This window comes from Glycomyces sp. YM15 (assembly GCF_016918015.1).
GTDB lineage: Bacteria > Actinomycetota > Actinomycetes > Mycobacteriales > Micromonosporaceae > Glycomyces.
The window spans coordinates 1-47,357 of record NZ_JAERMK010000030.1; the positions used below are offsets into that span (position 1 = coordinate 1).

General features: G+C 70.9%; 41 protein-coding genes and 1 tRNA gene. 24 read left to right on the plus strand and 18 right to left on the minus strand.

All coding sequences use genetic code 11. The features are described 5' to 3' along the window. Window positions 1–325 precede the first annotated feature (325 nt). Window positions 326–1,069, minus strand: coding sequence for a YaaA family protein (locus JHY01_RS23535; RefSeq protein WP_205328155.1), 744 nt, complete (start codon window positions 1,067–1,069; stop codon window positions 326–328). Between the two features lie 473 nt (window positions 1,070–1,542). Between JHY01_RS23535 and JHY01_RS23540 the strand changes: the two genes are divergently transcribed. Further along, window positions 1,543–1,618, plus strand: a tRNA-Lys gene (locus tag JHY01_RS23540). Between the two features lie 361 nt (window positions 1,619–1,979). On the opposite strand, the gene JHY01_RS23545 is transcribed toward JHY01_RS23540, so the two are convergent. From JHY01_RS23545 to JHY01_RS23560, 4 genes are all read right to left on the minus strand, one after another. Then, window positions 1,980–2,462, minus strand: coding sequence for a hypothetical protein (locus JHY01_RS23545; protein WP_205328156.1), 483 nt, complete (start codon window positions 2,460–2,462; stop codon window positions 1,980–1,982). Beyond that, on the minus strand, window positions 2,459–4,255 hold the full coding sequence (locus JHY01_RS23550) for a glycoside hydrolase family 15 protein (RefSeq protein ID WP_205328157.1): 1,797 nt from the start codon (window positions 4,253–4,255) through the stop codon (window positions 2,459–2,461). The genes JHY01_RS23545 and JHY01_RS23550 overlap by 4 nt, the downstream gene beginning before the upstream one ends. A gap of 256 nt (window positions 4,256–4,511) precedes the next feature. Continuing rightward, on the minus strand, window positions 4,512–5,000 hold the full coding sequence (locus JHY01_RS23555; RefSeq protein ID WP_205328158.1) for a hypothetical protein: 489 nt from the start codon (window positions 4,998–5,000) through the stop codon (window positions 4,512–4,514). Beyond that, complete coding sequence (locus JHY01_RS23560) at window positions 4,997–5,650, minus strand: metalloregulator ArsR/SmtB family transcription factor (protein WP_205328159.1); 654 nt, start codon at window positions 5,648–5,650, stop codon at window positions 4,997–4,999. The genes JHY01_RS23555 and JHY01_RS23560 overlap by 4 nt, the downstream gene beginning before the upstream one ends. A gap of 87 nt (window positions 5,651–5,737) precedes the next feature. Here JHY01_RS23560 and JHY01_RS23565 point away from each other — a divergent pair, with 87 nt between their 5' ends. Both JHY01_RS23565 and JHY01_RS23570 read left to right on the plus strand, forming a co-directional pair. After that, window positions 5,738–6,370, plus strand: coding sequence for a DUF2249 domain-containing protein (locus tag JHY01_RS23565; protein ID WP_205328160.1), 633 nt, complete (start codon window positions 5,738–5,740; stop codon window positions 6,368–6,370). A 476-nt stretch (window positions 6,371–6,846) separates the two neighbouring features. After that, complete coding sequence (locus tag JHY01_RS23570; protein ID WP_205328161.1) at window positions 6,847–7,062, plus strand: hypothetical protein; 216 nt, start codon at window positions 6,847–6,849, stop codon at window positions 7,060–7,062. A gap of 262 nt (window positions 7,063–7,324) precedes the next feature. Here the strand turns inward: JHY01_RS23570 and JHY01_RS23575 are convergent, their stop codons facing one another. The 3 genes from JHY01_RS23575 to acs form a co-directional block, all read right to left on the minus strand. Then, window positions 7,325–8,464: an amidohydrolase gene (locus tag JHY01_RS23575; RefSeq protein ID WP_205328162.1), complete on the minus strand. Its 1,140-nt coding sequence runs from the start codon at window positions 8,462–8,464 to the stop codon at window positions 7,325–7,327. A gap of 252 nt (window positions 8,465–8,716) precedes the next feature. After that, entirely contained in the window at window positions 8,717–9,637 is a 921-nt protein-coding gene (locus JHY01_RS23580; protein ID WP_205328163.1) for an alpha/beta fold hydrolase, read from the minus strand. A gap of 254 nt (window positions 9,638–9,891) precedes the next feature. Further along, on the minus strand, window positions 9,892–11,850 hold the full coding sequence (gene acs / locus JHY01_RS23585; RefSeq protein ID WP_205328164.1) for an acetate--CoA ligase: 1,959 nt from the start codon (window positions 11,848–11,850) through the stop codon (window positions 9,892–9,894). A gap of 328 nt (window positions 11,851–12,178) precedes the next feature. Here acs and JHY01_RS23590 point away from each other — a divergent pair, with 328 nt between their 5' ends. Beyond that, window positions 12,179–12,934: an oxidoreductase gene (locus JHY01_RS23590; protein WP_205328165.1), complete on the plus strand. Its 756-nt coding sequence runs from the start codon at window positions 12,179–12,181 to the stop codon at window positions 12,932–12,934. Here the strand turns inward: JHY01_RS23590 and JHY01_RS27510 are convergent. The 3 genes from JHY01_RS27510 to mqnE are packed head-to-tail and all read right to left on the minus strand — an operon-like array spanning window position 12,931 to window position 14,764. Further along, a complete protein-coding gene (locus JHY01_RS27510) occupies window positions 12,931–13,176 on the minus strand; it encodes a DUF4229 domain-containing protein (protein ID WP_205328166.1) in 246 nt (81 codons plus the stop codon). The two genes, JHY01_RS23590 and JHY01_RS27510, sit on opposite strands and share 4 nt — an antisense overlap. Then, window positions 13,173–13,589, minus strand: a complete 417-nt coding sequence (locus tag JHY01_RS23600) for a hypothetical protein (RefSeq protein ID WP_205328167.1) — start codon at window positions 13,587–13,589, stop codon at window positions 13,173–13,175. The genes JHY01_RS27510 and JHY01_RS23600 overlap by 4 nt, the downstream gene beginning before the upstream one ends. Then, entirely contained in the window at window positions 13,589–14,764 is a 1,176-nt protein-coding gene (gene mqnE / locus JHY01_RS23605; RefSeq protein ID WP_205328168.1) for an aminofutalosine synthase MqnE, read from the minus strand. The genes JHY01_RS23600 and mqnE overlap by 1 nt, the downstream gene beginning before the upstream one ends. Before the next feature lie 224 nt (window positions 14,765–14,988). On the opposite strand from mqnE, the gene JHY01_RS23610 reads away from it, so the two are divergent. From JHY01_RS23610 to mqnC, 6 genes are all read left to right on the plus strand, one after another. Next, window positions 14,989–16,353: a C40 family peptidase gene (locus tag JHY01_RS23610; RefSeq protein ID WP_205328169.1), complete on the plus strand. Its 1,365-nt coding sequence runs from the start codon at window positions 14,989–14,991 to the stop codon at window positions 16,351–16,353. Between the two features lie 102 nt (window positions 16,354–16,455). After that, complete coding sequence (locus JHY01_RS23615) at window positions 16,456–19,104, plus strand: hypothetical protein (protein WP_205328170.1); 2,649 nt, start codon at window positions 16,456–16,458, stop codon at window positions 19,102–19,104. Between the two features lie 203 nt (window positions 19,105–19,307). Beyond that, the gene (locus JHY01_RS23620; protein WP_205328171.1) at window positions 19,308–19,598 is read left to right on the plus strand and encodes an HPr family phosphocarrier protein; all 291 of its coding nucleotides are present in this window, start codon (window positions 19,308–19,310) and stop codon (window positions 19,596–19,598) included. Window positions 19,599–19,723: 125 nt separating this feature from the next. Next, complete coding sequence (locus JHY01_RS23625; RefSeq protein ID WP_205328172.1) at window positions 19,724–20,635, plus strand: menaquinone biosynthetic enzyme MqnA/MqnD family protein; 912 nt, start codon at window positions 19,724–19,726, stop codon at window positions 20,633–20,635. Window positions 20,636–20,666: 31 nt separating this feature from the next. Then, window positions 20,667–21,440, plus strand: coding sequence for an FAD-binding oxidoreductase (locus JHY01_RS23630; protein WP_205328173.1), 774 nt, complete (start codon window positions 20,667–20,669; stop codon window positions 21,438–21,440). A gap of 69 nt (window positions 21,441–21,509) precedes the next feature. Next, window positions 21,510–22,667: a cyclic dehypoxanthinyl futalosine synthase gene (gene mqnC / locus JHY01_RS23635; RefSeq protein WP_205328174.1), complete on the plus strand. Its 1,158-nt coding sequence runs from the start codon at window positions 21,510–21,512 to the stop codon at window positions 22,665–22,667. Between the two features lie 195 nt (window positions 22,668–22,862). On the opposite strand, the gene JHY01_RS27925 is transcribed toward mqnC, so the two are convergent. The 4 genes from JHY01_RS27925 to JHY01_RS23655 form a co-directional block, all read right to left on the minus strand. Next, on the minus strand, window positions 22,863–24,110 hold the full coding sequence (locus JHY01_RS27925) for a serine protease (RefSeq protein ID WP_205328175.1): 1,248 nt from the start codon (window positions 24,108–24,110) through the stop codon (window positions 22,863–22,865). Window positions 24,111–24,224: 114 nt separating this feature from the next. After that, the gene (locus tag JHY01_RS23645; RefSeq protein ID WP_205328176.1) at window positions 24,225–25,994 is read right to left on the minus strand and encodes a TrkA family potassium uptake protein; all 1,770 of its coding nucleotides are present in this window, start codon (window positions 25,992–25,994) and stop codon (window positions 24,225–24,227) included. 53 nt (window positions 25,995–26,047) lie between these two features. Then, entirely contained in the window at window positions 26,048–27,091 is a 1,044-nt protein-coding gene (locus JHY01_RS23650; RefSeq protein WP_205328177.1) for a GNAT family N-acetyltransferase, read from the minus strand. A 72-nt stretch (window positions 27,092–27,163) separates the two neighbouring features. Beyond that, complete coding sequence (locus JHY01_RS23655) at window positions 27,164–28,321, minus strand: lytic transglycosylase domain-containing protein (RefSeq protein ID WP_205328178.1); 1,158 nt, start codon at window positions 28,319–28,321, stop codon at window positions 27,164–27,166. Window positions 28,322–28,806: 485 nt separating this feature from the next. Here JHY01_RS23655 and JHY01_RS23660 point away from each other — a divergent pair, with 485 nt between their 5' ends. The 9 genes from JHY01_RS23660 (at window position 28,807) to JHY01_RS23700 (ending at window position 37,345) form a co-directional block, all read left to right on the plus strand. Then, window positions 28,807–30,420, plus strand: a complete 1,614-nt coding sequence (locus JHY01_RS23660; protein ID WP_205328179.1) for an adenylate/guanylate cyclase domain-containing protein — start codon at window positions 28,807–28,809, stop codon at window positions 30,418–30,420. Window positions 30,421–30,541: 121 nt separating this feature from the next. Next, entirely contained in the window at window positions 30,542–31,867 is a 1,326-nt protein-coding gene (gene hemL, locus JHY01_RS23665; protein ID WP_205328180.1) for a glutamate-1-semialdehyde 2,1-aminomutase, read from the plus strand. Further along, on the plus strand, window positions 31,864–32,517 hold the full coding sequence (locus JHY01_RS23670) for a histidine phosphatase family protein (protein ID WP_205328181.1): 654 nt from the start codon (window positions 31,864–31,866) through the stop codon (window positions 32,515–32,517). The genes hemL and JHY01_RS23670 overlap by 4 nt, the downstream gene beginning before the upstream one ends. Before the next feature lie 2 nt (window positions 32,518–32,519). Further along, complete coding sequence (locus JHY01_RS23675; protein WP_205328182.1) at window positions 32,520–33,116, plus strand: TlpA disulfide reductase family protein; 597 nt, start codon at window positions 32,520–32,522, stop codon at window positions 33,114–33,116. Next, the gene (locus tag JHY01_RS23680) at window positions 33,113–33,301 is read left to right on the plus strand and encodes a hypothetical protein (protein WP_205328183.1); all 189 of its coding nucleotides are present in this window, start codon (window positions 33,113–33,115) and stop codon (window positions 33,299–33,301) included. The genes JHY01_RS23675 and JHY01_RS23680 overlap by 4 nt, the downstream gene beginning before the upstream one ends. Then, complete coding sequence (locus tag JHY01_RS23685) at window positions 33,298–34,038, plus strand: cytochrome c biogenesis protein CcdA (protein WP_205328184.1); 741 nt, start codon at window positions 33,298–33,300, stop codon at window positions 34,036–34,038. Before JHY01_RS23680 ends, JHY01_RS23685 begins: the two co-directional genes overlap by 4 nt. A gap of 49 nt (window positions 34,039–34,087) precedes the next feature. Further along, window positions 34,088–35,698, plus strand: coding sequence for a cytochrome c biogenesis protein ResB (locus tag JHY01_RS23690; RefSeq protein WP_307814554.1), 1,611 nt, complete (start codon window positions 34,088–34,090; stop codon window positions 35,696–35,698). Continuing rightward, on the plus strand, window positions 35,695–36,660 hold the full coding sequence (gene ccsB, locus JHY01_RS23695) for a c-type cytochrome biogenesis protein CcsB (RefSeq protein WP_205328185.1): 966 nt from the start codon (window positions 35,695–35,697) through the stop codon (window positions 36,658–36,660). The genes JHY01_RS23690 and ccsB overlap by 4 nt, the downstream gene beginning before the upstream one ends. A 151-nt stretch (window positions 36,661–36,811) precedes the next feature. After that, complete coding sequence (locus tag JHY01_RS23700) at window positions 36,812–37,345, plus strand: hypothetical protein (RefSeq protein ID WP_205328186.1); 534 nt, start codon at window positions 36,812–36,814, stop codon at window positions 37,343–37,345. Between the two features lie 148 nt (window positions 37,346–37,493). Here the strand turns inward: JHY01_RS23700 and JHY01_RS23705 are convergent, their stop codons facing one another. Together JHY01_RS23705 and JHY01_RS23710 are read right to left on the minus strand one after the other, a co-directional pair. Beyond that, the gene (locus JHY01_RS23705; protein WP_205328187.1) at window positions 37,494–38,579 is read right to left on the minus strand and encodes an MHYT domain-containing protein; all 1,086 of its coding nucleotides are present in this window, start codon (window positions 38,577–38,579) and stop codon (window positions 37,494–37,496) included. 78 nt (window positions 38,580–38,657) lie between these two features. After that, window positions 38,658–39,494 carry an MHYT domain-containing protein gene (locus JHY01_RS23710; RefSeq protein WP_205328188.1) on the minus strand — a complete coding sequence of 279 codons (837 nt, stop codon included), beginning with the start codon at window positions 39,492–39,494 and terminating at the stop codon, window positions 38,658–38,660. Between the two features lie 639 nt (window positions 39,495–40,133). On the opposite strand from JHY01_RS23710, the gene JHY01_RS23715 reads away from it, so the two are divergent. From JHY01_RS23715 to JHY01_RS23735, 5 genes are all read left to right on the plus strand, one after another. Next, window positions 40,134–43,313, plus strand: a complete 3,180-nt coding sequence (locus JHY01_RS23715; protein ID WP_205328189.1) for a nitrate- and nitrite sensing domain-containing protein — start codon at window positions 40,134–40,136, stop codon at window positions 43,311–43,313. A 45-nt stretch (window positions 43,314–43,358) separates the two neighbouring features. Further along, window positions 43,359–43,757: a roadblock/LC7 domain-containing protein gene (locus JHY01_RS23720; RefSeq protein ID WP_030161947.1), complete on the plus strand. Its 399-nt coding sequence runs from the start codon at window positions 43,359–43,361 to the stop codon at window positions 43,755–43,757. A 217-nt stretch (window positions 43,758–43,974) separates the two neighbouring features. After that, complete coding sequence (locus tag JHY01_RS23725) at window positions 43,975–44,352, plus strand: DUF742 domain-containing protein (protein WP_091048505.1); 378 nt, start codon at window positions 43,975–43,977, stop codon at window positions 44,350–44,352. Between the two features lie 6 nt (window positions 44,353–44,358). Further along, window positions 44,359–44,946, plus strand: a complete 588-nt coding sequence (locus JHY01_RS23730) for an ATP/GTP-binding protein (protein ID WP_205328190.1) — start codon at window positions 44,359–44,361, stop codon at window positions 44,944–44,946. Between the two features lie 181 nt (window positions 44,947–45,127). Beyond that, window positions 45,128–46,213 carry a trans-aconitate 2-methyltransferase gene (locus tag JHY01_RS23735; protein ID WP_205328191.1) on the plus strand — a complete coding sequence of 362 codons (1,086 nt, stop codon included), beginning with the start codon at window positions 45,128–45,130 and terminating at the stop codon, window positions 46,211–46,213. 314 nt (window positions 46,214–46,527) lie between these two features. On the opposite strand, the gene JHY01_RS23740 is transcribed toward JHY01_RS23735, so the two are convergent. Beyond that, window positions 46,528–47,357: HNH endonuclease signature motif containing protein (locus JHY01_RS23740; protein WP_205328192.1), on the minus strand; the 830-nt coding region annotated here is incomplete at its 5' end.

Below are 47,357 nucleotides of genomic sequence, written 5' to 3' on the forward strand. Positions count from 1 at the left end.
CGTCGCCGCCGAACTCAACGGACGCCCACGCAAAACGCTCGCCTGGGAAACCCCAGCCGAGCGCCTCGCTAAACTCATCCACACCAGCGAATAACCAGCAGTGTTGCAACCACCCCTAGAATCCGCCATGCGTCCGGGCCCTTCCTTCCGCTTCGCCCGCCGAACACTTCAGCCTGCCTTCAGCTTCCGTCGGGCAGGGTGGTCGCCGGGGGCGCTCGCTACTGCACGCGAGGGTAGCTACCGTCCGGCTTCAGCTCCGCTTCAGCTGCCGCGGGGCAGGGTTGTTGCCGGGGGTCCGCACTACTACACGCGAGGGTAACTCCGCTCAGGCGCTCACGATGTCGAGTTGCCAGGGCCTGGAGCGGGTGGCCGGTTCGCTGAGTTCGACCTTCCAGCCCTGGGCGGCAAGGAAGTCGGCGAGGTCGGTGGCCGATTCGGGGCGGGCGCCGCCGGCGAGGAGCGCACGGGCGACCTCGCCCCGGGTGGCTTTGGCCATGTGGGTGATGACGGTGCGCGCACCGTCGGCGTCCTCTTTGAACACGCGCACGGTGACGCCGCGGTCCTTCGGCCCCCACACCTGGGCGTACGTGCCCGAACGCAGGTCCACGATGAGCTCGTCGCGCGCGCCGAGCACCTCGGCCACGGCCGGTCGCCACAGTTTCGCGAGCGGGTCGAGCCCGGGGAACCGGGTGCTCATCGGCATCCGATAGGGCGGCACCCGGTCGGAGGGGCGCAGGAGCCCCCACAGCGGGGAGGCGATGAAGACCTGCTCGCCATCGGGAAGGTCGCCCAGACCGAGCCGGTCGTAGAGGACGCCGTTGTACAGCTCCCAGGCGGCGAGGGTCGGGGCGGTGCGCAGCGCGCGGCCGGCCTGGACGTAGTGGCGTCCGCTCGCGGGGAGCTTGAGCGCCTTCGCGGCGGCCTCCTCCTCGGCGCACAGGTCGACGAGCCGGTCGACGAGGAGCTCGCGGATGGGGTTCAGCGCGGGTGAGGAGAGTCGGCCGAGGTCCAAGGGAGGACCGTCGCCTTGACCGGCCTTTCCTTCTGACGGCGGCAGCAGTATGAGCACAGCAGGCGAGTCTACCTGCCCGTCCGCCTGGTGCCGCCGGGGCCGTGCCGTGCGGTGAGCGCCTTCCTCAGATCCCTTGGGAATTCACTCGACCGGGGGTGTGCGGACTTGACTCGATGGTTTATAGTACATATGTTCGATCAAGCGGGAGCGGGTCCGACCCCACCGAGGACTGCGTGCGACGCTGATCGAATAGGCGCGGCGGCGGTGCTCCGCGACTGCCGCCGCGCCGTCCACCCGCGGCGATGCGAAGCCCACACCGCCCGCCGCAGGCTCCACCGCCACCGGCCCGGCGGTGGAGTCCTGCCTGAGACCCCGGGCGCCATCGCCGCATCGTCGCCGCGCGTCGTCCACAGGCTGTGGACGACCGCCTCCGCCGACTGTCGCACCCGCCACCGACAATCCGAGTGCCGCAGGCCATCCGACCCCCGCCACCCGCACCGGCGCTGCTCCGATGCGGTAATCTCCCCGTTGGGTCTATAGCTCAATTGGCAGAGCTGCGGACTTTTAATCCGTAGGTTGTGGGTTCGAGTCCCACTGGACCCACCAAAAGCCCCAGTTCAGAGGGCAAGGAAGTACCGGGCGAGTTCCGAAGAACCCGCCCGGTACAGCAGCGAAGTACAGCAGCTGGCCCAACTCCTCCCCTGGCCGACGCAGCGCCTCACGTGTTGCCTCATCGGAGACCGCGGAGCGACTCTTTGGAATACAAGTTGTTGCAGCACTAGCCGATCGCACAGCATCGCTGCTTCTCGGCCGGGCGATAGGCGCCCTTACCCTGGTAGCAGCACTGGCATGTCGCGGTGACCTTGTTCGAGTCTGCACGTCGCGGATTGAGGTCCGCGAACGCCGCGGAGGTGTACTGCTTCGATTCAATCGGTGGTCGGCACGCAGCGTCCTCGGCCTGCGAGGGTCAACCGCTGAGCGCGGAGAGCCCGCCGACGATCGAGCCATAGGCTACGTGCGCCGCGATCGCGACCAGTGGCGTCTGCACTCCGTAGTTCCTCAGCATGAAGCCGGGTGGCTCCAAGAGTGGTGCGTCGCCCGCGCCGGTCATCGACGATCCCATGCGCGGATGCACGAGTGGCAGCAGCACGTTGACGAGCGCGGTTGACGCGAACACGCCGTGCAGCAGGCCGAACAAGGCGCCTAGCGCCCAGCCGGCGGTCCCGATCGCAGTGAAGACCGCGTAGTAGCCGAGGGCGAAGGCCAGCCCGAAGCAGAAGTGGAGCATGTAGCCGATCGCCTTGGCGCGGACCCGGTTGCCGCTCACCGCCGTGCCGAGCAGGAACGGCAGGTCCATCCTGGTCAGTTTTAGCTCGTTCGCGGCCCGCATCACGCTCGTGAGGACGAGTGTCCCGATCAGACCGCCGGCCAGGGCGCCTCCGATGGTCATGCGCTCGCCTCTCCGACGGCCGCCGCGGCGCTGATCAGCGCCAGGTGGGAGAGTCCCTGCGGCAGGTTTCCCAGGAATTCGCCGGTCGGACCGATCTCCTCGCTGTAGAGACCGACGTCGTTGGACAGGCCGATCAGCTCGTCCATCCGGTCAGCGGCCTCGTCGACGCGTCCGACGCGGGCGAGTGCCTCGACGAGCCAGAACGAGCAGGCCAGGAACGCCCCCTCGGATCCCGGCACGCCGTCGTCGCCGGTGTAGCGGTGCACGAGGACGCCATCGGTGAGTTCGTTCGCGATCGCCTCGACCGTCGAGTTCAGCCGCGGGGAGGCGTCCCCGTAGCCGTGCAGGAGGCCGAGCAGCACGCCGGCGTCCAGTTCCTCGCCGTCCGCGAAGCGAACGTAGGATCGGCGCTCCTCGGAGTAGCACCGCGTTTCCACGAAGTCGCGAATCGCCGCTGCTTCCCGCAGCCAGTGGTCGCGATGTCGCCGCGGGAGCGAGTCCCGCTCGGCGAGCTGCGCCGCCTTGTCAAGGGCCACCGCGCACATCATCTTCGACTGCGTGAACTGGCGGGGCTCGCTCCGCACCTCCCAGATGCCCGAGTCGGCGGTGCGCCAGTTGCCGGCCACGAAGTCGGCGAACTCGCCGAGCCGGCGGCTCATGTCCGGATCGATCACGTTCCCCGCCTCGGCGTAGAGCCAGGCCGTCTGCATCAGTTCGCCGTACGTGTCCAACTGCAGTTGGTCGGCGGCGGCGTTGCCGATCCTGACGGGGCGTGAACCGCGGTAGCCGTTGAGGGGCAGTTCGCGCTCCGGCGCGGGGCGACGACCGCCGAAGGTGTACATCACCCGCAGCCTCGGGGCGTCCAACTGCGTCGTGTGCATGAGCCACCAGAAGTACGCCCGCGCCTCCGCGGGGCAGCCCAGGCGCAGGAACGCCTCCAGCGTGAAGGCGCTGTCGCGGATCCATGAGAAGCGGTAGTCCCAGTTCCGTTCCCCGCCGACCGTCTCCGGCAGCGAGGTGGTCGCGGCCGCCACGACCGCACCGGAAGGGGCGAAGACCAGCAGTTTCAGTGCCAGAGCACTGCGGAGGACCGCCTCTCGCCACGGCCCGTCGTATGTCCGCCCGGCGGTCCAGCGCCGCCAGATCTCACCGGTGCGCTCGAAGCGCGCGTCGAGTTCTCGCCGGTTGGGGAACACCAGCGGCTCTTGGTGGGCGATCGAGAGCACCAGCAGGTGCGAGGACCCGTGCGCGGTCTCGAAGGCGCCCGACCAACCCTCCGCCGACGCTCCGGCGTCGATGGCGATCACCCCGACCGCGTCAGCGCCGGAGCTCGCCACCGGTAGCCCGAACCGGCTTCCGAACCGCATCCGCGCGCCGCCGTAACCAAGACGCGGTTCCACCCGCCAGCGGAACCGCACCGTCCCGGCCAGGCCCTCGATGCGCCGCTGGAGCTCTCGGAACGGTTCGAGCCCCTCCCCGGGCAGTGTCAGCGCATCGCTGACCCGGGCGCTGCCCGACGCGGTGTGAAACGTGGTTTCTAGGACGTTCGTGTGGGGCAGATAGCGGCGCTCGACTTGATACGCCGCCTCCGGTACGAGTTCGAACCGGCCACCGCGCTCGCCGTCGAGAACAGCGGCGAACACCGTCGGCGAATCGAGGTCGGGTGTGGGCAGCCAGTCGATCGAGCCGTCCCGGGCCACCAGCGCAACGGTTCGCCCGTCGCCGATCGCCGCATAGTCACGGAGGGGCGCATAGCCATCGATGCGACCTGCAGACGGTTCCGTTCGCCGCATGGGAATCCCTCCTTTACGCGTACCAAGCGAGGGTGATCAGCAGGTATGCCCCATCTGTCCCGCCGACAATCCTGGTCCGGCACCCATGCGGTCGGCATCCGGCCGGCGAGGGGAACTCCCGGCGTGAACCCGGGTCGGTGCGCAGACGGCCGAGCAGGGTGGAGGTCCCCGAACGGAAGGTCCCTGGCCAGGACGAGTTCGTCTCGTAGCCCTCGTCGTTGGGGAACGTCGTGAGATCGAAGGGGCTACCGGTACTTCAGGCCCGCAGATGGGCGAGGACCAGCCCGATCGGGATGCTGACGAGGAGCGCGACCAACGCGAGGCGGTAGGTCGAACGAAGGAACCGGCGCTGCAGGTCGCGGGCGTGGGTGAGCGCGATGACGAGCGCGACCGCCAGCAGCGCCCCGCCAACGTCGACCACGGCGGGGACGCCGGCCAGCGATCCCGCAATGACGGCCGTGTTCCCCATCGCCCAGCCGGTCGCCTGGGTCGCGACCTTGGGCGGCAGCGGGCGGGCAGTGGAGCGCGTCTGAGCCGCGCCGATCGCGTAAGACCCGGCGCCGCACACCAGCACGAGGTAGGCGGCGAGCCAGCTGCCCTTGGCGAGGTCGAGCGGTCCGGTGACTGCGGCGACGAGTCCGCCGAGCAGCACACTTACGATTCCTGCGGCAACCAGGGGCGAGCCGGTCGGTGAGCTCGCGGCCTCGGCCGGGGCCGGTCCGGCGGCCTGCGCCTCGGCGTTCATGCCGTCGCTTCCGTCTGCCGGAGGTGGGCCAGACAATGGTCGGGTTCGGCGAACGGTTCGAGCCGGTCGACGGTGAGCGGGGACCGGCGGGTCTCCAGTGCTCCCTGCATGAGCCCGAGATGGATGTGGCAGACCGTCCTCTGGCCGTCCGCCGCCAGTTCGAGGAACGGGCAGTGGCGCAACCTGATCGACCGGCCGTCTGCGTCGGCTTCGGGGGCGAAGCCGAGTTCGTCGAGCAGGTCGACCAGCGCGGGAAGCGATTCGGCGGCATCGTCGGGGTCGGAATGCCGGGCCTCGCGCCCCCATGCGCGCCCGGTTTGGACCGCCTGGGGACCGGCGTCGGGACGGTTCGCGAGTTCACCCAGGAGGAGTTCGGCGAGCATCCGGTATTGCCTCGGGCCCGTCGGGTCCATGCCGTGCACCGCTTGGAAGAGCTGCGGCGGCCGGCCGGGGATGCGCCGGCGGGGTTCGGCGCGTTGCACTAGGCCGTCTTCGACGAGGCGGTCCAGGTGGAAGCGGACGGTGTTCGGGTGGACGGCGACACTGTCGGCGATCGCGAGGATGCTCATGGGGTCCGAAGCCCGCTTGAGCGTCGTGAGCACGTCGTTCCGGCGTCCGGCGTGCGCGCTCGCCTCTTTCCGGTCGCTCACGCCCGTTCCGGGTCGAGGTTTCGCGTCTGCCACGTCAGGTAGTTTACACAAGAAGCAATTGTAGAAACTCGTCGCCTGGAGGCCCGAATGCCCGCACGAAGAGCAGCCGCCGAGACGGACCGGGAAGTCGACGTGCGCCCACTCTCCAAACCCGAGAAGCACCCGGTCATCTTCGACGCCTTCAACGAGATCCCCGTCGGCGGATCGATTCTGCTCGTCAACGACCACGACCCCAGGCACCTGCGCGATGAGTTCGAGGCCAAGCACCCCCGCGGCTTCGATTGGCAGTACGTCAAGCGCGAGCGGCGCGAGTGGCGCATCCGCATCGCCAAACTCGCCGCCACGCCACTCCCTCGTGTCCTGGCGAACACCGCGCAGCTCGCGGCCGACGTGGGCGAACCCGGTGTCGCCGGTGCGGTCTGGAAGCTCGATCAGGCCGACCGCGACCTCGACTCCAACCTCATCGCCCTGCCCCCGGACGGCCGCATCGACGCCCATAGCGGACCCGAACTCGACGTCCTCATCCACGTGCTCGCCGGCGCGGGTCGCCTGACCACCGAAGTCGACGAGATCGCCCTCGAACCCGGCGTCCTGCTGTGGCTCCCGCGCCGCTCCAGGCGCGAGTTCACCGCCGGCCCCGAAGGATTGCGATACCTCACCGTCCACCAGAAGCGCCGCGCCCTTCCCCTGGAAACCACACTGAGACGACCCGGTGCCTGATCTGATTCTTCGGTTTGTGCGCTGGTAGACGCGTGCCCGTGGCCCCGCAGGACGTGCCGACGCCGCGGTGGCTGCTCGAAAGCGTCGCTCTGCCGCCGGACACCCCGGTCGGCCTCGCCGATCGTCTGGTGGTCCGCTTGTCGTTCCCGCCCTTGGGCAGCGATCGTCCAAGGCGATTCAGGCGGGTGTCGCCGGTGAGGGACGCGAGTCGAGCGATCACCGCCCGGGACGGTCTCGTATGCGACGCAACGGGTGTGACCTGCGGCATGATCAGCACCCTGGTGTTCACGGGACTTGTCCGAGGGTTTCCTGGGGCGTAATGAGCCGGTGACACGGGCCGGTCAGAGTAGTGGCCGAGGCCCGGGAACCGACCGCGGCGCCGGGAATCCACTCCGGCCGTTCCCACACGCGGAGCGGGCCTCACCGCCGCACCGGCGCGGCACGCATCTCGCATCACCGCCCGGAAGGAAATACCGATGGACGCTTACGCACTCTTGGCAATCCAGATGGTCTCGACCGAGGCGCAGTCGGCTCTGCCGAACGCGCCGGTCGTTGCCGACCGCCCCACGCTGGTCGATCGGATCGCCGGTGGCATCACGGCCGCCCGGCACGGGTTCATCGCCCGCGAACTGCGGGTCCGTGGAGGGGCCGCCGTGCTCCCGACTCGGGCCGACGTCCGCCGGGCCGCCTGACACGTTGACCGCGGGGCCGGGAAGCGCGCCTTCGAGGCGCACTGCCCGGCCCCGCGCCGTGTCCCGAGTCGCCCGGGGCGGCGGTCCAGCCTCCACAGCGCCGCCGCCCCGGGCTCGAACACGGTGCTTGCGGGCCTGCGGAAGGGCGGCCGTCATGGGCTCGAGCCCCGCACCGCCGGACTCGCTGCGGCCTACCCCGATCCGACTCTTGACCGAGGCCCGATGATGCCCGTTCTCCTTGCTGCCACCTGGAATGCGGGCCTTACGCGACCTGCCTGCCGTTGATGTAGGCCCGTTCGACCTTCGAGTAGATATCGAGCGGGTCGCCCGACCAGATGCAGAAGTCGGCGTCCTTGCCCGTCTCGAGGGAACCAAGGCGGTCGTCGACGCCCATGATCGCCGCGGGGTTGATCGTCACCGACCTTAGCGCCGTATCGCGGTCGAGCCCCGCCTTGACCGCGAGCATCACCTGGATGATCAGGTGCTCGATCGGGACCACCGGATGGTCGGTCGTGATGGCCAGCTTGACGCCGGCCGCGGCGAGCTTCGCGGCGTTCTCGGGCCGGCGGTTCACCGTCTCCACTTTCGAACGTGAGCACAGCAGCGGCCCGAAGATCACCGGGATCTCACGCTCGGCGATCACGTCGGCGAGCAGGTGCGCCTCGGTCCCGTGGTCGAGCACCAGGTCGTACCCGAACTCCTCGGCCACGCGCAGCGCCGTCGCGATGTCGTCGGCCCGGTGGCAGTGCTGGCGCCAGGGGATCTCGCGGTCGAGGACCTTCCCGAGCACTTCGAGTTTGAGGTCGCGGTCGGGATCGTCCGCACCGCGATAGTTCGCGGCCTCCACGAACGCCTGCCGCAGCACGCCCGCCGTGCCCAGTCGCGTCGACGGCGTCTTCTTCTGCTCGCCGTACACGCGCTTCGGGTTCTCGCCGAGCGCCGACTTCACCCCCGACGGCGACCGCAGCACCATCTCGTCCACAAAGCGGCCCACGGTCTTGATCGCGACGGTCTCGCCGCCGATCACGTTGCCCGAACCGGGGTTCACGTTCACCGCCAGCACGCCGCCCTCGAGCGCTTCAGCGAAGCCCGGTTCGGCGGGGTTGATGCCGTCCAGCGCCCGCACGTACGCGGTGTTCGGGTCGGTCATCTCGTTCGAGTCGTTCCCCGCCCAGCCTTCGGCGACTTCGTGCACGCCCAGGTGGGTGTGCGCGTCGATCAGGCCCGGCACGATCCATTTGCCGGTCGCGTCCTCGATCGGGACCCCTTCCGGCACGGGGAGGCCGGCGCCGCCGACGGCGCTGATGCGGCCGTTCTCGACGAGGATGACGCCGTGCTCGATCGGTGGTGAGGTGATGGGGACGATCGTCGCGCCGCGCAGTGCGAAACCGGCCTCGGACATGGACCCGCCTTCCAGTTGGCTCGTGGGGTGGTCGGTGGGGCCTCGACCCCGGCCCTCATCTTGCCCCACTTGCTAGCCGTGCGGCTAGCGCGGTGGCGGTTTCGTGGAGCGCGTACGGCGTACATTGTGCGGCGTACGTTGTACCGGGCACGTCGTATGCTGCGCTGCAACGGCGTACAGCGTATGACGTGCAGCGTACGAGGTGCGACGGCCGCTTCTCAGCGTGCAATGTACGTCGTACTGTGTACGGCGTCAGCTCGCCCAGCGGATGATCTCCTTCGTGATCGTCTCCGGGACCTCCTGTTGCGGGAAGTGGCCGATGCCGTCGAGGAGCTTCCATTCGTAGCGTCCGTATACGTACCGGCCCGAGCCCTGGGCCGTGCGCGGCAGCACGCACGAGTCGAGCGCGCCGTGCAGTTGGAGCGTCGGCACCGGTGTCGGCCGCTGCAAGAGCTTCACGAACCGCCGCCCGGCCAGGCCCATCGCGGTGCGGAACGGCCATCGGAACGCTTCAAGGGCGCAGAACGCCGCCTGCGGGATCTGGATGACGTCTCGGCACGCCCGCACGTACTCCTGGAAGTCGCGGCTGCCGCGCCAGCCCGGGCCGGACCACGCGTACATGAGGTCGGCGACTTTCCTTGCGTCCCAGTCGGTCAGCTTGTGCTCGTAACGGGGCATCTGGAACGCGAAGAGGTGCCGGGAGGCCGTCAGCTGCCCCTTCGGGTCGACTGCGAGCGCGGCGCGCTGGCGCAGCGGATGGGCGGCCCCGATGACGACGAGGGATCTGAACTGGCGGGGGTGGAACGCGGCGGCGGCGAAGCCGAGGATGCCGCCGAGGTCGTGCCCGACGACGGTGGCCTCGCGTTCCCCGAGAGCGCGCACGAGCCCCACGACGTCGGCGGCCATCGTGTACGCGTCGTAGCCGCGCGGCGGCTTGTCCGAGGCGCCGTAGCCGCGCAGGTCGGCGGCGACGACGCGGAAGCCGGCGCCGGCGAGGGCCGGGATCTGATGGCGCCAGGCCCACCAGAACTCGGGGAAGCCGTGCAGCAGCAGGATGAGCGGGCCCTCGCCTGCCTCCACGACGTGGAAGCGCGAGCCGTTGGCGTCGATGTGCCGGTGGGTCCATGGGCCTTGCTTGATCGCGGCGCTGTCGGCGAAGGTCTTGCGGGTCACGCGCTCAGCGTACGAGGTCACCGCCCGGCGGCGGCGAGGCGGAGGCCGGGAGTGGAATCGGAGGTCGCGCTCGAGGGCACCGGGAAGGGCGGCGGGTGCGGAGTGCGTGCCTCGCACGGCAGGGGAGTGCGGCACGACGGCGGGGGGGGGGGGGGGGTGGGGGGGGGTGGGGGGGGGGGGGGGGGGGGGGGGGGGGGCGGGGGGGGGGGCGCGCCCCCCCCCCCCCCCCCCCCCCCCCCCCCCCGCTACTCGTCCTAGTCTTCCTTGCCGCTGTTGAGGCCGACCTTGATCCGGCTCATCACGGCGCTGTCGGCGAGCGTGGTCACGTCGCCGATCTCGCGGTCCTCGGCGATGTCCCGCAGCAGCCGCCGCATGATCTTGCCCGAGCGCGTCTTCGGCAGCTCCGCCACCACGATCACCTGCCGCGGCTTCGCGATCGGCCCCAGCGTGTTCGCGACGTGCTTGCGCAGCTCCGCGAGGTGCTCGGGGCTCGAGTCCTGCCCGCCGCGCAGGATCACGAACGCGACGATGCCCTGCCCCGTCACCGGGTCCGAAGCGCCGACGACCGCCGCCTCCGCCACGCTCTCATGGCTCACCAGCGCGCTCTCGACCTCCGTGGTGGAGATGTTGTGCCCGCTCACCAGCATGATGTCGTCGACCCGGCCGAGGAGCCACAGGTCCCCGTCGTCGTCCTTCTTCGCGCCGTCGCCGGCGAAGTACAGGCCGCCGAACCGCGACCAGTACGTGTCGATGAACCGCTCGTCGTCGCCCCAGATCGTGCGCAGCATCGACGGCCAGGGCTCGCGGATCGCGAGGTAACCGCCCCCGCCGTCCGGCACCGACGCGGCGTGCTCGTCGACGACGTCCACATTGATCCCCGGCAGCGGCCGCTGGGCCGAGCCGGGCTTGGTCGAGGTCACGCCCGGCAGCGGCGAGACCATGATCGCGCCGGTCTCGGTCTGCCACCACGTGTCCACGATCGGGCAGTTCCCGCCGCCGATGTGCTCGCGGTACCACATCCACGCCTCGGGGTTGATCGGCTCGCCGACCGACCCGAGCAGCCGCAGACTCGACAGGTCGTAGCGGGCCGGGACGTCGTCGCCCCACTTCATGAACGTGCGGATCGCCGTCGGCGCCGTGTACAGCGTCGTCACCTTGTACTTCTCGACGATCTCCCACAGCCGCCCGGTGTGCGGCGTGTCCGGGGTGCCCTCGTACATGACCTGCGTGGCGCCGTTCGACAAGGGCCCGTAGACGATGTACGAGTGACCGGTGACCCACCCGATGTCGGCCGTGCACCAGTACACGTCGGACTCCGGCTTGAGGTCGAACACCGCGTGGTGCGTGTACGACGCCTGCGTCAGGTACCCGCCCGAGGTGTGCAGGATGCCCTTCGGCCTCCCCGTGGTCCCCGACGTGTACAGGATGAACAGCGGGTGCTCGGCGTCGAACGCCTGCGCCGCATGCTCGTTCGAGGCCTTTCCGACGGTGTCTTCCCAGCGGACGTCCTTGTCGGTCCACTCGACCTCCTGGCCGGTGCGGGTGACCACCAGGACCTTCTCCACCGACGGGCACCGCTCCAGCGAAGCGTCCACGGTCGGCTTGAGCGCCAGCGGCTTGCCCCTGCGGAAGCCGCCGTCGGCGCAGATCACGAGCTTCGCGCCCGCGTCGTCGATGCGGCTCGACAGCGCGTCGACGCTGAAGCCGCCGAACACCACCGAGTGCGGGGCGCCGATGCGCGCGCACGCCAGCATCGCCACCGCGGCCTCGGGGATCATCGGCATGTAGATGACGACCCGGTCGCCCGCGCCCACACCGAGGTCCGTGAGGGTGTTCGCGGCGCGCTTGACCTCGTCGAGGAGCTCCGCGTACGTCACGGCCCGGCTGTCGCCCGGCTCGCCCTCGAAGTGGATCGCCACCCGGTCGCCGAGCCCGGCCTCCACGTGCCGGTCCAGGCAGTTCGCCGCGACGTTCAGCTCGCCTCCGTCGAACCACTTCGCGAACGGCGGGTTGTCCCAGTCCAGGACCCGGTCCCAGTCCTTCGACCAGTCGAGCCTGCGGGCCTGCCGCTCCCAGAATGCCAGGCGGTCGGCCGCGGCCTCTTCGTAAGCGGCCGAGGTGACGTTCGCCTGCGCGGTGAACGCGGAGGACGGCGGGAACGTCCGGTCCTCCGAGAGCAGATTGGCAAGCGTCTCTTGCGGGGTTGATGCCACGGGTATTCGCTCCTTACAGACCTACGCGCCAATGCGCGACTGTGAGGCGGGTCTATGTTCGGCAACACTACCGCGATGAACCCGATACGAATACGGGCGGCCGCTGCGGCACCGGCATCTGGGACCGCCCTTCGCCGAACGGTCCGCGGACGGTCGGCGGACGGCCCGCGAAGGGCGCACGCCCACGCCTCGGGGGCCGTGCGGCGCCGATTCGGGAGGTATCGTCGGACCGGTGCACGATCCTGGACGACGACACCATCGTGTGACTGCCCTCTAGCCCGCCCAGTGCGCCGTTTGCGCGCTCCGCCCAAAAGGTAAGGTTCCGCCCGTGGATCCTCTCGCGCCTCTCCTCGAACTCTCCGAGGTTGCCGACGCCCTTGAGAACGCCAGAGCCAACGTCGACCGGATGCTCTGGCACGAGGCCCTCCGCGGCGGCGACGATCTCGTCGCGGCGGAAGTGGCCCTGCACAGTGCCTCCGCGACGCTGGCCCTCGACGGGTACGACTGCGACGTGGAGCGCCTGCGCGACCGGGACTTCGACGACCCCGCCGTCAGCGGGGTCCTCCGCGTCGGCGAGGCCCTGCCCGGCCTCGCCCCCATGTGGCCGGTCTCGCCCCGCTACGTGCTCGCGAAGCTGCACACCCTGGCCACCAAGGAGTTCCCCGACGCGGGCGTCGACTTCGAGCCCGGCCGCATCGAGGTGGACGAGTCGGGGATGAACCGCATCAACGCCCTGTGCGCGCTGGTCACCAACCCGACCAAGGAGATCCCGGCCGCGATGGCCGCCGCCGTCGTGCACGGCGAGCTCCTCGCGGTGCGCCCGTTCCCGGTGGCCAACAACGTGGTCGCCCGCGCCGCCGCGCGCCTCGTGCTCGCCAGCAAGGGCCTCGACCCGAAGCTGCTGATCACCGTGGACGCCGGGCACCTCGAGCGCGCGCCGGAGTACGTGGGCGCGCAGCGCGCCTGGTCCACTGGCACGCCGGACGGCGTGCGGTCGTGGCTGAAGCACTACGGCAAGGCGCTCACCGCCGGTGCGGCCGAGACCCTGCAGATCTGCACCGAGCTGATGAAGGACGCGACCTAGGCGTCGTCACCGGCGAGTTCGGCGCGCAGGCGCTGCTTCTCGTCCCGGCGGCGCTTGACGGCCGCGTCGACGTGGTCGATCATCGCCTCGCGCTGGCCGCGCAGGAGGACGAAGCCGAGCAGCATCGACCCGAGCAGGCCGATCGCGAGCGCCAGCAGCGCGTTGATGAAGAACATCAGCGGCACGGCGATCACGGCGATGAGCGCCACGCGGTACAGGTAGAACTTGACGACCGGATTCACGTCGGCCGCTCCTCTCCGAATGCTTTGATGCCCGCGAACCACAGCGAGCCGTAGACGAGTGCGGCCGCGAGGCCGCCGAGACCGCCGGTGAGCATGGGCGGCCATGCCGTCGGCGCGATGATCGCGACCGCGAACCCGGCGGCGAGGCCGAGCAGGACGCCGACGAGCATGAGGCCCCAGCGGGCCGCGCCCGCGTAGCGCCGGAACTGCTCGGTGTACACCCACACCGTGGGGAGGGCCGCGATCCAGCCCGAGGTCCGGCCGAAGGTCCGGCCGGTCGGGAGGACGAACACCAGGTCGATGACGACGAGGACGACCGCGCCCATCACGAAGTAGGCGAGGGCGGTGCCCAGGAGCTGTCCGAGGGTCTCGACCCTCGGGCGCCCCTCCTGCGGGGAGGTGCCTCGCGCCACTAGAACTTCACCGATTGCGGTTCGGCCCGACGCTCGCCGATCGTCTGCGGCCCTTCGTATTCGCGCACGACCTCGTAGCGGGTGTTCCGCTCGACCGGCTGGAACCCGGCGTCCCGGATGAGCTCGAGGAGGTCCTCGCGGGTCATCTTGTCGGGGGTCCCGTAGTCGTCGGCGTCGTGCGTGATCTTGTACTCCACGACCGAGCCGTCGAGGTCGTCGGCGCCGAAGGACAGCGAGAGCTGCGCGACGTCGAGGCCGTGCATGACCCAGAAGCACTTGACGTGGTCGAAGTTGTCGAGCAGCAGCCGCGAGACCGCGAACACCTTGAGCGACTCGGCCGGGCTCGCCATCGTGGTGCGCGCCTGGAGCTTGTTGCGGACCTTGCCGTCCTTGGAGTCGTGGAAGTCGTGCTGGTAGCGCAGGGGGATGAAGACGGCGAAGCCGCCGGTCTCGTCCTGCAGTTCGCGCAGGCGCAGCACGTGGTCGACGCGGTGCCGGGGCTCCTCGATGTGGCCGTACAGCATCGTGGCCGGGGTGCGCAGGCCCTTCTGGTGTGCGAGGCGGTGGATGCGCGACCAGTCCTCCCAGTGGCAGGCGTGGTCGACGATGTGCTGGCGGACCTCCCAGTCGAAGATCTCGGCGCCGCCGCCGGTGAGCGACTCGAGGCCGGCTTCGATGAGCTCGTCGAGGATCTCGTCGGCGCTGAGGCCGGAGATCTTCTCGAACCACTGCACCTCGGTGGCGGTGAACGCCTTCAGGTTCACCTGCGGGAGGGTCTCCTTGAGCGCCTTGAGGACCCGCGGGTAGTAGCGCCAGGGGAGGGTCGGGTGGAGGCCGTTGACGATGTGCAGCTCGGTGGGCGCGTCGCCCTTCATCTGCTCGGCGAGGGCCACGGCCTGCTCGACGCGCATCGTGTACGCGTCGGTCTCGCCGGGCTTGCGCTGGAACGAGCAGTACGCGCAGGACGCGGAGCAGACGTTGGTGAGGTTGAGGTGCCGGTTGACGTTGAACATGGTCCGGTCGCCGTTCTTGGCGGTGCGGACCCCGTGCGCGAGGCGCCCGAGCCAGGCGAGGTCGTCGGTCTCGTAGAGGCCCACGCCGTCCTCGAAACTCAGCCGCTCGCCGGCCGCGAGCTTCTCCTCGATGCCGGCCTTGAACTCGGCGTTGTCGTCCATGGCGCTCCCAACGTTGTGGCGTTTCCGCCAGGGTAGCCCCGCCGGGACCCGGTGCAGGGAGCGCACGTTGCGTGATGTGAGGCCGTGAACGGCGGCCGGTGCCGCGGATCGACCGGCACGGTGTGTTCACCGACACGGCACCAGTGTGGCGGGCAACCGCAGATGCGAGGCTTGCGTGTCTTCGGTACAGTATTCGTGGCCTCCCCCACAGAAGGACACCTCACATGCGCGTTACACGGTTCGGTGCCCGAGTGATCGCCGCCGCCGGCGCGGCCGCCGTCGTCCTCGGCGGCGCGATGCCCGGATTCGCCGAACCCGGCGTCACCGTCCCCGACGACGGGAACCGCCCCGCGGGCACCGCCTCGGACGACACCCCGATCACCAATCCCGCCACCGCGAACGGCCCCCTCGGCGCGCAGATCACCGCCGCCGAAGCCGACGTCGCGCAGCTCGCCGAGCAGACCACCGCCGCCCAGGAGGAATGGCTCCAGCGCGAGACCCGCCTCACCGACGCGCAGACCGACTGGGCCGCCACCCTCGCCGAACTCGAGACCGCCCGGGCCGCCCTCGACTACGCCGCGGGCGAGGCCTACGCCGACACCGCCGCCCAGCCGGACACCGACCTCCCCGACCTCACCGGCCTCGTCCCCCTCGGCGGCGAATGGGACCTCCCCAGCCTCAACGCCGACTTCGAGGACGCCGCCACCGCCGAATCGGTCGCCCGCGCCAGCCTCGACGCCGCGACCCTCTCCGCCGACCGCTCCGAGGACCGCTACATCGTCCTCGACGCCGAATTCGACCGCGCCCAGGCCGCCCTGAACGAGCTCATCGCCGACAACCGCGAAGAACTCGAGAAGATCGAAGAGGAACGCGAGGCCGCCGCCGCCCAGCACTCCCGCGACTTCTCGTCCGAAGTCGACGGCTGGGACGCCGCCCCCGAGGCGAAGAAGGCCGTCGAATACGCGCTCGCCCAGCTCGGCGACCCGTACGTGTGGGGCGCCGAAGGCCCCGACTCCTTCGACTGCTCCGGCCTCGTCCAATCCGCGTACGCCTACGCGGGCGTCTCGCTGCCGCGCGTGGCCGCCGACCAGTACAACGCGACCCGCGACAAGCCGGTCGACACCGAGAAGCTCCTCCCCGGCGACCTCCTCTACTGGTGGGACGACCCGGGCAACTGGCAGTCCGTCTACCACACCGGCATGTACCTCGGCGACGGCAAGATGGTGGTCGCCCCCCGCACCGGCGACGTGGTGAAGATCAGCTCGATCTTCTTCGAGAACTTCGCGGGCGCGCACCGCGTCGTCGACGCCGTCAAGACCGACCCGGACGCCGAGGACCCGACCCAGTCGCCCGGCGGCCCGACCTCGTCCCCGAGCCCGCGGCCCCCGACGACCTCGCCCGACGACGAGACCACCTCGCCCGACCCCGAACCCACCGAGAGCGACACGCCGTCCCAGTCGCCCTCCCCGACGCCCACGCAGACCCCGTCCCCGGACGAGGAGACGCCCTCCGGCGACGGCCAGGACACCCCCGCACCGACCACCGCGGACGCGGATTCCGGCACGGTCACGCGTGATCCCGAGGAATAGGGGTACTGCACGGTAGTGGGAAGGCGCGCACGGAACGCCCACGGTAGATGGCACGATGGTTGTTGAGTTGCCCGAACGACGCTCCAGCCCCGAGGAGGCTCCGTGGACGGAAACAGCTGTAGCTCCTGCGGTCAGCGACTGACGTCCGGGCAGCGCCGCTGCCCCCAGTGCGGAGCGCCGCTGCCCCCGCCGCTCGGGGGCTTCCCGGCCGAATCCGGAACCTACGGTGCATCGGGCTCGTACGCCGCGCCGCCCGCCCCCGCGTACGGCGCGGCCGCCGTGCCGCAGTACGCGCCGCCCGGCGAACCCGCCTACGCCCCGCCCCAGGGCTACGCGCCCCCGAACCCGGCGTACGGCTCCGCGGCCGTCCCCGAACCTCAGTACGCGCCGCCGGGCGCCTACCAGCCCACCGCCGACCCCCACGCGAACCAGGGCTACGCCCCGCCGCCGCAGTACGGCCAGCCCGGCGCGAACCAGCCGCCCGCCTCGCCGCCCGTCCAGGGCTACGGCGCCCCCGGAGGCTGGGCCCCGCAGGCCGCACCGCCCGGCATGCCGCCGCAGGGCCAGGCCCACGGCTCGGCCGCCGTCCCGCAGTACGGCGCCCCGGGCCCGTACCAGGCGCCGCATTCGGGTTCGGCCCAAGTGCCGCCCTTCCCGCAGCAGGGCATGGCCGCCGGCGCGGCCGCCGTCCCCCAGTACTCCGGGCCGATCGACGGCTCGCAGGCATCGCCGAGACCGGCCCCGCAGTACCCTGCGCAGCCCGGACCGATCGACGGCTCGCAGGCATCGCCGCGACCCGCCCCGCCGCAGCCGTACCAGTCCGCGCAGTCGCTGCCGCCCGTGGCGGCCGCGCCGCCCGCGACGGCCCCGTACTCGCCGCCGGTCCCCGAACCCCAGTTCACGGCCCCGCCCGAACCGGCCGCGAGCGCGCCGTTCGCCGAGCCGCCCGCGTCTTCGCCCGTGACCGGCCCGCCCTTCGCCGCTCCGGCCGGCAGCGGCTTCAGCCTGCCTTCCACCGAGTCCGGCGCGTTCGCCGCACCGGGCGCGGACCAGCCCGGCCTGCCGGAACCGATGCCCGACGGCACCCAGATCCTGCGGATCGGGCCGAACGCGGCGCAGCCGCCCGCCCCGGCCCCGTTCGCCGACCCGGAACCGCCCGCGCCGCTCGACGCCGCGCCGGACGCGGCGCCGGCCCCCGGTTTCAGCGTGCCGTCCGCCGAGAACGTCCCCGGCGCGGCCTACGCGGCGCCGGTCCCCGCCCCCGCGGCGATGCCGAGCCCGGCCGTCCCCGTCGACGACGCACCGAAGAGCGAGCCGGACCGGCCGGTGGAGGAGACGCGCTCGAGCGACGACGACGCGCCGTTCGACGAGATGCCCGCGGCACCGGCCATGTCCTTCGGCGTCCCCGAGTTCGACGCCCCTGCCGCATCGGCGCCCGCGACCGGCGGGCCCACGGTGGTCGAGGCCGTCGAGGAGGACGAGGACGGCGCTTGGGAAGCACTGCCCGACCCCGATGACGACGATGACGACGTGGAGCTCTCCGTTGAGGAGGAGGCCTCGCTGGCCGGTCTCGGCGACGACGTCCCCGGCGAATCGCTGCCGCCCGCGCCGGCACCGTCCGCCGGATCCGAGTCCGATGAGGACGAGACGCCGGAGATCGAGCCCGTGCTCGACGCGGCGCTCGCCGAAGCCGCCGCCGTCGAGGCGCCGAGCCCTGGAGCGGACCTGGTCGAGACGGCCGAGGCCGTGGCCGACGCCGCCGCAGCGCCCGCCGCGCCGACCGGTGGACCGACGGTGGTCGAGGCCGTCGAGGAGGACGAGGACGGCGCTTGGGAAGCACTGCCCGACCCCGATGACGACGACGAGGACGTGGAGCTCTCCGTTGAGGAGGAGGCCTCGCTGGCCGGTCTCGGCGACGACGTCCCCGGCGAATCGCTGCCGCCCGCCCCGGCCGCCGGAACCGAGTCCGATGAGGACGACGCCCCGGAGGCCGTGCCGGAAGCGGAGCCGGCCGACGCCGCAGTCGTCGACGCCGCGACCGATGCGCACGATGCCGGAGCCGCGGAGCCGGGTACGACGGTGCCCGAGGCCGACGAGGCGCCGTTGCTGTCCGATTCCCAGCCGACCCCGCCCGGGCCGCTGCCGGACCCGCTGCCGGGTCCGGAACCGACGCCGCCGCAGCCGGAGCCCGAGCCGCGCCCGGAGCCGACGCCTCCCGCCCCGCGTCCCGAGCCCGTGCCGGAACCGACGCCGCCGCGTCCCGAGCCCACACCGCCGCAGCCCGAGCCGCTGCCGCCGAATCCCGAGCCCGGCCCGCCGATGCCGCGTCCCGAGCCTTCGCCGGTGCCGCAGCCGGAGCCGCTGCCGCCGAACCCGGAGCCGGGTCCGCCGATGCCGCCGATGCCGCGTGTGAACGACAGTCCGTTCTCGGACGCGGCCCCGATCGAGTACCCGGAGCCCGAGGCCGTCGCGGCCGCGACGCCCGAGGACGCCCCCGAGGAGGGCCCGCAGCAGGCGGTCGAGGCGGCACGCAAGAAGATCGTGAACGCGCCGGACATCAGCCTGTTCGAGGAGCCTTCGACGAAGACCGGCGCGCATCAGCTGCCGACGGCGAAGCCGGTCGTGGAGACGGAGGGCTTCCGGCCCGGCCGCGCGACGGTCACGAACCTGCTCGACCGGTCGGAACTGCCCGAGCACATCCCGCTCCCGCGCCCCACGGTCTACGGCGCCAAGCCCGCCGACGACGAGTGAAGCCCGCCGACGGCGACGGGTGACGCGCGGAACCCGCCGACGGCGACGAGTGCCCCGCTTCCCGCCGCATTCGCCGAAAACGCGTCCGCCGTCCCGGGCCGCGGTTCATCCTGGTGCTGACGGGCCGCCCGACGCGGCCCTCGAGCTTCGCGGGGCGGGCCTTCCACGGCCCGCCGCCCGCGCGACCGGGGAGGATGAGGAACATGGCGGAACGCCGTGCCAAAGTGACCACGGAGGTCGGCATCCAAGCGCGGCCCGCAACGGTCTTCGTGGCGACCGCCGGCGAGTCCCGCGCCGACGTGCAGATCGCGAAACCGGGCGGCGAGCCGCACGACGCGAAGTCGATCCTGGCGGTGCTGACCCTCGACGTGCGGTCCGGCGACGAGATCGTCCTCACCGGCGATGACGAAGCCATCCTGGACCGGCTCGTGGCCCTGGTCAGCGGCGACTTCGACACGGGCGGCACCGACATCGGCGACATCGACGAGGGCTGAGCACCGGACCGCCGGGCCGGGCGGTCCCACCATCCGTCCGGTCCAATTCGCCGCCTTCGGTGATGTCGGCGACGACGCCCCCGCTCACCTACCTCCTAGCCGCACGACAGGCTACGGTCGAAGCTGTGAACATCGCACGGCGCCCCCGGGTCGGCCACATCGCGTTCCTCAACTGCCTGCCCATCTACTGGGGACTGGCGCGGACGGGCGCGCTCCTCGACGTCGACCTCCACCGCGCCCCGCCGGACGAGCTCAGCCGCCTCCTCGTCGCCGGCGACCTCGACATCGGACCGATCACCCTGGTCGAATACCTCCGCCACGCCGACGACCTCCTCCTCATCCCCGACCCGGCCGTGGCCGCGGACGGCCCGGTCCTGAGCGTCAACCTCGTCACCAAGACCCCCCTCGCCGACCTCCCGGCCGCCCCGCGCGTCTCGCTCGCCTCCACCTCCCGCACCGGCGTCCTCCTCGGACGGATGCTCCTCGAGGACCGCTACGGCCGCACGCCCGCCTACACCGTCACCGCGCCCGACATCGAGTCCGCGCTCCGCGACGCCGACGCCGCCGTCCTCATCGGCGACGAAGCGCTCCACGTCTTCCACGCGCACCGCACCCCCGAACCGGGCGGCCTGCACGTGCTCGACCTCGCCGCCGAATGGAAGGACTGGACCGGCCTGCCGATGGTCTTCGCCGTCTGGGCGGTGCGCCGCGAGTACGCCGAGGCCCATCCCGGCATCGTCAAGGACGTCCACCTGGCTTTCCGCGACTCCGTCCAGCGCAGCCGCGACGAGATCGGCGAGGTCGTGGCCTCCGCCGCCCGCTGGGAGCCGTTCCCGCCCGCCGCGCTCGCCGAGTACTTCGAGCGCCTCCAGTTCGGCCTCGGTGAGCGCCACCTCGCCGGGCTGCGGGAATTCGCGTCCCGTGCGTCCCGTTATGCGGATATAGCGCCGCTGCGCGCGGACGGGCCGGAGTTCTTCGAGACGCCCGGAGGCATCCGCGGTGCGAGCATCGACCCAGAGCCCGGACACCGGCGCTGACCTCCGAGACGGACGACGAAGGGACCCTGCTGTGGCCGTCGAGCTGAAGAAGCCCCGCAAGAACCGCCCCGCCTGGCACAAGCTCACCGTGAGCCGCGTCAGGCCGCTCACCGAGGACGCCGTCGAGGTCACCCTCGCCGTCCCCGAGGAGCTCCGGGCGGCCTTCGACTTCAAGCCCGGCCAGCACCTCACCTTCCAGCGCGTCGAACCCGACGGCGCCGAAGTGCGCCGCTCCTACTCGCTCGCCTCCACGCCGCGCGAGCTCGCCGAGCACGGCACGCTGCGCCTGGGCATCCGCTCGATCCCCAAGGGCACCTTCTCCGGGTACGCGAACCGCCAGCTCCTGCCCGGCGACGTGCTCGAAGTCCTCCCGCCCCTCGGCCACTTCTGGACCGAGATCCGCGCCGAGCGCCACTACGGCTCCGTCGTCGCCGGCTCCGGGATCACCCCGATCATCGCCATCGCGACCGCCGCCCTCGAAGCCGGCGCGACGGTGACCCTCCTGTACTCCAACCGCACCGAGGCGTCCACGATGTTCGCCGCCGAGCTGCGCGAACTCCAGCGCGAGCACGGCGACCGGCTCCGCCTCCACCACGTGCGCACCCGCGCCGAAGGCGACTCCCCGCTGCTCACCGGACGGCTCACCCCCGAACGGCTCGGCGAGGCCATCGCCTCCGGGCTCGTGGACCCGCACGAGATCGACGAATGGTTCCTCTGCGGCCCCTACGAGATGGTCCTCGGCGTCAAGGACGTCCTCGAAGCGGCCGGGGCGCAGCGCATCCACACCGAGCTGTACACGGTCTGAGGCGAGACCCACGAGTCACCGCGCCCGGGCGCACTGCCGGGGACCGCGCTGCGGCGATACGCTTCGTGCATGGCCGAGATTGACGATGTCCTCGCCCGCGCCGCCGACGGCGGCGCCATCAGCGCCGAGGAAGCCCTGCTGCTCTACACCGAAGCGCCCTTCCACCCCCTCGCCGAGGCCGCCGACGCGGCCCGCCGGCGCGTCATCGGCGACAACATCGTCACCTACATCATCGACCGCAACATCAACTACACGAACGTGTGCGTCACCGCGTGCAAGTTCTGCGCGTTCTACCGCGCCCCCAAGCACGACGAGGGCTGGGCGCACCCGATGGAAGAGGTGCTGCGCCGCTGCGGCGAGGCCGTGAGCCTCGGTGCGACGCAGGTGATGCTGCAGGGCGGGCACCACCCGGACTTCGGCGTCGAGTACTACGAGGAGCTGTTCTCCTCGGTCAAGCGCGAATACCCCGAGCTGGCGATCCACTCGATCGGGCCGTCGGAGATCGCGCACATGTCGAAGGTGTCGGGCGTCGCGATCGACGAGTCGATCCGTCGCATCAAGGCCGCCGGGCTCGACTCGATCGCGGGGGCCGGGGCCGAGATGCTCCCCGCCCGCCCGCGCACGGCGCTCGCGCCGTTGAAGGAGTCGGGGGAGCGCTGGCTGGAGATCATGGAGGCCGCGCACCGGCAGGGCCTGGAGTCGACGGCGACCATGATGATGGGCACCGGCGAGACGGCCGCCGAGCGGATCGAGCACCTGCGGATGATCCGCGACGTGCAGGACCGCACGGGCGGCTTCCGGTCGTTCATCCCGTGGACGTACCAGCCGGAGAACAACCACCTGAAGGGCCGGACGCAGGCGACGACCCTCGAATACCTGCGGCTCTTGGCGACCGCGCGGCTGTTCTTCCACAATGTGAAGCACCTGCAGTCCTCGTGGCTGACCACGGGCAAGGCCTCGGGCCAGTTGAGCATGCACCTCGGCGTGGACGACCTGGGTTCGATCATGCTGGAGGAGAACGTGATCTCCTCGGCCGGCGCCCGCCACCAGTCGCGGCTCTCCGAGCTGATCGGACTGATCCGCACCGCCGACCGCATTCCGGCGCAGCGCAACACGCTATACGAGCGCATGTCGGTCCACTGGACCCCCGACGAGGACCCGACGGACGACCGCATCCGCTCGCACTTCTCGACCATCGTGACTGAGCTGCAGATCCAGGCGAAGTAGACCTCAGGAACGGGCCCCGGCGCGCGCAACGCCCGGATCGGCGCCCTCCTCGTCGGGGAGCCAGCCGGGAGCACCAGCATGATCGCCATGGTCCCGAAGACCAGAGGCAGCGGGAACAAGCTGCCCGAACTGAAGACGAGGGCGATCCATCCGCGGAGGTGCCGATCGGCACCCCGCCCCGTCCCATGCGATCGGTCAGATCAGGTGGCCGATCTCCTTCTGGATGAGCTGGGCGTTGACGCCCGAGTTGGGGCAGCCGCCGAAGTGGTGGAGGGCGATCACCTCATGGCTGTCGCGGGAGATGACCGGTGAGCCGGAGGACCCGAACTCGGTGTCGCAGTAGTAGGAGATGTCGCTGTCGGCCACATAGCCGTCGTAGGTGTCGTGCTTGACGACGCAGTTGCCGCCGTCTACTGAGGACTCCATGGCGATCTCCGAGGGCCGCCCGGCCGGGTGCTGCGGAATGTAGATCGCGTCGCCGCTGCGCGCCGCCTGGTCCGCGAGCTCCAGGTACCCGAACCGCTCGATCCGCTCGAAGTCGTCCACGGTGAACAGCGTGTAGTCCAGGGACTTCGAGGTCGCCAGCACTTCCGACCCGTGGACCTTCACAGGCGGGTTCGCGATGTCCGCGCCGCACGCCACGCAGTCGTACCCGAACCACACCTCGGTCGCCTGCGCCTCCTGCGTCTCGGTGAAGCAGTGGTGATTGGTCAGCAGCCGGTTGCTCTCGCCCACCCGAAACGCCGTACACAGTACGGTACCGTCGATGAGCAGGCGCGCCACCGGCTCCGCGTGGGCCACCACGTTCGGGTAGGACGTGCGGTAGCAGACCGAGGCGCGCTTCTCGTCGCCCTGGCAGATGCTCTCCTCCGGCCGGGCGTCGTCGGCCCGCTCCTGCGCGAGGCCGTCGACCTCCTCGGCCGTGAGCCCGTACGCGGCCTTGTCGATCAGCGCGCCGAGCGCCGACGAACCGCCGCTCCCGGACTCGCGGTGCAGCTCCACGATCGCGGTGTCGCCGGTGATCGAGGTCGCCCACCGGTCGATCAGCGACTCCTCGTACCGGTACGATTCGGCGCCGTCGGGGCTCGAGACCGTCACGAAGTCGCCCGTGTTCAGCAGCAGCCGCTCGAAGTGGACCTTCACGTATCCCGCGTCGGGCCCCGTGACCTTCAGGACGTCGGCATCGTCAGCGTAGGTCAGCGACTCGCTCAGCTCGGCGACCTCGCCCACGTCGACCAGGCCGAGCAGCTCGTCGTCCACCGGCAGGAGCTCGACGGTCCCGCCCAGCGCGTCGTCGAGGACCGCCGTGACCGGCTCGTCCTCGGCGAACGCGCTCGGCACCACGAACGCCGCCCCGCCCAGCGCGATCGATCCGGCCGCCGCCAGGATGAGCTTGCGGCGCTTGCGCTCGCCCCCGCTCTGCCCGGTTCGTGGTTTCCGCACGCTTGCCGCCACGGTCGGCCCCTTTCGTGAGAGATGTGTCGACCGTTCAACGAGCGAGGAGGAGGGAAGTTGCGCCACTCGAGGGTGGGAAGGCGCGGGTCACAGGGACAAGGTCTACCAGTCCGCTCCGCCCGGTCGGCAGCGCTCCAGGATGTCGTTGAGACCCTTGCGCGTCGCCACCACCAGGAGCGTGTCGCCGTGCCCGACCCGGAAGGCCGCGTCCGGGTTCCAGCTGATGGACCCGCCCGCCCGCTTGACCGCGATCAGCCGGTGCGACCCCACCTTCGTGGCCCGGTGCGCCGCCGCGTCGTCCATCATCGACCCTTCGCCCACCTCGAACGCCTCGATGTAGGCGATGTGCCCGCGCACCGGGATCGTCACGAGCACCTTGTCGTCGGTCAGCGCCTGCGCGAAACTCGCCGACGCCACCTCCGGCGCGCTGTAGGACGCGTGCGGCGGCGCGCCCTGCGGCGGCGTGGCCCGGTTCAGGTTCTGGCGGATGAGCGCCGCGAACTCCGGGTTGTAGATGCGCATCACCGTGCGCAGGTTCGGATTGCACTCCAGGCCCGACAGCGCCGCCTCGAGGTTCGCCTCGTCCTGTTTGGCCATCGCCACCAGCGACCGGCAGTGCTTGACGTTGGCCTCCTCCAGGATCTCCTGGTTCGACGCGTCGCCGAGCAGCACCTGCGCGCCCTTGGCCCGCGCGGCCCGCACGCCCATCGCGTCGCGGTGCTTCTCGATCGCGACCACCGGGATCTTGCTCTCCCGCAGCCGCTCCACCACCCGGGTCCCCATGTTGCCCAGACCGACCACGATCACGTGCTCGCGCACGTGCCGGGTCCGGCGGCCCTCCGACAGCGCGTACCGCCGGTCCACGACGGCCTGCACGATCGCACCGGTCGCGAACGGGATCAGCAGCGAACCGGTGAGCACCACCACCGCCTGCGTCACCTTCAGCAGGCGGCTCGCCTCCATGTCGGGGTCGATGCCGCCGCCCGCCATCAGCGCGAGCAGGTAGAACACCTCCCCGTCCCCGTCGGGCGGGTTCGCGCCGCTGGGCCAGAAGTGCAGCACCGCGAATCCGAACGCGAACACCGCGAACAGCACGAGCGCGAGCACCACCAGGCTCTTGGTGAGCAGGCCGCGCAGCGCGCTCACCGCCTCCTTCACCGCGAGCGTCGCGTTCGTCAGCCTCGGGCGCAGCCGCCCCTGCTTCCGGTCGGGCGACAGCCACAGGAACCGCAGCGCCTCGTTGTCGTCCTCGGGGATGAGCTCGATGCCCGCCTGGTTCCCGCCCGCGACGACCCACTGCGCCTCGGCGCGGTCCTCGCGCTGCCGCGACAGGTAGAGCCGCCGCCCCCAGATGTCGATCTCGCCCGGCGGCAGCTGCTGGAGCGCCGCGAGCGCGTACGTGTCCGCGACCATGTCGGCGTCCGACTGGACGTACACGCCGTCTTCGTCGTCGCCGAGGAGCTTCTGGATGTTCGCCCGCAACCCGCTGTTGTACATGCGGATGACGAGCCGCGGCAGCGTCTCGTCGCCGAGGTAGTGCGACATCTCGCGGATCTTCAGCGCCAGATGGAGGTTGCCCACGTCGTTCTGGTCCATGAGGGCGACCGCGTACGCGTCGGTGAGCCCGGCCAGGCGCACGGTCTCGGCGGTGACCTCGGGCTGGCTGAACACCTGCAGCTTGCGGTTGACCTCGGCCTCGCGGCGGATCTCGTCGCGCTGGCCGCCGGGGCCGTCGGCGAAGACCGCGGTGACGTGGAACGCGTAGCGTTCGATGAGGTGCTTGATGAAGCGGAGGGTCAGTCCGTTGTCGCCCACCACGATGACGCGGCGCTCGGAGGGGCCGTCGTCGTAGCGCGCGTGCCGGGGGTGCATGCGTGAATTCTACGGACCGTCTGCAAACGATTGCGCCCCAAAGGCCTCCGGGATTACTTGGCGCTGCGGCGGAGGCGGGCGAGGAGCCGGTCGACGTCGGCTTCGTAGTCGTACCAGTCGACGTCGTGCACGAAGCCGAGTTCGGCGTTGATCCAGCGCACGTCGTCGGCGGTCTCGAGGGTCCAGGTCTGGACGTCGACGAGCTGCGGTTCGGCGCGGCGCAGTTCGGTGAGGAGCCGGGCCTTCATGGTCATCGCGAGCCCGTAGGAGCGGTGCTGCGGGGCGACGACGGTGTCGTACTGGTCGGCGCGGGTGGGCCGCTGCGCGGAGACGACGAGTTCGGTGAGGCCCACGACGTTCCCGTACGGCTCGCTGATGGCGACGGCGATGTGCGAGCGCATGCCGCGCCGGGCGAGGGTCTGGAAGGAGTCGCGCAGGGCCGGGGCGTACGCCGAGCCGCGCCATTCGGGCACGAACGCGACGTTCCCGGGCGATGAGCGGAGGTTGGCCTTGACGTCGGCGTAGGAGTCCATGAGCCGGTCGGGGACGCCCCCGGCGTGGTATTCGAGGCGGTAGCCGGCGGCGAGCCGCCCGGCGGCGTGCTCGATCTTCTCCCAGTCGATGTCGGCCCAGCGCAGGAGGTGCCGCTGCTCGACGACGGCCCGGGTGAAGCCGTGCCGGTCGTAGAAGCCCACGGCGGGGGTGGTGGCGATGACCTCGACGGAGAGGGTCTTGCAGCCGTGCTCGTGCGCGCATTCGGCGACGGCCCGCAGCAGGCGCGAGCCGACCCCGCGTCCGCGCGCGGAGGGCCGGGTGGACATCTCGACGACGCCGGTCCCGCCCTGCTCGCCGCCGCCGTGTCCCTGGCCGAACAGGATCAGGCTGGCGTGGCCCACGAGGTCGCCGTCCTCGTCGCGGTCCATGAACAGGAACCGGCGGTCGTCCGGGAGCGACCCCGTGAGGTAGTCGCTGAGGCGGTCGGTGCGCCATCGCGGTTCGCCCGGCATGTCCGCTGCGGTCATGTCGTTGAGCACCGAGCACCAGTCGCGGAGGTCGTCGGCCGTCATCTCGCCGGGAGCGAGCTGCTTCAGGGGCATCTCTTATCCTTACCCGAAATCGTCACCGAACGGAACCCCCTCATCACAGCATGCAGCGATTCGGGGGATCTGTCAGGCGGTGCTCATCCTGCCGTACTCGTCGGCGCGGTCGAAGACCTTCTTGACGTAGTCCTCGCGCGGGTTGTAGCTGTAGACGGCGGCGTACCAGCCGTCGGGCCTGCTCATGTCGCGGTCGTCGTGGCAGAGGTAGTTGGCGGCCGCGGTGACGGCGTCGTCGATGTCGTGCGGGTCGAACCTGCCGTCGCCGTCGCCGTCGGCCTTCCAGCGCTCCCATGTGCTGGGGAGGAACTGCATGGGGCCCATCTCGTCGTACCCGGAGCCGATGATCTCGGTCAGGGTGGTGCCGTCGGCCTGGATCTGGTTGCCGCCGGTGGTGCCGTGGGTGGTCTCGGTGGCGCCGATGCCCGCGAGGGTGGTCCACGAGAGGTTGCAGCCGGGGTTCTGGGCGGCGGAGACGAGTTCGCCGCGCCCGTACGCCACGAGGGCGCGCTGGGGGATGCCGAGGTGGGTGAGTCCCGCGGCCCACGCGTCGAGGCCGGCGGGCGCGGCCGGGGTGGTGGCCGCGGTCGTGGGGGACTCGGTGGGCTGCAGCGTGTCGCCGACGGGCATCGTCTCGGCGGGCAGGCCCGCGTCGGGGGCCTCCGCGAGGGCGCCTTCGGGGGAGAGGACGAGCGGGGGTTCCTCGGCTTCGGGGGTCGGCTCGGTGCCGAAGGACCAGGCGGGCCCGGCGCCGGGGACGATGAACCAGCCCGCGGCGAGGGCGCCGGCGAGCGCGAGCACGGTGAAGACGACCTGGACGCTGAGACGCCCGGCCGGTGCGCGGAGCCCCCGGTAGGCGCCGCGAAAGCCCCTGCCCGTGGCCTTGACGCCCCGCCAGACTCCCTTGACGCCCAGCCACAGCGCCCTCGGGCTGCCCTTCACGGCCCGCCACAGCAGCCGGGGGCTGGAGCGCAGGGCCTTGAGGGCCTGCCGGGGCAGGGCGGCGATGCGGCGGAGGAGGGTCGCGAACCACACGGGAGCGGGTCGTCCTTTCTGTTCTTCGTCGAGGCGCTGCTGGTCGGTGCGTTGCTCGGACTTTCCTGATCGGGGCACTGCTCGGTCGGGGCGTTCTCGGACGTCGCCGCCGGGCGGGCTCGGCAGCGCCTGCGACGCGGGTCCGGCGCCGGTGCCGCGGCGTCGGAGGGCGTCCGGACCCGGCGGGGCCGTCATGTGACGGCACTGCGGGGCGCGTTCGCGAGGGACCGGACTGAAAGCGAGTATTCCCTAGTTTCGTCCCCGCGGGCAACGCCTGAGCGTCAATAATTCCGAAATCGGCCGCGACCGAGTGGCGCGCGACTCGTTCTCCCAACGGACACGGTGGGTGCCACGAGCAAACCCGCGGCGAGAGTGCCTCATATTCGCGTCGGCGCTGGAAGCGGCGTTCAGACCGAGTGCCAGTTCCCATCACGGCAGGTAACCGACTGAGATGGGGGTGACACTGTGAGGCCGCTGGGCATTGTGCCCGCGCACCAGCGCGCCACAGCCCGGCATACGGGGGCTGAACGAAAGTTGATCGACACGTGGATACGACAACGGCATCGCACACCGCACTGACGACCTTTGCCCCTCCCCTCGGGGACAACGGACCCGAGTATCGGAACTTGTCCGATGCGGACGGTCGCTGCGCAGCGGCGGACCATGCCGAAAGAGGCACTGTGGACCGCGGCAGCGCCGCCCGGCCCGCTCCGCTGCCCTCCGGCGACGTCACGTTCATGTTCACCGACATCGAAGGCTCGACCCGCCTCGCCTCCGGCCTCGGCGCCGAACGCTACCGGGTCGTCCTCCACCGCCACCGCGCGCTCGTCAGAGAAGTCCTGCGCGCGACCGGCGGCACCGAGATCGACACCGAAGGCGATTCGTTCTTCGTCGCCTTCCACGACGCCGCCGACGCCTGCGCCGCCGCCATCGGCATCCAGCGCGCACTCCGCGCCGCCGACTGGCCCGACGAAGGCGGCCGCAGCCTCCGCCCCCGAGTCCGCATAGGACTCCACACGGGCGAGGCCTGGCCCTCCGCCGGCGGCTACGCCACACCGGAAGTCCACCGCACCGCCCGGATCTGCTCCGCCGCACACGGCGACCAGATCCTCGCCTCCGCCGACTGCGCCGCGGCGGCCGGACTCCCGCCCGCCGCCATGCGCCGCCTCGGCGACTTCGAACTCCGCGGCCTGCCCGCCGCCACCGAGCTCGTCCAACTCGCCGCACCCGGCCTCCCCACCGCGTTCCCGCCGCCGCCCGCACGGCCCCGCACCCATCACCTGCCCGCCGACCTGAAGACCCCCGTCCCACGGCCGGCGGAGTACCGCGAACTCGACCGCGCCTTCGCCACCCACCGCCTCGTCAGCCTCACCGGCCTCGGCGGCTGCGGCAAGACCACCGTCGCCAAAGCCTGGGCCAAGCGCCGCCTCCCGTTCTATGAGCACGGCGTCTGGTACTGCCGCGCCGGCGGCGACCTCGGCGACGCCCTCCTCAACGCCCTCGGCCGCCGTCCCGAAGCCCTCCGGCCCCCGATCGACACCGCCGTCGACCGCCTCCGCGAATCCAGGGCGCTCCTCGTCCTCGACGACCTCGACCGCACCCACGCAGCCGAAGTCGAACGGCTCCTCCGCGACTGCCCCCACCTCGCCGTCCTCGCCGTCGGCGCCCGCCCGCTCGAACTCCCCGGCGAAGCCAAACGCGCCCTCGGCCTCGCACCCGAGGACGTCAGCGCCGCGATCCTCGCCGGCTACTGCGAGGAACGCGGCGCGCCGTGGACCCTCGCGGACTGCCGCCCGCTCGCGGCCGCCGTCGACGGCTTCGTGCCCGCGCTCACCGCGCTGGCCGAGGTGACGGCGCTCGGCTCGCCCGGAGTGGCCCTGCGGTACCTGAGCGACGACCCGGCGGGCGCGCTCGACGGCGGCGGCCGGTTCCGGGCCGCGATCGACGAGGCGGTCGCGGCGATCTCGGGCCCGGCGCGCGCGGTGCTCCTCGAACTGGCGGCCCGATCGGGGGGTGCCACGGTCGATGCGGTCCTCGACCTGTGCCGGCAGCGGGACGGGAGCCTGGAGGCGCTCGTGGAGCTCGTGGACGTCGCCCTCGTGGTGATCGAGCGGCCCGCGATGGACCAAGCGGTGTACCGGGTGCCCGCGCCGCTGCGGTGGCTGCTGACGGGCTCGACCCCCGAGGCGGTCCGGGAGCCGGCGCGGGCCCGCCCGACGGTCGCCGCGGGACTCGTCGGCCGGATCGTGCACCCCGTCCAACTCGATGACGCGCGCCTGCGGGCGGTCGCCTAGCGCGCACGGGGTTCCCCAGGCTGCGCGGGCCTAGCGCCTCCGGCGCTGCCGCGCAGCCCGGGGAACCCCGTGGTCCGGACCGATCCCGGCTCGCCCGCACGCCGTGTGCGATGCTGGCTCCGTGACTGACAGGCAACCGCAGGCCGCTCGTACCCGTTCCGCCTCCGCAGCCGCCATCGCGCGCGCCGCCCGGGTCATCCCCGGCGGCGTGAACTCGCCCGTGCGCGCGTTCCGCGGCGTCGGCGGCGACCCGGTCTTCATCCGCGAGGCCTCCGGCGCCCGCATGACCGACGTCGACGGGAACGTCTACATCGACCTCGTCGGCTCCTGGGGCCCGCTCATCCTCGGCCACGCCCACCCCGACGTCGTCGCGGCCCTCACCGCCGCCGCGGCCCGCGGCACCTCCTACGGCGCCCCCACCGTCGGCGAGATCGAACTCGCCGAGCTCATCGTCGAGCGCACGCCGTGCGAGATGGTCCGGCTCGTCTCCTCCGGCACCGAGGCCACCATGAGCGCGGTGCGGCTCGCCCGCGCCGCCACGGGCCGCGACAAGATCGTCAAGTTCGCCGGCTGCTACCACGGCCACGCCGACTACTTCCTCGCCGAAGCCGGATCGGGCGTCGCGACCCTCGGCCACCCCGATTCGCCCGGCGTCCCGGCCGGCGCCGCGGCCGACACGATCGTCGTCCCCTACAACGACATCGGCGCCGTCGAAGCCGCGTTCGCCGCCCACCCCGGCCAGATCGCCGCGGTCATCACCGAGGCCCTCCCCGGCAACATGGGCGCGATCGAACCGCTCGACGGCTTCAACGAAAAGCTCCATTCCGTCACCCGCGCCCGCGGCGCGCTCCTCATCTCCGACGAGGTCATGACCGGCTTCCGCGTCGGCCCGGGCGGCCTCGCCGCCCCCGCCGACCTCTACACGTACGGCAAGGTCATGGGCGGCGGCCTCCCCGCCGCCGCGTTCGGCGGCCGAGCCGACCTCATGTCGCGCATCAGCCCCGCCGGGCCCGTCTACCAGGCCGGGACGCTCTCGGGGAACCCGCTCGCGGTCGCCGCCGGGCTCGCGACCCTCCGCAACTGCGACGACGAGGTCTACCGGAAGCTCGACGGTACCGCCTCCGCCATCGCCGCGATGGCCACCGAAGCGCTCACCAAAGCCGGTGTCCCGCACTACGTCTCGGCACCCTCGAACCTCTTCAGCATCTTCTTCTTCAATGAGCAGAGCTTCAGGGAGGGCCCCGTCCGGAACTTCGCCGACGCGAAGCGCCAGGACACCGAGGCGTACGGCGCGTTCTTCCACGCGATGCTCGAGCACGGCGTCTACCTGCCGCCGAGCGCCTTCGAATGCTGGTTCACCTCGACCGCGATCGACGAGGAAGCCCTGTCACACATCGAACAGGCCATGCGCACAGCGGCCGAAGCCGCGGCTAAGGTGCGATCATGAGCGGCTCAACGACCATCGTCCACCTGCTGCGCCACGGCGAGGTCCACAACCCGGACGGCATCCTCTACGGACGCATCCCCGGCTTCGGACTGTCCGAGCTGGGACGCGAGATGGCCGTGGCCGCCGCCGAGCGCCTCGCCGGAAGGGACGTCGTCCACGTCGGCGCCTCCCCGCTCCAGCGCGCGCAGGAGACCGCCGAACCGGTCGCCGCCTCCTACCGCATGGACGTCACCACCTACGACGGCCTCATCGAGGCCGGCAACTCCTTCGAGGGCCTGCGGGTCGGCGTCGGCGACGGCGCCCTGCGCCAGCCGCGCTACTGGTGGCGCCTCCGCGACCCCTTCCGCCCCTCCTGGGGCGAGGCCTACCTCGACATCGCCCGCCGCATGATGGACGCCATCGAGCAGGCCCGGGTCGCCGCCGAAGGTGCCGAGGCCGTCCTCGTCAGCCACCAGCTGCCGATCTGGACCGTCCGCCGCTTCGCCGAGCGCAAGCGCCTCTGGCACGACCCGCGCAAGCGCGAATGCTCGCTCGCCTCGATCACGAGCTTCGTCTACGACGGCGCCAAGCTCGCCCGCATCGAATACTCCGAGCCCGCCGCGCACCTGCTGCTCAAGTCCGAGTCCGCTCGGAAGGCCAAGGGCGCCTGACGATGGCCCTGCGGCGGAGGACGATGCTGGCGGCCGTGCCGCTGCTGGCCCTCGCCGCCTGCTCCGAGACAGGCGGCGAGAACTCGAACCGCGTCAACGAGATCAACCGCGACCGGTACGTCTCGGGCGACGGCTCCAACTACCGCTGGGAGGACCCTTCGGAGCGTTTCGCGGCGCCCCGTCTCACCGGCGACGACCTCGAGGGCAACCCGATCGACACCGACGACTGGGCCGGATCGGTCCTCGTCGTCAACTTCTGGGGCTCCTGGTGCCCGCCGTGCGTGGCCGAGGCCCCCTACCTCGTCGAGGCCGCCGCCGAACTCGAAGCCGAGAACGTGCGGTTCCTCGGCGTGGACATCCGAGACACCGCGGACGCCGCGAAGGCCTTCGAACGCCGCTGGGCCGTCCCGTACCCCTCGATCAGCGACGAGGCCGGACGCATCGCCGACCAGTTCGTCGACTACGGCCTCTCCCCGAACGACATCCCCTCCACCATCGTGATCGACGCCGAGCACCGGGTCTTCTCCATCTGGCGCGGCGCGATCGACGACGCCGAGACCCTGATCGCCGACGTCCGCAAAGCCCTGGAGCCGTCATGAGCACGCCGCCAGCCCCGAAGTCCGCCCTCCGCAAGGCCGCCAAGGGCGCCGTGATGGCCGGGACCGCCGCGCTCGCCGCCGCCGCGGTCGGCACCCTCGTGAAACGCCGTCTCGACGCCACCGCGCGCGATCAGGCCGACCATCGTGCCCTCCCGGAACCCTTGCCGCGCAAGGAGTCCGAGTGAACCCCGCCGAGACCGCCGCCTCCGGGCCGCTGCTCCTCGCCTTCGGCGTGGCCGCGCTCGCCGGGCTCGTCTCCTTCGCGTCCCCGTGCACGCTCCCGCTCATGCCCGGATACGTGTCCTATGTGACCGGCATGAGCGGCCAGGAGCTCGCGAAGGACCGCCGGATCGGGCGCGTCCTGCTCGGCGCGCTCCTGTTCGTCGGCGGGTTCACCGCGGTCTACACCACGGTCGTGTTCGCCCTGCAGAGCGCCGGACGCGCCCTCCTCACCAACTCCTCCGCATTGGAGACCGTGGCCGGGGTCGTCATGATCGCCATGGGCCTCATGTTCATCGGCCTCATCCCCGCCCGCGGCGGCTTCGCCCCCCGATGGCGCCCGGCCGTCGGCCTCGCCGGGGCCCCGCTGTTCGGCGCGGTCTTCGCGCTCTCCTGGATCCCCTGCACCTCACCGGTGCTCGCGGCGATCACGAGCCTCGCGGTGATCCAGGACGGCACCGGCCGCGGCATCGGCCTCATGATCGCCTACTGCGCCGGGCTCGGCGCGCCCTTCGTGCTCTTCGCCGTCGGCATGCACCGCCTCGCGGGTGCCCTCGACTTCCTCAAACGCCACGGCCGCGCGATCTCGATCGCGGGCGGCGTCATGCTCTGCCTCGTCGGCATCGCCCTCGTCACCGGCGCCTGGACCGAGTTCACGAACTGGCTGCGCGCCACGGTCGGAGCCGGGGTGAGCCTGCTGTGACGACCACGAACCGGCCGCGCGCCGCCACCGATGCCGGGGTGAGCCTCCCGTGACCACCACCCTCGCGCCCCCGCCCCGTTCCAAACCCAAGCCCCTCAAGCGCCTCCGCTCCTTCGTCCGCCGCTGGTGGCACCAGCTCACCGCGATGCGCACCGCACTCCTGCTGCTCTTGGCGCTCGCGCTCGCCGCGATCCCCGGATCGACGTTCCCGCAGCGCTCCATCAGCGCCGTCGACGTAGCGGGCTACTACGACGAGCATCCCGACCTCGCGCCCTGGCTCGACCGGCTGTGGGCCTTCGACGTCTACACCTCGCCCTGGTTCTCCGCGATCTACCTGCTGCTCATGGTCAGCCTCGTCGGCTGCATCCTGCCGCGCCTCGCCGTCCACTGGAAGGCCCTGCGCGCCAAGGTCCCCGACGCGCCGCGGCGCATGTCGATCCTCCCGTACCACCGGGTCCTCGCGACCGAGGCGAACCAGTCGATGGCCCGCGCCGTGCTCAAGCAGCGCCGCTGGCGCACCACCGTGCGCGAAGCCGAGGACGGCACGGTCACGATCGCGGCCGAGAAGGGCCACCTGCGCGAGACCGGGAACCTGGTGTTCCACTCCAGCGTCATCTTCATGCTCGTCGGGGTCGCCCTCGGCAGCCTCATGAGCTGGTACGGCAACCGCATCCTCTCCGAGGACAAGGCCTACTGCAACAACCTCCAGCAGTACGACGAGTACGGCCTGGGCGCGTGGGTCGACGAGACGACCCTCCCGCAGTTCTGCCTGACCCTCAACGACTTCGACGCCGAGTTCACCAACGGCGGCCCGACCGCCTACGACGCCGCCGTCTCCTACGAGGCGGCCGGTGAGGACGGGACCGCCGAGACCGGCGACTACGCGCTCGAGGTCAACCGCCCGTTGAACCTCGACGGCACCAACGTCTTCCTCATCGGCCACGGCTACACCGCCGTCGTCACCTACACCGACCGCTACGGCCAGACCCAGACCCTCCATCAGGAGCTCCTGGCGATGGACGCCGCGATGAACTCCGAGGGCGCGTTCAAGTTCCCCGACGCCAACGTCGACCCGGACACCGGCATCGTCGATCGGGACGCCGAGGTCGGTTTCGACGCGATCCTGGTGCCCACCTACGACGACGCGACCGCGATGCTCCTCGGCACCGACCCCGAGCCGAACAACCCGGTGCTCGCCCTGACCGCCTACACCGGCGACCTCGGCCTCGCCGACGGGCAGCCCGAATCGGTGTACGCGATCAACGAGACCCAGATCGACTCGGGGAACCTGGAGCAGGTCAACGACGAGGTCGAGGTCATCGGCGTCGGCGACGCGATGACCCTGCCCGACGGCTCCAGCCTCGCCTTCGACGGCGTCGAGCAGTACGCGGTCCTCCAAGTCCGCCACGACCCGGGCGGCCCCGTCGTCCTCGCCGGCGCGGTCCTGCTCCTCGGCGGTCTGCTGCCCGCGCTCGCGGTGCGCCGCAGGCGCTTCTGGATCCGATGGAACCCCGACGGCACCGTCGAGACCGCCGGGCTCAACCGCAACGACTACGACGGCCTCGACGAGGAGTGCGACGAGCTCACCGCTGCGATCGCGCCCGGTCACGAGCCGCCGAGCACCTCTGCACCCGACGAATCGATCAGGAGACAGCAATGACCGGGGCCGAAGTCGCGAACGCGTTGTTCGTCGCCACCATCGTCGTCTACGCGGCGGCCATGTTCGCCTACGCGGTGGAGTACGCCTTCGACAGGCGCGCCCCCAAGCGCGCCGAGCAGCTCGCGGCCGTCGGCGCCGACGGCGCCGCCCCGGACGAACCGGCGCCCTCCGGCGAGGCCTCGATCAGCCCGGCCGCCGCGCGCGGCGCGGGCCGCCTCGGCCTGGTCCTCACGTTCCTCGGCACGGCGGCCCTCGCCGCGAGCATCGTCACCCGCGTCGTCTACACCGGACGGTGGCCGTGGGGCAACATGTTCGAGTACACGGTGGGCGTGGCGCTCGCGGGCATGGCCACCTGGCTGGTCCTCGTCTCCCGGGGGAGCGTGCCGCGCCGCCTCGGCCTGTTCGCGACCTTCGCGGTGACGATGGTCCTCGGCACGTCGGTGCGCGTCTACACCGAAGCGGGACCGCTGGTCCCGGCCCTGGACTCCTACTGGATCATCATCCATGTGACGGCCGCGATCGCCTCCTCGGGCATCCTCCTCATCGGCTGCGTCTTCGCGATCCTGCACCTGCTCAAGCGCCGCTACGACCGACAGGTCTCCGACGGCAAGCCGATCCGCTTCCCGCTCAACGTCGCCGAGCGACTGCCGGACGCGACCGCCTTGGAGCGCATGACCTTCAAGATCCACGTGTTCGCGTTCCCGCTGCTCACCTTCGGCATCATCGCCGGGTCGGTGTGGGCGCACCTCGCGTGGGGCCGCTACTGGAACTGGGACCCGAAGGAGGTCTGGGCGTTCATCGCCTGGGTCGTCTACGCGGCCTACCTGCACGCCCGCGTCTCCGGCAGGAGCGCCAAGGCGAACGCGCCGTGGATCGCGATCCTCGGCTACGCCGTGATGCTCTTCAACCTCACCGCGGTGAACCTCGTGTTCTCCGGCCTCCACTCCTACGCGGGGGTCTGAGGCCGGGTGACGGCTCGAAGGTGAGCGGAGGGCCCGTCGGACGCTCCGCGCATCGACGCCCCGCCGGCTTCGCCGAGGCCGGGCCCCTGGTCGCGACCCCATGGCGCCGGTACGACCGCCACCTCCGCCGACGTTTCGAACGGACAACGGGATGACCCCTGAACACCTCCGCGACGCCGCAGGCCTCGCGGCCGTCTTCGGCTTCTTCGCCATGGCCTGGTTCGGCTGGGCCCAGGAGGGCCCGCCGAAACCCTGGGTGAAGTACCTCGCCGCGGGCTCGATCCTGAGCATCCTCGTCGCCGCCTCCGGCGGCTTCCTGCTGTGGCGGCACTGGTCCGACGGCACCGTCTTCGACGACGCGACCGGCCGGGGCTTCGGCGTCATCGTCGGGATCGAGTTCGCCGCCGCCGGTCTCGGCGCGGGCCTCCTCGCCTGGCGCGGGCACGCCGACCGCATCTCGGCCTGGATCGCCTTCGTCGTCGGCGTCCACCTCTTCCCGGTCGCGGTGGTCCTGGCGATCCCGGCCGTCCACGTCAGCGCCGCCCTGATCACGGCCGCCTCCCTTGCCGCCGTGCCGATCGCGAAGGCCAAGGCCCTCAGGACCAGTGCCGTGGTCGGCCCGCTGACCGGCACGGTCCTCCTCGCCACCGCCGTCGCGTCGCTCGTCGACGCCCTCACCCGCTGACCGACATCGCAATGCGTGAGGGGCCCTATATATAAGGCATGGGAACGGAGCCGTGTCCTCCGAATGCCCAAGGCACAGAACGGGAACGGGCGCCCTCCGATCGGAGGGCGCCCGTCTTGCCGCTCGACGCGTGCGCGGGTCGGAAAGGCTACCGGCGCGGCGTCTGCCTCGGGGTGATGTCGAAGTGCTCGGCGGTCCGCTCCAGATCCGCCTGCTGGAACGAGCGCTGCCCGTGCGCGCCAGGGCGGTCGGGGACGATCAGCGGTCCATCGTGGCTGCCCATCGGCGCCTGGATCGGGGCCGTCCGCTGGTCGGGGACGTGGCCCTGGGCGCGTTCGCTTCTGTTGCGCACCCGCCCCGGCTTGGGGCCGCCCTGGCGGTTCGGTCGCGGCTGGGGGCCGCGGAGCTTGTCGACCGGGATCGCACCGGTCGCCGTCGGGAGCGCCTCCTCGTCGGCGACCTCGATGCCGAGCTGGTCGCGCTTGGTGACCATCTTCGGCTGGGTTCCCATGAGCGCGAACAGGAGCACGATGATGCCGATGGTCGCGACGCCGAGGATCGGGAGGATGAGCATGATCGGGTCGATGCCCGACACCGAGTTGCGGCCCCCGTCGGTGAGCTGGACGCGCACCCCGGCCATGCCGGTGAAGTGCATCGAGCAGATCGCGGCCGCCATGATGACCGCCGCGCCCGACTGCCAGCGCCAGCCGTCGAGGTACATGCCGCAGAACAGGGCCGCGGTCGCGGCGACGACCGCGATCACCACGGAGGCGATGAAGTAGTTGCGCTCGTGGGAGATGTGCCCCGAGACGTTGATCGCCGCCATGCCCGAGTAGTGCATGATGACGACCCCGATGCCAGTGATGGGGCCGGCCATGAGGATCTTCGCGACCGTGTTGCGCCGGCCCGTGCCCGCCACCAGCAGGCCGAAGAACACGGCGCCGATGGAGGCCACGAGGCTCAGGAACGTCTTCAGCGGGTCGTAGCCGATGTCCGAGTCGACGACCTTGAATCCGATCATCGCGGTGAAGTGCATCATCCAGATCGCGGTGCCGCCCAAGGCGAACGCCGCCAGGGCGATCCACCGGACCCGCTTGCGGGCGGCCTTCACCGTGCCGTCCTGCCGGCGGGCCTGCGTCATGCACATGAGCGCCAGGATCGAACCCGCGAAGGCGAATCCGAAGGCCATGATGGGATTGATCCAGCCGTAAGTGAAATGACTTACGTGTTCCATCCGTGGTCTTCCTCCCCGGGCTCGGCCCGTATCCGGAATATTGCGCTTGAGGTGGGGCGCGAAGTGAAACTTATACGACTACTGTCCGGCTGCGTCCGCAAGACGGACAGTTGCACTAGGACGGTCATTTCGGTCACCGTTATCATCTTGTGAGATCGAATCGAGCGCCGGCGAGGCCAGCACCCCGAACACCATTCCCACGATCGCGATCATCGCCAGGATCAGGATCGGCAGCAGCAGCACGAGCGGGCTGATGCCCGACACGATCCCGGTCGGCGGCCCTTCGACCTCGACCGCCGCCATACCGGTGTAGTGCATGCCCACCACCGCGACGCTCATGACCGCCGCGGCCAGGGTCATGGTGCCTCGCCGTGAGACCACGGCCGTGAACCGCAGGGCCACCGTCGAGGCGACCACCGCGACCACCGCCGAAGCCGCGACCAGCAGCGGGTCGTAGACGACCCGGCCGCCCGTGGCGACCGCGGCCATCCCCGTGTAATGCATCCCGACCACGCCCGCGCCGCACACCAGTCCGCCGAGGATCAGGCGCGGCCAGCCGGCGCGCTCGCCCCCGGACACGAACAGCCCGATGCCGACGGCCGCGACCGCGAGTCCGAAGGACGCGGCCGTGAGCCCCGGGCCGTAGGCGATGTCGGCGCCGGTGACGGTGAATCCGACCATCGCGATGAAGTGCATCATCCAGATGCCGACCCCGCCGATGGCCAAGGCGGCCAGCAGGGTCCATCGGAAGCGCCCGCCGGGGGAGGCGGCGGCGCGGGCGTAGCGGGACGCCGACAGCCCGAGGTAGGAGCCGGCCGCGGCGAAGGCGAGGCCCATCACGGGATTGAGCCAGCCGTACGTGAAGTGGTGGTGTTCGAGAGTGGTAGCGAGCAGGTCGTTCAGTGGCACTGCCATGGGGTTGCCTCCTGGAAGGTCGTGGGTCAACCGTGCCTAATGGAGGGCGAAGTCTGTCGCACAGCCTGTGCGAGTCGCTTGCGGACCTGCGGGCGCCATGAGGGATCGGTCCCCCGTTCGTGTCCGGAGGCTCGCACCCGGTGAGTGGGCTAAGGTGGTGGAACACCCGACACGAACCGTGTTCGCGTCACTTCGACCCGTATCGCGACGACAGGTCGCGGCCACGGGACGGGACTCGGCCGACCGGCACAACGGTCGTCGTCCGATCGGACGGTCTTCTCTGCCGAACAGCCGAATACCGCATAGGCATGTGTCCGAAAGATCAGTGTATCTTGGGATTCGCCCCGCAACACGGTGGCATACGCGGGCGTCTTCAGTACTCCAGTACGCCCCTGGATTTCGCCGCCCTCTTTCGTCATGATGGAATCTGCTGGGCTTCACATGCCGACCCCGCCGCCCCGGCGGCAGGAAGGCAGCCGACTCGACACGTCGGCCCGAGACCGATCCCGCCCGGCCCGGGCCCTTCGGTCTGACACAGAGGACCACCCCAGGAGGCTAGACAAGGTGAGCAAGCGCAGCTCGAACCGTGCGGGTTCAGCGGCTCGACGAGGACCGCTCGGCCTGCCCCGCATCGCCGACATGCGAATCCGGTCCAAGCTGGGACTGATCCTCCTGGTGCCGCTCGTAGTCCTGGTGGCCGTCGCCGGCCTCCGCCTCTACGACCTCTCCGACCGCGTGTTCGAGTCGAACGACATGGTGGACCTCGTCGAGTTCAACACCTACGTCGCCGAACTCCGGTACGAACTCCAGAAGGAGCGGTCCCTCCTCGTCACCCACCTCCGCCTCGACGGCGAACACGTCGCCGGCATCGACAAGGCGCTCTACGACGAGTCCAACGTCGCGGCCCAGCAGGGCGAGACCGACGCCGCCTACGACCAGTTCAACGAGAAGGCCGGCCAGCTCCCGCAGCTCTCCGACGACATCGACAACCGCGTCGACGCCGTCCAGACCCAGTACGAGAGCCTCGTCGCGATCCGCCAGCAGGCCGTCGAGGCCGCCGGACAGGCCTCCATCGACGCCACCTCCCGCGTCTACCAGCGCCTCGTCGAAGAACTGGTGACCATCACCGACATCTCCTCGCGCATCGTGAACGACGCCGACATCGCCCGGAACCTCCAGGCCATCGCCGCCGCCACCACCATCCTCGAGACCCTCGAGGAAGAGCGCGCGATCGCCATCAACGTCGGCGACGGCCGCGAGTTCATCAACAACACGCGCTGGCAGAACTTCATCTCGTTCGCCTCGCTCCGCAAGACCGCCGAGGACGAGTTCAAGACCGTCGCCAACCGCGAAGAGCAGCTCGCGTTCTTCTTCAGCGAAGGCGGTCTGAACACCGAGCAGGCCCAGGCGGCCCTCGCGTTCGAGAACGACGCGAAGTCCGCGAGCACGACCACGGCGCTCGAGGTCAACGCGGAGGTCATCGCCTCCTACGACGCGATCCTCGACAACGGCCTCAAGTACATCAACTCCGAGTCCGACCAGGTGCTCGACGAGGCCGGCCGCGACCGCGACGCGCAGATCTTCCAGCTGCTGCTCGAAGCCGTGCTCATTCTGGCGGCCTTCGTCATCGCGACCGTGATCGCCCTGCTCATCGCCCGCAACATGGCGACCGGTCTGCGGCGACTGCGCGAAGGCGCGCTCGACGTCGCGCACGTCAGCCTCCCGCAGGCGGTGGCCCAGATGCGCGACGCCGAGACGATCGGCAACCGGACCCCCGACGAGGTCGCGGCCGAGACCGGCGCGGTGATCGACATCGACCAGCGCGACGAGATCGGCAACGTGGCGCACTCGTTCAACATCGTCCACACCGAGGCGATCCGCATCGCGGCCGAGCAGGCCGCCCTGCGCGCCAACGTCTCCCAGATGTTCATCAACCTGGCCCGCCGCTCCCAGAACCTCGTCGACCGGCTCATCGGCCACCTCGACCACCTGGAGCGCGGCGAGGAGAACCCGGACCGCCTGGCCGAGCTGTTCCAGCTCGACCACCTCGCGACCCGCATGCGCCGCAACGACGAGAACCTCCTGGTGCTCGCCGGCGCGGACTCCACCCGCCAGGAGCGCTACCCCGCGCCGATCGGCGACATCCTGCAGGCCGCGCAGTCCGAGGTCGAGCAGTACACCCGCATCGAGTTCGGCAACCTCGAGGCCGAGCGGGAGATCCGCCCGGCCGCGGTCAACGACCTCGTGCACCTCATCGCCGAGCTCATGGACAACGCGACCGCGTTCTCCCCGCCGGAGTCCCCGGTGCTCGTCGAGGCCGAGCAGATGCGCACCGCCGAGAGCCCGCAGGGCGCGATCCGCGTGCGCATCAACGACATCGGCATCGGCATGCCCCCCGGGCAGATCGAGGACATCAACCGCCAGCTCTCCGAATCGGCCGACGCCATCGACCTCGCGTCCTCGCGCATGATGGGCCTGGTCGTGGTCGCGCGCCTCGCCAAGCGGCACGACGTGCGCGTCGAACTCCGCCCCGGCGAGCACCGCGGCACCGTCGCCGAGGTCATCCTGGGCGAAGCGGTCCTCACCGACCCGAAGCTCCCCGAACGCGGCCTCCGCTCCGGGGTCCCGCTGGACGGCACGAACTTCGACACCGGCGACGCGTTCTCCCTGGACGGCCGCGACGACTCCCCGCGCGGCGCGCTCGGCATGAACTCCGGCGCGCTCCCGCAGGTCCCCGAGAGCCCCGCGGGCCTGTTCGACACGGTCGCCCAGCCGGGCCCCCAGTCGCCGCCCCCGCCGCAGTCGCAGCCGATGTGGCAGCCCAGCGCCCCGCAGCAGCCGTCCCGCCCGCCGGTGCCCCCGCAGCCCGCCGAGCCGCTCACCGGCGAGCACACGCTGCAGCGCAACTCCGCGCAGGCGTCCCACCCGTTCCCGCCCGCGGCCGAGGAAGAGCCGGGCTTCATGTTCCGGCCCGGCAACCTCGCCGACGAGCGCCGCCCCGGCGGCAAGGTCATGGAAGTGACCGGGGAGATCGTCTCCTCTGAGCACGTCGCGCTGCCGAAGATCCAGCTCGAGGCGTTCACGCCCGAGCCGGAGCCGGTCCCGCCGTCGTGGCCCGACGCGGCCGCCGCGCCCGCCGGCACCGAGGCGCCCCGCGCCGCCAAGAAGGACCGCGTGTCCGCCCTCGACGCCACCACCGAGCTGCCGATCTTCCGCGAGGTCGAATCGGCCTGGTTCAAGGCGGTCACCCCCGCCCCCAAGAAGGTCGAGGACGACGCGCCCGCACACGGCGCCGCGACCGAGCCGCTCTCCCAGGGCGGCAACGAATCGTCCTCCCGTACTACGGAGGCCGCCCCCGCAGAGGTGGCGGAGACAACCTCGCCGCGCTACGCTGACCAGTCAGAAGCGGCCGAGTCCCCCGCCCAGGCTTGGGAGGCGGCACCGCCCACCCCTCCGCAGCCCACGGAAGGCTCGACGCCCATGCAGAGCAAGCCCGCCGACGATCACTCGTCGTCCGCTCCGGGCCTGGAACGACGCCGCCTCACCTCCCCCGAATCCGAGTCGGGCTCCTACGCCTGGCGCACGGCCGCCGACGACGGCTGGTCGCGGGTGGACAACGCGTTCGCCGAGACCGTCTCCGGCGAGACGACCTCGGTGGGACTTCCCAAGCGCCGCCCCATGGAACGCCTGGTTCCCGGGGCCGTGGAGGAATCACAGGAGACCGTCAGCGCGCAGAAGCGCAACCCCGAGGGCATTCGGGGCCTGCTGTCGGCCTATCACCGTGGGGTGCAGCGAGGACGTGGCAATGACGGTAACTGAGTCGCTGAACCGCAACACGGAAGACGCTACTAAGGAGCGCAAACGATGAGCACTGGTGGAACCTCGGTCCAGGACCTGGGCTGGCTGCTGGCCGGCTTCGCCGAACGCGTGCCGGGCGTGGCCCACGCCGTCGCGGTCAGCGCCGACGGTCTGCTGCTGGCCTCCTCGCGGGACCTGCCGCGGGACCGTGCCGACCAGCTGTCGGCCGTGACCTCGGGTCTGGTGAGCCTCACCCAGGGCGCCTCCCGCTGCTTCGAAGGCGGCGCCGTCCTCCAGACGGTGGTCGAGATGGACCGTGGCTTCCTGTTCCTCATGTCCATCAGCGACGGCTCCTCGTTCGCGGTGCTGGCGTCGAAGAACTGCGACGTCGGCCAGGTCGGCTACGAGATGGCCCTGCTGGTCGACCGGGTCGGCCAGGCACTGACCCCTTCGGCCCGAAGTTGACCGCCGCCCTCGCGGGCGCGATTGGCGAATGCACGTGCGGCACGGTAGGCTCCTTCCGAGCGGACTGCAGCACGAGTGGGACGAACTGAACAATCGAACCCCTCCGTCGCATCCCCAGGCGACGGGCCGGTGCCTCCCCTGGCACCCGGTACACGGATAACTGACATGACTGCGGCACAAGGATTGTGGGATCCGAGCGCTGCGGTTGGAGGTAGTAATGGTCCTCGGTGGTGATGAGCCGACCGGCTCACTCGTCAGACCGTACGCGGTCACTCGCGGCCGTACGCGGCCACAATTGGAGATCGCCCTGGAAGCGCTGGTGGAGACCACTGCGCGCGGCCGGTCCGGGCAGTTCCTCGGCGGCCGGGAGCAGAAGGTGATCGTCGACCTGTGCGGCGGGCGCCTCCAGTCCCTCGCCGAGATCGCCGCGCGCATGGAGGTGCCTCTGGGCGTCGCGCGCGTGCTGGTCGCCGACATGGCGGCCGATGGATTGCTGGCAGTGCACGAACCCACCGGATTCGACGCGGACGGCGGCGACGGATCGGTCGGAACCGAGCTCCTTGAGCGTGTCCTCAGTGGACTCAGGAGGCTATAGACCCACATGAACTCACCCGCAGACACCTCTCGTGTGACCTCTGCCAAGATCGTCATCGCCGGCGGCTTCGGCGTCGGCAAGACGACCTTGGTCGGATCGGTCTCCGAGATCACTCCGTTGACGACCGAGGCGATCATGACCTCAGCCTCGGAGGGCGTCGACGACAACAACCTGGTGCCCGACAAGCAGACGACCACAGTGGCGATGGACTTCGGCCGCATCACCATCGACCAGGACCTGATCCTGTATCTGTTCGGCACGCCCGGCCAGACCCGTTTCTGGTTCATGTGGGACGAACTCGTGCGCGGCGCGATCGGGGCCATCGTCCTGGTCGACACCCGCCGGCTCGCCGACTGCTTCTCGGTCATCGACTTCTTCGAGCACCGCAAGCTGCCGTACCTGGTGGCCGTGAACTGCTTCGACGGCAAGCAGCTCCACGACCTCAACGACATCCGCGACGCGCTGCAGATCTCGCACGACGTCCCCGTGATGTACACGGACGCCCGCAACCGGGAGTCCACCAAGCAGGTGCTCATCAAGCTCGTTGAATACGTGCTCTCGATGCGCCGCACCCGCACCGTCGGCGTCCACTAGCTGCCCACAGGCGGACGCACGACGATCGTCTAGGCTGACCCATCTCCCTGGACCATGCTTCGAAAGGGGCCCAAGGCTTTCCGCCTTGGGCCCCTTCGTTCGCGCCGGAAGACGACGGGTGATGCCCGGTTTCTCCGCAACCTGCACGTGCCGAACGGCCGACGGCCATAGAGTGTGGACTATGACCGTTCCCCAGACCGATCCCCGCGAGGCCTTCGCCGAGCGCCTGATCGAGGACGTGACCCGGTCCCTCGAAACGCTCAGCGTCTACCTCGGCGTGAAACTCGACCTGTATCGGGCTCTCGCCGACCACGGCCCCGCGAACGCCGCTGACCTCGCCGCCTCGGCGAGCATCGCCCCTCGCTACGCCCGCGAGTGGCTCGAACAGCAGACAACGGCCCGCTACCTCGAATGCGAGGACCTGACGGCGCCAGCCGAGGGCCGCCGCTACCGGCTGCCCGAGACCCGCGCCGAGGTACTGCTCGACGGCGACAGCCCGTTCCATGCCGCGCCCGGCGTGACGATGTTCGGGGGCGTGGCCGGAGTGCTCGACCAACTGGTCGACGCCTACCGCTCCGGCGGCGGCGTCCCGTACAGCGCCTACGGCGAGGACATCCGGAACGGCATCGCGGCCTTCAACCGCCCGCAGTACCTCCACGAACTCCCGGCCTGGCTCGAAGCGGTTCCTGAGATCGATTCGCGGTTGCGAGGCAATCCGGAGGCGCACATTCTCGATCTGGGCTGCGGCGCCGGCCAATCCACCCTTGCGATGGCCCGCGTCTATCCGCACGCCCACGTCACGGGCGTCGACCTCGATCACGATTCGATCGCCGAAGCCCGGGCCGCGGCGATCGACGCGAACCTGGGCGGCCGGGTGGACTTCACCGACGCCGACGTGGCAGGGCTGTCCTTCGAAGCCGAGTTCGATCTCGTCACGATGTTCGAGACGCTCCACGACATGGCCGATCCAGTCGGGGCGCTGCGCACGGCCCGCTCCCTGCTTGCGGTCGGCGGCAGCGTGCTGATCGGCGACGAACGGGTCGCCGACGACCTGACGGACGACGGCGACCTCATTGAGCGGTTCCAATTCGGCTGGAGCGTGGTGCACTGCCTGCCGGCCACCATGGCAGAGGACCCCGTCGAAGCGAACGGCACGATGCTCCGCACCCCGACCCTCGCCCGCTGGGCACAGGAAGCGGGCTTCACCTACTTCCAAGTGGCCCCGATCGAGAACGACTTCTGGCGCTTCTACCTTCTACGCGAGTGAGCGCCTTCCCAGATACCCATGGGATCCGGGCCCGTGGCCGACCGGTCCGAGGTTGCCTCCCGGCCCGATCGGGACCTGATTCAGGCGATCGGCGACGAAGAGGCGGGAAGGAGCGTGGGTCGATTCCTGGCTTCCCGGCCTGATCCGGCCGAGATTCAATCGGGCGGCGACAACGAGGTGGCGGCAGGGCCCTGGTCGCTCTCGGGCTTCCCGGCCTGATCGGGTCGAGGTTCAGGCGGGCAGCGACGACAAGGTGGGGGCGGGGTCGGGTTCGGCTCGAGCCTCCCGGCTCGATCGGCTCGGGGTTCAGGCGGTCAGCGACAACAAGGTGGGGGCGGGTTTGGGTTCGTTTCCGGCTTCCCGGCCTGGTCGGGTCGGGGTTCAGTCCGGCGGCGATGGTGGGGTGTGTGGCTGGGGTGGGGTGGGTTTCCTGGTGTGGGCATGCTGAGGGGCCCGGCCCCTGTTGGGGTTCGGGTGGCGCTGCGTGGTGTGTGCGGCGCTTCCCCCAGCAGTCGCCTGCTGGGGCAGGGTAAGAACGGCGGGTCGCCGTAGTCGTCGGTCGCTGACCTTGCAGCTGTCGCTGTCGATGCCGGTGGTGCGGGCGCCGCGACTGCTACTTCGGTGCTTGAGGCGTCGCGTATGCCGAATGTCGCTCGGCATCGCGCTTTCGCCTCCCGCATGGCTTTGAGGGCTCGGTCGCGGTCGATGGCCTGGGCGATGCCGTCGAGGTCGGGCTTCAACGTCTCGGACCATTCGGTCCGGTAGAGCCCGGTGGGGAACACATCCCAGTCCGAGCCTGCATGCTCCGCGTCCATATCGGCATCGGTGCGCCAGTCGGCGCACCCGCACCCGGCCGAGCCACCGGCCGAGGCATCGGCGGGGCCGCTCTGACCGGTCCCGGCCGCTGCTGCGTGGCCGTCGTGGTGGGTGATGATCGCCTGACCGGGCCCGGTCTTCTCCACGCTCCACCCGGTGGTGTGGATGCGGCCGTGGTGGAAGCGGCACAGCAGGATCAGGTTCTCCGCGACCGTGGGGCCGCCGTCGGCCCAGTGGGTGATGTGGTGCGCCTCAGTCCAGGCGATGGGCCGGTCACAACCGTGCCAAGCGCAACCCCCTGGCTGCTCGAGCTCGAGTTTGCGCCGCA

What these genes read in the sequence shown, in the direction of transcription:
- JHY01_RS23545 (WP_205328156.1), bottom strand. Translation starts at nt 2,462, where the DNA reads ATGACCATCGGAGGCGCCCTGGCCGGCGGTCTGATCGGGACACTCGTC.
- JHY01_RS23550 (WP_205328157.1), bottom strand. Translation starts at nt 4,255, where the DNA reads ATGCGGCGAACGGAACCGTCTGCAGGTCGCATCGATGGCTATGCGCCC.
- JHY01_RS23555 (WP_205328158.1), bottom strand. Translation starts at nt 5,000, where the DNA reads ATGAACGCCGAGGCGCAGGCCGCCGGACCGGCCCCGGCCGAGGCCGCG.
- JHY01_RS23565 (WP_205328160.1), top strand. Translation starts at nt 5,738, where the DNA reads ATGCCCGCACGAAGAGCAGCCGCCGAGACGGACCGGGAAGTCGACGTG.
- JHY01_RS23570 (WP_205328161.1), top strand. Translation starts at nt 6,847, where the DNA reads ATGGACGCTTACGCACTCTTGGCAATCCAGATGGTCTCGACCGAGGCG.
- JHY01_RS23575 (WP_205328162.1), bottom strand. Translation starts at nt 8,464, where the DNA reads ATGTCCGAGGCCGGTTTCGCACTGCGCGGCGCGACGATCGTCCCCATC.
- mqnE (WP_205328168.1), bottom strand. Translation starts at nt 14,764, where the DNA reads ATGGACGACAACGCCGAGTTCAAGGCCGGCATCGAGGAGAAGCTCGCG.
- JHY01_RS23610 (WP_205328169.1), top strand. Translation starts at nt 14,989, where the DNA reads ATGCGCGTTACACGGTTCGGTGCCCGAGTGATCGCCGCCGCCGGCGCG.
- JHY01_RS23620 (WP_205328171.1), top strand. Translation starts at nt 19,308, where the DNA reads ATGGCGGAACGCCGTGCCAAAGTGACCACGGAGGTCGGCATCCAAGCG.
- mqnC (WP_205328174.1), top strand. Translation starts at nt 21,510, where the DNA reads ATGGCCGAGATTGACGATGTCCTCGCCCGCGCCGCCGACGGCGGCGCC.
- JHY01_RS23645 (WP_205328176.1), bottom strand. Translation starts at nt 25,994, where the DNA reads ATGCACCCCCGGCACGCGCGCTACGACGACGGCCCCTCCGAGCGCCGC.
- JHY01_RS23650 (WP_205328177.1), bottom strand. Translation starts at nt 27,091, where the DNA reads ATGCCCCTGAAGCAGCTCGCTCCCGGCGAGATGACGGCCGACGACCTC.
- JHY01_RS23655 (WP_205328178.1), bottom strand. Translation starts at nt 28,321, where the DNA reads ATGACGGCCCCGCCGGGTCCGGACGCCCTCCGACGCCGCGGCACCGGC.
- JHY01_RS23670 (WP_205328181.1), top strand. Translation starts at nt 31,864, where the DNA reads ATGAGCGGCTCAACGACCATCGTCCACCTGCTGCGCCACGGCGAGGTC.
- JHY01_RS23675 (WP_205328182.1), top strand. Translation starts at nt 32,520, where the DNA reads ATGGCCCTGCGGCGGAGGACGATGCTGGCGGCCGTGCCGCTGCTGGCC.
- JHY01_RS23680 (WP_205328183.1), top strand. Translation starts at nt 33,113, where the DNA reads ATGAGCACGCCGCCAGCCCCGAAGTCCGCCCTCCGCAAGGCCGCCAAG.
- ccsB (WP_205328185.1), top strand. Translation starts at nt 35,695, where the DNA reads ATGACCGGGGCCGAAGTCGCGAACGCGTTGTTCGTCGCCACCATCGTC.
- JHY01_RS23700 (WP_205328186.1), top strand. Translation starts at nt 36,812, where the DNA reads ATGACCCCTGAACACCTCCGCGACGCCGCAGGCCTCGCGGCCGTCTTC.
- JHY01_RS23705 (WP_205328187.1), bottom strand. Translation starts at nt 38,579, where the DNA reads ATGGAACACGTAAGTCATTTCACTTACGGCTGGATCAATCCCATCATG.
- JHY01_RS23710 (WP_205328188.1), bottom strand. Translation starts at nt 39,494, where the DNA reads ATGGCAGTGCCACTGAACGACCTGCTCGCTACCACTCTCGAACACCAC.
- JHY01_RS23715 (WP_205328189.1), top strand. Translation starts at nt 40,134, where the DNA reads ATGCGAATCCGGTCCAAGCTGGGACTGATCCTCCTGGTGCCGCTCGTA.
- JHY01_RS23720 (WP_030161947.1), top strand. Translation starts at nt 43,359, where the DNA reads ATGAGCACTGGTGGAACCTCGGTCCAGGACCTGGGCTGGCTGCTGGCC.
- JHY01_RS23725 (WP_091048505.1), top strand. Translation starts at nt 43,975, where the DNA reads ATGGTCCTCGGTGGTGATGAGCCGACCGGCTCACTCGTCAGACCGTAC.
- JHY01_RS23730 (WP_205328190.1), top strand. Translation starts at nt 44,359, where the DNA reads ATGAACTCACCCGCAGACACCTCTCGTGTGACCTCTGCCAAGATCGTC.
- JHY01_RS23735 (WP_205328191.1), top strand. Translation starts at nt 45,128, where the DNA reads ATGACCGTTCCCCAGACCGATCCCCGCGAGGCCTTCGCCGAGCGCCTG.